Consider the following 54,933-nt stretch of genomic DNA (forward strand, 5'->3'; position numbering starts at 1 on the left):
CGGCCCCCACACCGGAGTGCCGGTGCCGGCCGGCGAGATCGGCATGATCCAGATTCGCGGACCGTATCTCATGAGCGGAATCTGCGGGCGCACATACGAAGATCTGTTCACGACGGACGGGTACTACCCCACCGGCGATCTCGGACACGTCGATGCCGACGGCTTCTTGTTCTACCACGGTCGCTCCGACGATATGTTCAAGGTGAACGGCGCGACGGTCTACCCCAGCGAGGTCGAACAGGCGTTGCGCGCCATCGACGGTGTCGACGTCGCGGCGGTGACGGACGTCGCCGGCGCGGTGGCGGCAGTCGTGGTGTCACGCACCATGACCGTCGACGAGGTGCGGGCGGCGGCACGAAAGCGGTTGAGCTCGTTCAAGATTCCCACCGTATGGCGGCTGCTGAACTCCGAGGATGAGCTGCCCCGAGGGTCCACCGGGAAGGTCGACGTCGCCGCGCTGCGCGAATTGTTGACCCACTCCTGACTACAAGCGCGCCGTCGCGGCGACGGCAGTGTCGGTGGTACGCAACGGACGGATCATCCCCTCCTGAGTAAAGGAGGCGATGAGCCGGCCGTCCTCGGTGTGGACTTGCCCACGCACATAAGACATTCCGGCGCCGACCTGGGTGCTCTCGTGCGAGTACAACAGCCAGCCGTCCCAGCCGACCGGCTCGTGGAAGGTGACCGTCACCGTCATCGGCGCCGTAGACACGGTGAGGTGCGCCTGGCTGGTGCCGATGCCGGCGTGGGCGCGCATGGTTGTCGAGATGGACAGGTGACCGGTGAAATGTGCGAGCAGCGCCTTGGCCAGGTCGTCGCGCTGAGGAACGGGGTCATAGTGCAGCCACGCGTGCAACACCGGTGGGCCGACCTCGTCGGGACTGTTGACGTCCACGACATCGACGAGGCGAAGCTCGCGACCGATCATCGGCATGTGGCTCGGAATCGCCTCGGCCGGCGGCGCGATATCGGGGCGGTCCGCGTGGTGCCGGATCACGTCATGCGTCGGGGTATCGGCCAGCACCGTCACCGTCGCGCAGCGGCGGCCGTCCTGCTCCACCGCCACCACCACGGCAGCGAAGCTGCGGCCGTCGTTGACCACGTCGACGACGAAGTCGACCGGTAGGTCCACCTGCACGGCCCGGCCGAAGATCGCGTGCGCGGAGCGAATCGCTTTGGTCGGCAACTGTTTTGCGACCGCGACGATCGACTGCGCCAGCAGCTGGGTGCCATCGACGATGGCTCGCTCACCACCATCGCTGAAGCCGCGAAACCGGCCCACGCCATTCGGCTGGACATCGAACACCTCGAGCATTCCGGTAACGGAGGACGGCATCGTCATGCGTGGCCGTATCCGAGGACAGCGGGGTGGGCCTGACCGACCCGCACGATCACCCGGTCCTGATAGAACGCGACGTGGTCACGCAATTGCGCCACCTGTTCAGCCGGATCCTCGTAGCTCCAACACACCGGTTCGTCCCCGTCTCCGTCGAATCGCCAATAGGTGGCTTGTCCTTTGAACGGGCAGCGACTGGTCGCGTCCGGGTCGCTGCGCAGTTCGATGCGCACGTCCGCGCGCGGGAAATAAAACACCAGGCCGTGATCCTGCTCGTCGACGAGCAGGGCGTCGGAGGTCGAGGCGATGAGGCGTCCGTCGTGCTCTGCGGTAATCGTGTTGCGGCGGCGATGGATATCGACGCGGTAGTCGGGGCGGTCCACGAAACTCATGACGCCTGCACCACCGTCTCGGCGAATTCTCTCAACGTATCCGGCTGGGCGAAATCGGCGAACCACACGTAAAACCGCTCGGCGCCAAGGTCGCTCATCCGCCCGAAGTGGTCGATCAACTGGTCTGCCGTCCCGCAGGTCAGCCCGTCGCCGAGGTATCCGAACCGACGGGTGCTCGTCTCGGTGACCCCTGCGCGGTCCGCACCGGACCCGACAAACCCGACCATCTGCTGCACCGACACCCGCGCGTTGCCCACCTGCGGGCGTAACCGCTCGAGCCGATCGAGGTGATTGCACGGCAGATTCCACCAATCGGCATGTCTGCGAACCAATTCCAGGGTTTTCTTGCCGACGCCGCCGAGTACCAAGGGTATCGGATGTTCGCGGCGCGGCGATTGCGCGGTGTCTCCGTCGTCGCCCCAATACTGGCGGATCAGCGCGAGGTCTCGTTCCAGCCTGCGAACCCGGGCCGGTGCGTCATCGGCGTTGTCGATGCCGAAGCGTTCGAATTCGCTCGGCATCGATCCCGCACCCAGGCCGAGCTCGAAACGCCCGCCCGACGCAGCCGACATCGTGACGGCATGCTTGGCGAGCACCGCCGGATGCCGAAAGCCGTCGCACAGCACCAGATGCCCGACGCGCAGTCGGTGGGTGTGCGCCGCGACCCAGGCGGCGATGGCCGTGGCGTCCCAGATGCCGCGGTCAGGCGCACCGGGCGCCTCGAGATGGTCGATGAACGCAATGCCGTCGAAGCCCGACCCCTCGGCCACCTGCGCGCGCTCGACGATCTCATCGATACTCAGCCGCACCTGCGGCAGAAACAAGAACCACTCGGCCATGACCGCATCACCATACCGCGACGGGAAGGGATGTTCTACCTATCGGATAATGCGATTCTCAGGCAGATCGGCCGGCGCTCAGCTCCGGCTCGTCTTGATGTCGAAGCCGACCTTCTCGCCATCCACGCTGGTGATCTTCAAGTGGGCCTTGTACGGCCCTTCCGGGCCCGTGAAGGTGCAGTCGAATTCACCGCCGACCTTGGCGTCGACGCCGGACGGGCATTTGACATCAGTCGGATGGAATCCGGTCTTGCTGCTGACCATGTCGGTCACCGACTGCGCGGCGCCTTCGGGCTTGATGGTCGAGGTACACGCACTCAGCTGCAGCGTGACGAGTCCGATTACGAGTGCCGCCCCGATACGGCCAGGAATGCGAGTCATAGCGGGAACGTAGCCAAGTCCAGTTGGAAATGCGTTGGAAGTCGCACATCGGTCGACCGCAGACATTCCTGCGCTCCTACGGCGCGCGTCCGTTCTGAAAAAGATGCGTCCGGTCTCGCGGGCACCGGCCGTTACGAAAGACCGAGGGCATCCGAGCGTCGCCTCCGATACGGAACTCGGCTCGGCCGAATCAGGCATCGTCCCGCGACAGGATCACCATCCGCGTCAACACACCCATGTAGACGCCAGGACCCACAAGCGCGTATTTCGCGCGTATCTCTTCCATCGAGTTCTGTTGAAGCAGAAGCGCCGCTGCGATCTCCCCATTCGACAACCGATTGGATCGCGGCGAGACCTGCCACTCACCGACCGGGGGCGGTGCGAGCGAAGTTCTGGTGCCGAACTCGGCCGATTGAGACAAATAGTCCTGCAGCTCCGCATGACGAAATTCGAACAGCGGACCTGCCGCACGGAGTAACCCAAGAGCCCGGCAGTCGCCTAGGAAGCCCAGAAATCGACGTGGAATTTGTTTTTCCCGTGCAAGCACCCGCTCCGCGGCCAAGTACGCCACCCACGGCGACGAAGTTGGGTCAGCGGCGCTCAGGCATCCGATCATCAGTCCAAAGCTGAGTGATACCGGAATCCACAGCCAGACCGGTTGCGCCACCATCCCGCCGATGAGGAACGTCAGACTGAAGCCGGCACCTAACGAGATTGCTTCGATCAGCGCTGATCGGCGGGCGTTGCGGTACTCGACGTCTGGTGTCAGGACTGCAGTCTCGGTATCGGAGTATGCCGCCCAGTTGATGATTCCGAGTGCGGCCGTCAGGATGGCGACGAAAGCCAAGAATACGACGAGCCCGACTTTGACTGCGCTCCATACGCCGTAGAACAGACCGGCCGCGCACCCACCCACGACCGCCGTGACAACGGCGACCTCGGCGACGCCCGGGAAAGCTTCGACACTGCGCCTACCCAACAGCTGAACGCGCCCTCGCAACCGCCAATTTACTTTTGACGGGCGCTTCGTGAATCGCACGTTCTTGGGTTTGACCACCACGAAATAGAACGGGATGAACGCGACGAGACTCAGGACTACGGCGACTATGGAGCTCGAAAGCACACTGGCCACCACGTCGAAATGTCCCAGGGTGGCCGATAGTCCGCACACGAACCACACGATCCCGATAGTCAGGGCCGCTACGCGCCAGCCAAGAAATGCTGCCGACCAGCGCACGGCCGTGCCGCTAACGGCAGTGGGTAGGCGCCACCACGCGAAGTCACGCTCCGCTCCAAGTCCCCCGGCAAGGAATCCCAGCCAACGGGTGACGTCCGGCGCACTCCACGTACGCTTCGGAGCGAACGGGCTGTCGCCTTCACGACGCCGACGATCCCCTAGCGCAACGAGAACCGGAACCAACTGTGAATACAGGTGCCTCTTGAGGTCCGCTACCGCACGATAGTCGTCTGTCAACAACTCCAGCGGACTGCGCTTCTGTTCGACATAGACGACACGAACCAGCCAAAGGCCCAACGCCGTCGAGCAGACCGTCGCCAGTGCCGGACATTTCCCTTCGATCGTCGCGTTGAACACCGATTGCCAATCTGGATCCAGTTCCGGCGGCAAGCAGTCGGTCAAATACCCGATGACCTGGGTTACGGTCAGCGCCTGAGATTCGATCCCCGCGGAACGCTTGATCACGTGCAATTCGCGTACGAGGTGCCGATATTCCGCCGTCCTACATGCCAGAATCAATGCCCCATCTGGATCAAGAGTTTCCTGAATAGTTCGAAAGACTGCCAACCGATGCGGCACTTCAAGCTCATCCAGCCCATCGATTACGGGCAATATGTAATTACGTGAAACGAGCTCGTCAACAACACCCGCAGAAATGTCCAACAGTTCTGCGAAGTCGTTTCGTATTCGAAAGGCGACCCAGTCCTTGAGACGGGGAAATTGCTCGATATCCCACTCACTGATCGTGACGTAGACAGGCACGAAATCGCCGGGGCGACGCTGCCGAAGCATTTCGAGCAACAGCTGCACGGCAAGCGAAGTCTTGCCCGACCCAGCCTCCCCGAGGATAACCAGCCGCTTGGCCGGTAGGGCGCGGAACCGGTTAGCCAAGCCATCGATGTTGTCGCTGGAAGCACTAAGTTCTGAGCCGGCGCGCACCTTGTGCCGGTGGTCAACCAAGTTCCGCGGTGCCGATTTCCACCGCACCGGAATGGTCTCATCGAGTCCCCGAAGTCGTGCTTCGTCCCGCCACACACCTTGAACCAAGGTAGCGAGCGTTTCGAGTGCGTAGGCGACTTGCTCTTTGACCGGAACAGCCGCCGGCGCCGGCCGGTTACGGCCGAGTGCTGTCGTTACCGCCACGGCCAACGTACAAGCCGCGAGAATCGCCGCCACCGGAGGGAAGCCCGCAGCTACGGGCCACCAATGCACTCCCACTCCCACGAGCCCGACAGTGATCGCGCAGAAGCTCACGCAGGCCGCAGATACCACGATGATCCGCCCGCCGGTAGATCCGCGCACTTTTCTCCGATCACCAGTGTGGCAAACGACACGCTTCGTAGAGATCAAGCCTAGGCGGCACGCGCGTGTGCGAGCAGGCAATCAGCAACGTTTCGGTACCACGCACATCAGCGAAGCCCTTCCCTGCGTCATTCTTCACGGCGATCGACGGATGCGTTGCCCGACAGCCGCAACCCGACGCCGTACCCGCGTGACCCGCGGTACATATTCGGCGGCCCGTCGGGCTCCGTCCAGAATCGTGGTCATCGGCTGCAGCGGGGCGGAAATGCGAACCGGCGTGCGACCGACCTGTGGCGGCTGGTCCCCTTCCCACCACACCGGCTCGGTGAGCCGCTGCACGAACGGCACCGAACTCTCGACCGACGCGTTGCCCCACTCGATCGCGCGATCGATGGCTTCCGGCGCGGCCGCCAACGTGACCGGCGACAACGTCGGGCTGAACCGGATGACGCGGTCGGCGAACGGCGCGTTGCGCACCATCTGCAGCTGCAATGCCTGCGTAATCGGCTGCAGCCAAAGATGTCTCGGATTCCATTGGGGGTGGAAGCAGTCCCAGCCGATATAGCACGCGTTCCGCGTGCCAAGGCGACCGTCCTGGATTCGCTTCCACGCCAGCTCGATTGGGACGTTACTGGCCGCGCCGCCGTCGACCAATGCGGCGACGTCCTTCTCCACGAGCAGCTGGTCGAGGAGGTCCCACATTCGCGGATCGCTGGACTCGTGGTGCAGAATGCCCGGGATTGCCGACGAAAAACTAGCGGCGTCAACGACATTGAAGTCAGCGGTGAGATCGTCGCCACCCAGCACGATGGGCTTGACGACGCGGGAGTCGATGAACGCGGCGACCTGCCACAGGCGGTTGACGACGCCTGGCGCGTACCCCAGTTTGAGGTGTTCGAGCGCCCGTACCCCCATCATCGTGAAGTGCGACGGATGAAACTGTCCGGGCAGCCGGTCGAACGACTGCTTCCGGACGCCTGCGACGACGGTCTCATACGGGATCGCCAAGTCCGTCAGCCGCATCGGCTCACCGTCTTCGCGCGTGAACATCTCCTTGGCGAACTCGTTGAACTGCAACGAGAACAGTCCGTTGAGCCCGTGGCGGCGCCGCGTTCTGGCCGGGGCCAGGACGCCGCGGTAGGTGACGGTCTTCGCCCACGCCACATAGTCCTCGATGGGCACGGGTAACGCGCGAGCCATCACACTGCCGACGATGGCGCCGAACGAGTTGGTGAGCATGTAAGCCGGCGGCAGGCCCGCTGCGAGCATGCGCTGCATACCGCCCAGGTAGACGTAGCCGGCACCGCCACCGCCGCCGAGGACCGCGACGTACGTCTTGTAGCCGAGTTCCGCGTCCAGTTCGGCCGCGGAGAAGTCGTTGCGGTGCCGCTCCAGGAGGACCGACCGTTCGTACTCCACGTCCTCGGCGAAGCTGAGGAGGACGGCTTTCGCGGCATCCAGTCGCTCCTGCGCGGTGGTGCGCCCACGGAGCGGGTTGTACAGCGCGTCGATCACGCGCTGCCGGAAGCCGGCGATCTCGTCACCGACCGTGACATCGCCGCGGCCGCGCGTACCGAACGGCCCAGCTGCGCCCGGTTCGAACACCGTCAACCGCGCGAAGCTCAAGAGATAGCGCAGGCGCCGGAACTGCTCGGGGCTCAGCGCGTCGGGGCAGTCGAGATCGGCGCGAACCAGTGCAGCTTCCATGTGCTGCAGCGCCAGGGTCGGGTTGCTGCCCGGAAGCCCTGGAGGTTCGACTACCGCTATTTCCGCCAGCTCAGTGGACAGCTCGCCGAACGGTACGAGCTCGGAATTCGCCATCCGATCATTCTTGGTCACGCGGCATCCAGCCGCGGCGGTTGGGTCGGATTGCCGGAACCGCCCGATACCGTCAACTCCGTTGCGGCTCGGCGAGCACGTCCGAGAGCCACTTGATCACAAGTTCGGGCTGCTCGTCGATGATGAAGTGACCGCAGTTGGGCACCTCGGTGATGTTCAGATCGTCGGCGTGATCCTTGAAGCCCTCCAGCAGCGACGGGTGCACTGCCACGTCGTCGAGACCGAACAGCACCCGCACCGGCATCGCGAGCTTCTGGTCGTCGTAGGGACCGCGCGCCAGTTTCGCGAACTCCTTGCCGACCATGGACCGGTAGATCTTCGAGCCCGCCACGCGACGGTCCCGGTCCCGGAAGCAGCTGCGGAAGAAGTCCACCGACTCCTGCGGCATGCCACTGCGGCGGATGAACCACCAGAGCGTCGGCGACAGGTGCGAGAGGGGTCCGACCGCGGGCGCGCCCACGACGAGTTGATACGCGAGCTTGTGGGCATGGCGGGCCACCCGGCCCGGCTCCTGCCACACCGGCGGGATGTTGAGGATCGCCAACCGCTTGACGCGCGTCGGCGCCTTCAGCGCCACCAGCTGCGCGGTCCAGCCACCCCAGTCATGGCCCACCAGTTCGAAAGACTCCAGCCCCAGCGCGGTCGCCGCGGCGAGCACATCGGAGGCGAATTGCTCCTTCTCGTAGCCCTTCGGAGTGACCTCGCTCCAGCCGGCGCCGCGCAGGTCCATGGCGTACACCCGGTAGCCGGTATCGGCCAGCGCCGGGATGATCTTGTGCCACATGAACCAGTTCTCCGGCCAGCCGTGCAGCAGCACGACCGGGCGCCCGCCCTCCGGTCCGGCCACGGCCACGTGGATCTTTACGTCGCCGGCCTGCACATATTCATGGGTCACGCCATCGACGGTCGGCATGCTGCGCTGAGTCATGCGGGGCATCTTACCGCGCGGTAAGTTCCGCCGACGAGAGCCGGCGCCGCGCGCGATGATCATGTAGCCGGCAACGCTCCGTCGGTGTCACCGGCTCACCGCCGTCACGACTGCGATCCCATCGCCCGTAGGACGGAATCAGGACATCATGGCGCTCGACCACAGTGCACACATGGAAAACCCGCCCCGACCGAAGTCGGGGCGGGTTTCAAACGGGGACCCAACAGAACAACTATCGACTCGGTTGGGACCGATCCGGCGGATGATCCAGCAGTACGGACTGATGCCAGGCCCAGCCAACTGCCGCCATCCGCTGCTCGATATCGCGGCGTGCGCTCAGTTTGCGCAGTGGATATGGAACTTCTCCCAGCCGTTGGCCACCGTCGCATCGGAATGGATGACGTCAGCGGTCCGTCCGCCACCGCCCACGGCGGTGAGGAAGTGCCCGTCGATGGTGCCGATCGAATACATGACCTGGCCGCCCGAAGCCGATGGAATCTTTGTGACAGTGAACTTCTCCCAACCCCGCAACTGCGTGGCATCGGAGTGGATGACGTCGGTGGTCCGTCCGCCGCCGCCCACGGCAGTGAGGTAATGCCCATCAAAGGCCCGGATGCCGTAGTGGGTTCCGTCGCCGGCGTCCACGAGCGTGAAGGTCTCCCATGACCCGACCCGCACGGCATCTGTGTGGATTACGTCGAACGGTGGTTGGCCGAGTCCCGTCAACCCGCCGCTGTTGACTGCCGTCACATAGTGCCCATCGGCGGTCGTGAACGTGCAGTTGGTCTTCGTCGGTGTGGCCGCCGAGGCCACACCGGACAGGCTCACGGCCACGGCGGCCATGGCAGCGATCGCCGAAACGCCGGCGACGGCGAGTCGTCGGCCCTGCTTTCGCGCAGACGTCGGTTCCGCCGCGGACGCAGATGAGACGCTGTCAGTCGGCTGCTGGGGGTTGACGTTATTGATCATCAATGTGCTCCTTCGATGTGATCGGAGTCCTGGTTGGGCACCTGGACACAGGTAGGAGCACCAAGCCCCGTAAAAGGGGACACTTTTCTCGAATCGATCTTCGAGGGCCCGCAGCCCATCGAGTTCGGCGACCGCCCGCACACCAGACGCGACTTGTCCGTCGGCAAGAAAAAACCCGCCCCGACCGAAGTCAGAACGGGTTTACTTGTGGAGCTAAGGGGACTCGAACCCCTGACCCCCACACTGCCAGTGTGGTGCGCTACCAGCTGCGCCATAGCCCCTTAAGTGGTGCCTGATGAAGCTACACCACCGGTCCCATCGGGAACAAAACGGCAGGTCAGAGTGACCCCTCCATCGGCTCGTGGCCCAGTGGACAGATCGGCGTCTCCTCGTCGTCACCGGAATGACGGGTTTCCGGGGCCAGCAACCAGCCCACCGCGGCCGCCAGCAGGATCACCCCGCCGACGCTGAATGCAGCGGTGAACGACACGTGCTGGGCGATCTGCCCGGCGACCAGCGAGCCGACTATCGTGCCCAGGTCGGACATCATCTGGAACGTCGCCACCGCGGTGCCGCCCCGAGCCTGGTTGCCGATGATGTCCGCAACGGCGGCCTGCTGCGGCGAGATGAAGATGCCGCTCGCCGCGCCGGTCACGAATGCGATCGCCAGAAACACCGGCAGCGACGTGGTCCAGCCGAGCAGCACCGTCGAAACCGACGACACCGCCAGCCCGACGATCATCAACTTGCGCCGGCCGACCCGGTCGGACAGGTGCCCACTGGGGATCACGGCACATACGTTGCCGACCGCGAACATGGCCAGCACCAGACCTGCCATGCCCGCACTGCGATGCAGCACGTCGACGACGAACAGCGGAACCAGCGCCACGCGCAGGCCCAGTGCCGCCCATCCGGCCGCCAGGTTCGACAGCAGCGCGGCCTGGTAGGCACGGTTGCGCAGCACGGTCCGTACCGACACCGTGGGCCCGGTTGCCTCCTCCCGAGCGGCCAGCGGCGAGTGCCGCAGACTGACGAACACGACGGCCGCGGCGACCGTCAGCGCCACCCCGTAGATGCCGAACGGCACAGATAGACCCAGGCCGGCGGTCAGGCTGCCCAGTACCGGCCCGGCGACACCGCCGATCATGAACGCGCTGGAGAACAGCCCGGCCACCCGGCCGCGGGCGTCGAACGGCGACAACCGGATCATCAGCGCCAGGGACGACACCGTGAACATGGTCGAGCCGGCACCGCCCAGCGACCGGAACAGCAGCAGCTGCCAATACGTCTGGGCGAACGCGCAGGCCAGCGTCGACACCGCGACGATCAGCAGACCGGTGAGATAGACGCGTCGCTCGCCGAGTTTCTGTACCAGCAGTCCGCTCGGCGGTGCGAAGACCAGGCGCATTGCGGCGAACGCGGTGATGACAAACGTCGCTGCGCCGATGCTGACACCGAAGTTGCGGGCGTACGCCGGCAAGACTGGGGCCACCACGCCATAACCGAGTGCGATGACGACGTTGGCGCCGGCCAGGACCCAGATCTCGGTGGGAAGCCGAGTCGGGCGACGACCGTCTTCGGTGACAGCACTCACGCTATGACTGTATTAGTCGCGTGCCACCGTCACGGCCGAGTCCCGTTGCGGCCGTCCCCGTGCGGCAGTTGCTACTGCGCGCCTCGCGTCACCGGACCCCCAGGGACCTTCGACGGGGCAACCGGCGGCGCCGGTGTCAACTCGTCTGTCGCCATGCCCGGATCGCGATGTGCCACACACCAGCAAACCGGCGGAATCCCCTGGCACACCGGATCTTCCCAGGGCATGCAGTACCACGGCGCCGGGAGGGCAGGGAAGGCGACGATGACGCTCAGGCCGGTGATCAGGCCCGCACGGGTGAGTGTCGGAACAGCAGTGGTAGTACTCACGATTGCTCCTCTCGCAAATGAAGCCTCGTGGTAGCCACAACTCTAGGCCCGCCAAAGCGATGCCGCAGCAACATGGCAGCAAAACCGCCAGAACCTGAAATCCGGGGATCGACCGGGGAGCAACGTGCAGTTTCGTTAGCTCAGCAAAGCTATTACGCGATGACGGTATTCACCACTTCCCGCGCGGCAGCCTGGACCTGCGCCAGGTGTTCCGGACCCTTGAACGACTCGGCGTAAATCTTGTAGACGTCCTCGGTGCCCGACGGCCTCGCGGCGAACCAGGCGCTCTCGGTGGTCACCTTCAGCCCGCCGAGCGGGGCCCCGTTGCCGGGCGCCGCCGTGAGCTTGGCGACGATCGGCTCGCCCGCCAGCTCGGTCGCGGTGACCTGCTCGGCCGACAGCTTCGACAACCGTGCTTTCTGTTCACGATTGGCCGGCGCGTCGATGCGGGCATAGGTCGGAGCGCCGTACTTCTCCGTCAGCTCGGTGTAGCGCTGCGACGGCGACTTACCGGTGACCGCGAGGATCTCCGAGGCCAGCAGCGCCAGGATGATGCCATCCTTGTCGGTGGTCCAGACGGACCCGTCCGTGCGCAGGAACGACGCACCGGCACTCTCCTCGCCACCGAATCCGATTGCGCCACTGATCAATCCGTCGACGAACCATTTGAATCCGACCGGCACCTCCACGAGTTGGCGCCCCAGCCCGGCCACCACGCGGTCGATGATCGATGAGCTGACCGCAGTCTTGCCGACCGCGGTGGATCCCGGCCAGCCGGCTCGATGCGTGTACAGGTAGTCGATGGCGACGGCGAGATAGTGATTCGGGTTGAGCAGCCCGCCGTCAGGCGTGACGATGCCGTGCCGGTCGGAGTCCGCGTCGTTGCCGGTGGCGATCTGATAGCGGTCCCGATTCGCGATCAGTGACGCCATGGCATTCGGCGAGCTGCAGTCCATCCGGATTTTGCCGTCGGTGTCGAGCGTCATGAACCGCCAGGTCGCGTCCACAAGCGGGTTGACCACAGTCAGGTCCAACTGGTGCCGCTCGGCGATGGCGGCCCAGTAGTCGACACTGGCCCCGCCGAGCGGGTCCGCGCCGATGCGTACCCCCTCAGCCCGAATGGCGTGCAGGTCAACCACATTCGGCAGGTCCTCCACGTAGGCATTCAAATAGTCATGCCGCTCCGTCGAGCCCAGTGCGCGCGCCAGGGGTATCCGCTTCACGTCGCGCAACCCGTCACGCAGAATCTCGTTGGCGCGCTTGGCAATGACGCTCGTCGCATCGGTATCGGCCGGGCCGCCGTTGGGCGGGTTGTATTTGAAACCCCCGTCGCGCGGCGGGTTGTGCGACGGGGTGACGACGATGCCATCGGCGAGGTCGCCTTCCCGGCCGCGATTGAAGGTCAGGATCGCGTGGCTGACTGCCGGTGTTGGTGTGTAGCGGTCGGCGGCGTCGATCATCGCGATGACCTCGTTGCCGGCCAGCACCTCCAGTGCCGTGACCCAGGCCGGCTCGGACAGGGCGTGGGTGTCGCGGCCGATGAACAGTGGTCCGGTGGTGCCCTGCGCGGCGCGGTACTCGACGATCGCCTGTGTGGTGGCCAGGATGTGCGGCTCGTTGAACGCCGCGTCCAGGCTCGACCCGCGATGCCCCGACGTGCCGAACACCACCTGCTGATCGACGTTCTCGGGGTCCGGCGCCACGGTGTAGTAGGCGGTGACCACATGGGCCACGTCGATCAGGTCGTCTGGCTGGGCCGGTTGGCCGGCGCGCGGGTTGGCCGTCATGGCCTCGATTCTGCTACCGGTTCTCCCCCGGTGTGCACCTGTCGGCGTTCGGCCACCATACTTTTGCTCTATGTTCGGCCACGACAACCGAGAATTGGCCGCCGTCTTCGTCGGGGGCGCCATCGGCACCGTCGCGCGCGCCGCCCTTGCCGTCTTCGCCGCACCCCACCCCGAGCACTGGCCCTGGCCCACATTCGTCGTCAACATCGTCGGTGCGTTCCTGCTCGGCTACTTTACGACCCGACTGCTGGAGCGGCTCCCGGTGTCGAGCTATCAGCGCCCTCTGCTCGGCACCGGCGTGTGCGGCGGCCTGACCACGTTCAGCACCATGCAGGTCGAGACCGTGCGGATGCTCGAGCACGGTGCCTACGGGCTGACGGCGGGCTACACGGCGGCCAGCATCGTCACCGGCCTGGCCGCGGTGTACCTGGCGACCGTCCTGGTCCGGCGGGTCCGGGTGCGGGCATGACGGCGGTCATCTGGCTGGGCGTCGCGCTCATCGGTGGCGCGGGGGCGGTGACGCGCTTCCTGGTGGACCGTGCGGTATCGAAACGCAAGAGCAGCAGCTTCCCGTACGGCACCTTCGCGGTGAACCTCAGCGGCGCCTGGCTGCTCGGCTTCTTCGGCGGGCTGGCATTGAGCCCGAATGTCGCCTTGCTGGCCGGTACCGCATTCGTCGGCGCGTACACGACGTTCTCGACATGGATGCTGGAAACTCAACGATTGGGCGAGGAACGACAGGTCTGGTTCGCACTGGCCAACATCGTGGCGAGTGTGGTGTTGGGCCTGGCCGCCGCGGCGCTGGGACTGTGGATGGGTGGGCTGCTGTGAGCGACTCCGCGGACTACCTGAAGCTCACCACGTATTTCGGTGAGCGGCAACGACATCAGGGCCGCTTCCTGACCGAGGAGCTGCTCGACCTCTATGCCGCAGAGAACGTCGCCACCAGCGTCGTGCTGCGCGGCATAGCCGGATTCGGGCCACGGCACCAGCTGCGCACCGACCAGACACTGAGTCAGTCCGAGGACCTGCCGGTAGCCATCGCCGCGGTGGACACCGCCGACAAGATCACCGGGCTGGCCGAGCACACCGTGGAGCTGACGACGCGGGGGCTGGTCACGCTCGAACGTGCCCGCCTGCTCACCACCGCAAGGGTCGGCGAGCACACCAAGCTCACCGTGTATGTCGGTCGTCAGCACCGCATCAATGGCCGACCGGCCCACATCGCGGTGTGCGATCTGCTCCACCGCAGCGGATTCGCCTGCGCCTCCGTCTTTCTCGGGGTCGACGGCACGGTCCGCGGCCGCCGGGAGCGGGCCCGCTTCCTGAACCGGAATAGGGAAGTTCCGGTCATGATCATCGCGATCGGCGACGGTGCCCGCGCTGTCGCGGTCCTGCCCGAACTCGAGCGGCTACTGCCCGACCCGTTGGTGACGGTCGAGCGGGCCGAGCTCTGCAAGCAGGCTGGGACGATGCTGGCCCGCCCCGGTGCGCTTCCGGCCCACGACGCCGACGGAACTCCGTTGTGGCAGAAGCTCATGGTGTACACCACCGAGGACACCTTGCACAGCGGCGAGCCGGTGCACCGCGAGATCGTGCGCCGGCTACGCGCCATCGAGGCCACTCGCGGCGTCACCGTCCTGCGCGGTATCTGGGGCTTCCATGACCGACGGACGCCGCATGGCGACAGGTTGTTTCAGCTCGGCCGTCAGGTCCCTGTCACGACCATCGTGGTCGACACCCCCGAAAACATCTCTACCGCTTTCGATCTCATCGATGAAGTGACGATCGACCACGGTGTGGTCACCTGCGAACGAGTGCCGGCGCTGGTCTCAATCGACAATGGAAACCGGGACGGTGGTACCAGTTTAGGCAACTTCCTTGGATAGAAGGTAAGCCTAGCCTAAACAGCTTCGGTCGACTACGGTCCCTCGACATGGAGTCAACAACTGAATCGGTAAGCACCGGCTTGGCCAAGATCATGCAGGACGACATGGGCGTGGACATCAAACGCGTCACCCGCGAATCACGGCTCATCGACGATGTCGGTTTGGACTCGGTGGCTTTCGCCGTCGGCATGGTCGCAATCGAAGATCGCTTCGGCGTCGCGCTTTCCGAGGAAGATCTGCTCAGCAGCGAAACCGTCGGCGACCTCGAAGACGCGATCGCCGCGAAACTTCCCAGCGCCCAACGCTCATGAGTCCCTCGAACCTCGCGTCTACCCTGTCGCAGGCGATGACCCGGTCCCCGCGCAACCTGGTGACCCTCGACCCGAAATCCGGTGACTGGCAGCGGCATCCCTGGCAGGAAGTGCACGCCCGCGCCGAGAACGTCGCCGCGCACGTCGACGGCCAAAGCCGCGTCGGCCTGGTCGGCGAGCCCACAGTGGAATTTCTGGCGGGCGTCTACGGCGCAATCTTTGCCGGCGCCGCCGTATCCATCCTGCCCGGACCGGTTCGCGGAGCCGACCCCGCCGCCTGGGCCGACGCCACCCTGAACAGGTTCGCCGGTATCGGCATCGGCACCGTGCTCAGCCACGGCAAGCATCTCGACCTGCTACGCACCGGAACCGGACCTGCGCAACTGCACGACGTCAATACCATTGCACACGAACAACGTTCGGCAACGTTCGCGCCGTCACGGATCGCCGACGTCGGCATCCTGCAGGGCACCGCGGGTTCGACCGGCACACCGCGCACCGCCCAAATCCCGGCGGACGCGGCGTTGGCGAACCTGCGTGGACTGGTCTCCCGGATCGGCGTCACCGACGCCGATCGTGGCCACTCGTGGCTGCCGATCTATCACGACATGGGCTTGGCGTTCATGCTCACCATGACGCTCGGCGGCGGCGAATTGTGGCAGGCACCCACCAGCGCGTTCTCCGCGTCACCGTTCCACTGGCTCAAGTGGTTGACCGAGAGCCGGGCAACCATGACCGCGGCCCCGAACATGGCCTTTGGTCTGCTCGGCAAGTACGCCCGCCGCGTCAGCGATGTCGACTTGGGCGCGCTGAGGTTCGCGCTCAACGGCGGTGAACCCGTCGACTGCGACGGCACAAATCGCTTCGCCACCGAGATGGCCCAGTTCGGCTTCGACGCGAACTCGCTCTGCCCGTCGTACGGCCTCGCCGAATCAACTTGCGCGGTAACCGTTCCCACCCCGGGCGGCGGACTGCGCTGCGACGACGTGACCGTGATCCTCGACGGCGACACCGTGGCGCGCAGGTACGCGGTGCTCGGCCGGCCGATCGACGGCATGGAAGTGCGCATTGCCCCCACCGCTGTGTCCCACGAGCTCGCGGGCCGTGATGTCGGCGAAGTGCAGGTGCGCGGCACCTCGATGATGGCCGGCTATCTCGGGCAGAACCCCGTCGATCGCGAAGAATGGTTCGCCACTGGCGATCTCGGCTACTTCACCGCGGACGGCCTGGTCGTGTGCGGCCGGATCAAGGAACTCATCACCGTGGCCGGACGCAACATCTTCCCCGCAGAGATCGAGCAGGTGGCCGCCCGCGCCGACGGAGTGCGCGAGGGTGCCGTCGTGGCTGTGGGCACCAAAGACACCGGCGCCCGGCAGGGTTTGGTGATCGCCGCGGAGTTCAAGGGGTACGACGAGTCGACCGCCCGCAGCCAAGTGGTGTCCCTGGTCGCCGCCGAGTGCGGCATCGTGCCGGCGGACGTGGTGTTCCTCGAACCGGGTTCACTGCCGCGAACCTCATCGGGGAAACTCCGGCGCCTCGAAGTCAGACGCACCCTGGAAACGGCGGGTTCGTGACCACCTTCGAGACGTGCGCCACCGAGAGTTATCGAGAACTACTGGACGAGGTATTCGACGACCGGGTCCGGCGATGGACGGCGGAAGCTGAAGAATCCGAACGCTTTCCGCGCAAGCTCATCGAATATCTGGGCCGGTCCGAGGTTTTCGCCACCAAGTGGGGCGAGAGCCAGCATCCCGATGTGGCGAAGGTGTTCGCGCTCGCCGGGGAATTGGGCAAACTCGGATCCGCGGGGATCGGCGTCGGGGTCAGCCTTCATGACTCGGCCATCGCAATCCTGCGCAGATTCGGCAAGTCCGATTATCTGCGCGATATCACCGAGCAGGCCATCCGGGGCGACGCCGTGTTGTGCATCGGCGCATCGGAAGAGTCCGGCGGCTCGGATCTGCAGATCGTGGAGACCGAAGTCGTCTCCGCACGTGGGGGTTTCGAGGTCCGCGGCATCAAGAAGTTCGTGTCCCTGTCCCCCATCGCCGACCACATCATGGTGGTCGCCCGAAGCGTCGACCACGATCGGCAGAGCCGTCACGGCAGCGTCGTGGTCGTCGCCGTGCCGACCGCGCAAGTCGAGGTGCGGACTCCCTATCGCAAGGTGGGCGCCGGTCCGCTCGATACCGCGGCAGTTCACATCGACACCTGGATTCCGGCGGAGGCACTGGTGGCGCGGGCGGGTACCGGGCTGGCCGCCATCTCCTGGGGCTTGGCGCAGGAGCGGCTGTCGATCGCCGGCCAGATCGAGGCCAATTGCCGCCGGATAATCGGAATCACGTTGGCCCGCATGATGAAACGCCGCCAGTTCGGCCATACTCTGTACGAGCATCAAGCGCTGCGGATGCGACTGGCCGACCTGCAGGCCCGGGTCGATCTGCTGCGCTACGGCCTGGCGGGGCTTGCCGCGCAGGGGCGCATGGATCTGCGCGCGGCCGCCGCCATCAAGGTCACCGCGGCACGGCTCGGCGTCGAGGTCGTCGACGAGTGCATGCACATCTTCGGGGGTGCCGGATACCTGGTGGACGAGACCCCGTTGGGCCGCTGGTGGCGCGACATGAAACTCGCGCGGGTCGGGGGCGGCACCGATGAGGTCCTCTGGGAACTCGTCGCGGCGGGAATGCGGCCCGATTACGAGGGGTACGACGCGGTGACGTCCTCACCCGTCATCGCTTGACCAGATTCACCAGGAATTCGATGGTGACGATCGGATCGACGGCGAGCAGTCCCACCGGCGGCGCCGGCGGGACGATGCCGTAATCGGCGAAGGTGACCGGGATTTGGCCCACGGCCACCACCCCGCCGCCCGTCCGCTGCACGTCCAGTCGCACCGCCACCTGGCGGCTGACGCCCTTGAGCGTGAGTTGCGCCGATACCTCCATTGTCATCGGCATGCCGTTGCCGGAGAGCGACGACAAATTGACCGGGTCGAGGACCGCGAGTTTGGCCGTCGGGAACCGTGCGGCATCCATCACGTCGGGGCCGCGGAACTTGTCATCGCGGCCGCGGTGCGGTGACTGCATCGTCCCGACGTCGATGACGAAGCTCGCCGCCTGCAGGGTGCCACCGGCAACAGTGGCGTCGCCCCTGACCGAGTTGGTCCGTCCGGTGACCGTCACCGTTTCCCAGAGCAGTTGTTGCCGGGCGCGGTAACCGGCCTGGGACCGGTCGGCCTCGTTATCGGGGCCTGCGGCAACGATCCATTTACCGTCGAGGTTCGTACTGGCCGGACTATGCGCCGACGGCAGCGTCAGGGCCGGAGCCGGTGCGCCTTCCATCTGAGTTCGGTAGAACCACGGTCCTGCGCACACCCCCACGACGGCGAGCACTGCCAGCAACAGCAGAAGCCTTTTTGCCACTCCCTCTATATACAGGGCGGGTCCGACCTCAGCCGGCTGGGCGCGCCAGCGCGTACAGCGCCATCCTGCGGTTTGCCATGTCGTGTTCACCGAGGAATTCGGCGCCACCGTGCTCGACCAGCCGTCGCGCACCGGTGTTGCGATGGTCGGGATCGAACATCACCCGACGGCACTCCGGCACGAGGTCGAACAGGCTCGCCAACACCTGGGGCATCAACAGCGGTCCCAGTCCTCGATTGACGAAACGTTCGTCTGCGATCGCGGCGTGGAGCCCGAGATCGTACGGGTCGGCGTCGTAACAAGGCGCGATGGAATCCTTCGCCGCCCAGTACAGCTCGAGGTAGCCCATCGCTTTGCCCTGGTAGCTCACCAGCAAGGGCCGCGAGTACTCGCCGTCGAGCTGCGCCTGCAGGTGCCGCCGCCACCACTGCGGCGGTCGGTCGTACTCCCAGGCCTCTGCCAGATGCGGCCGATTCATCCATTCGGACAGCATCTCGGCGTCGGCGTCGGCGTCCACGAAACGCACTGCCCACGGGGCTGCCAGCTGCGGAAGCGGTGGCGAGCCCACCGCTCGCACCTCAGCGGACAGCGACGTCAACTCGCGCGGCAGCGCCGGCCCCTGATCAATCTCGGTCATTTCAGCGGCGAGCCTACCCGATTTTGTTTAGGTTAGGTTTGCCTACATGAACAAGCGCGCCGGCGCGTCGGCGGCCGCATTGGCAGTCGACAATCCGGCACTCAACTCGACTCAGATGAGTTGCGGGCTGCTTGTTCAGGGGCTGTAACGCTCAGCCACAGAGGGTCGATAGAACTGCTAACGTAGTCATCAATCACTTTGGTCGCATCGGTTAGCTGGTGCGGGAGGGGAATACACAATGTCTTTCACCACTCGGATGATGGTCGGCGCGGGCTCGGCACTGGTCGCGGTCATGGCCAGCGGCGCAGTCGCCACCGCTCAGCCGGACCCCACCCCGATCATGTACTCGACCTGCACCTACCCGCAGGTGATCGCCGCTCTGACCGCCCTCGACCCGGGTGCTGCCGCCGAGCTGCAGGCAAACCCGATCGGCGTCGGTTACCTGCACCAGCTGATCGCCTCCGGTCCTCAGCAGCGTAAGGCCCTCATCACGCGGGCGTACAACACCCCGGGTGCCGCCGGCTACACCGACCTGGTGCTGAACGTCGCCAACACCTGCAACAACTTCTGATCAGAAGCCAAGACAACGCGGCTCGGTCCTTCGGGACCGAGCCGCGTTGTGCTTTTCCAGGTATTGGCGCCGATAGTCAGAATCCGCGGTTCGAACCCCGAACCGCGGCGACGGCGTCGTCCGGCCCGGAGAACTTCACCTGCGCAGGTCCGCGGCCGGCCGCGAACAGCAGCAGCTCGCCCGGCGCGCCGGTCACCGTCACCTCGGCGCCGCGACCGGCTGCGCCCAGCTGACGGCCGTCCGGGGTCACCAGCAGGATCCGTGCCGGCGGGTTCTTGATCCCCATGCGCGCCATGGTCGCCACCTGCCCCGCCAACGCGGACGCGAGCCGGTCGTCGAGTTCCCGCGGCTCCCAGGTGGGCTGAGCCCGGCGGACATCCTCGTTGTGGATGAACATCTCGGCGACGTTGACGAACGGGTCGAGCAGTTTGAACGGCGAGTACAGCGGCGGGCCCGCGGCGATCATGTCGACGAGCTTTTCCCAGTCGGTTGATGCGGTCACCTGCGCCTGGACTCGTTCCGTGTAGCCGGCCAGTTGCGACACCAGAATGCCCGGCGCCGCATCGAGCCGGCGTTCCCGCACCACGAGATGCGCGGCCAGATCACGGGAGGTCCACCCTTCACAGAGGGTCGGTGCGTCGGGTCCGTGCGCGCGCAGGGATTCGACGAGTGCGGCGCGTTCCCGCTGGGCGGCTGTCATGCGCTGAGTGTAGGTCTGGCGGGCTTTCGCAAGCACTGCGACGTGGGTCACGCCCGGCCGGCAAACGCCAGGTGAACGATCGCGACGTGGTTACAGATGGGTACCCATCCGCACAGCAGGGACCTCAACAGCCTCATTGATAACTATGGTCACAAAAGCCCCTCGCTGGCGTCCGAGCGCCGCCTGCCATCCGAAAGGTGTGACCGTGTCGCCGCGTCCTCGACTTGCATCGGTGGCTTTGACGGCCGCCGTCGTTCTCGGTGGAGCGGTCGGCGTCGCGCCGCCCCGCGCAGCCGCCGAACCCTGCACCGGCCCCAACGCGGGCGTACTGCCGCCGAACGGGGTGCCGTCGAGCGGCGTCATGCGGCCGCCGTCGGGCGGCCATCGACCGAGCAACGCGAACGACAAAGCTCCGCTGCCGACTCTCGGCAAGTTGTCCCGATCGCTGCTCAGCGTATTCACCCAGGGCACCGTCCAGCAGCAGGCCGGCGTGCTGCCCGGCCAGCCCCGGGTGCCGCAGCCGCCGGTCCAATCGCGCACGGCACAGCCCGCCCCTGCCGCAGCGCAGCCCCAGCCCGGAGCAGAGCCCGCGCCGCCCATCGACGCCGGTACCACGTCCCTGGTCGGCTGGGTGACCGGCGACCAGAGCGCAGGCGGCGACACCCTGCAACGCTTCGGCATCTCCGGCACCGACCTCGGCATCATGTGGGACAACGGCGACCCGGCGAACAACCAGGTGCTGATGATGTTCGGCGACACTTACGGCTACTGCGCCACCCCCAACCAGCAGTGGCGTTACAACACCATGTTCCGCACCAACGACCGCACGTTGTCGCACGGCATCCACATCCCGCCCGGCTCGGTGACCAACCCGTATTCGGGCGCACCCGAGTGGCAGCCGAACCTGGCCAAGCAGACCATCCCCACCATCCGCTGGGCACCCGTCGAAAAGGGCATCATCCCGACTTCCGGTGTCGCCGTGGGCAAGACGCAATACGCCAGCTTCATGTCGATCAAGAACTGGGACAGCGCCGGCGCCTGGACCACGAACTATTCGGCCATCGCCGTCTCCAACGACAACGGCCAGAACTGGGGCGTGTACCCCAGCAGCGTCCGGCCGATGGCGCCCGACAGCGTGTCCCGGGTGGCGTACCTGCCGGGCAACGAGAACTTCCAGCAAGGCGCGTTCCTGAAGGGCAGCGACGGCTACATCTACTCGTACGGAACCCCCTCTGGCCGGATTGGCAACGCCTACGTGTCCCGGGTGCCGCAGAACCTGTTGCCGGACATGAGTAAGTACGAGTACTGGAACAACGAGAGCCAGTCCTGGGTGCCCAACAACCCCAGTGCGGCCTCCCCGATCATTCCGGGTCCGGTCGGCGAAATGTCGGTGCAGTACAACACCTACCTCAAGCAGTACCTGGCGATGTATTGCAACAACCTGTCCGACGTGGTGATCCGCACTGCCCCGACACCGCAGGGACCTTGGGGCCCAGAGCAATTGGTCGTCTCGTCCATGCAGTTCCCCGGCGGCGTCTATGCGCCCTACCTGCACCCGTGGTCCAACGGCCGCGACCTCTACTTCACATTGTCGCTGTGGTCGGCGTACAACGTGATGCTGCTGCACACCGTACTGCCCTGAGCCAGTTGGGTTTTGACGTTCAGTCGAGAGTGGCCCAGAACTCGGTGAGAGCTGCCGCGCCGCGCGCCGGATCCTGCAGCATCCACCAGTGCCCGAGCCCGTCGAGCACCATGGTGCGCGCGCCCGCGCGTTCCGCTGCGCGGTAACGGATTTCGTCGGAGCCGATGTAGGGGTCGTCGGTGGCCAGCAGCGCAAGGCCCGGCCTGCATCGCAACTTCTCGAGGTCACGCCCGACCTCCGCCATCGCGGGTTGGCGCGCCGAGCGGTACAACGCCAGGATCGCCCGCCCCATCTCCGGACCTTGCGCGGTAGCGAGGGCCGTGGCGACACCCAGCGGCATGCCAAGTGCGACCATCTGCGCGGCGCGGTCGTCGACACTGCCGCCGAGCATCGTCTCGACCAACTGCTCACCCTCCCCCGGCGTCTGCCATACCTGAGCCAGGTCGTGCCAGACGTAGTCGGAGTCGAGTATCCCGACCACATCCGTCACCCAACTGCGGACGAGTTCAGGCCGGTGCATCACGGCAGTCAACACGTGGCCGCCGCCCCAATCGTGGCCGACCAGATCGACTGGCTCACCGATCGCCTCCAGCTCAGCCTCGAGCCAGTCCCGGTACGCGAGGTACGTCGCGGGGAAGTCGTCGGGCAATGGGGCGCCGAATCCCGGTGGCGACAACCGCACCACATCGTCCCGACCGAGCGCGTCGACCAGTGGACCCCAGATCGCATCGGTCTCCGGATTACCATGCACGAGAACGACAGTCATAGGGCCATCCTGGCACCGCGGCGGCGGTGACGCGGCCGCTTCCACGACGACCGAGGGACAAGTCGCATCACGACAAGAACTGCCGGCCTGAAGATGACCTAGGCCCGCGGCGGCGGGGTGGCCGTCGGGCCCAGCAGATCAGCGGTGCCGTTCGACGAGGTGCGTCGCCACCGCCCCTGCACCGGCAACTCGCGCAACGCCTCCCCGCCTACGGACCACCGTCGGGCCGCGAAGCGGACGACGGTGCGGATGTGGCGGTTCGTGTCCGAGTACCAACGCCATTCGTAGAGCTGGTCACCCTGCAGCCGATGCGCGAGTGACTCGGATTCGACGCCTTGCAGATAGGGCCGGACCCACGTCACCGTCACCCACGCCCGCTGCGCTACTTGCTCGGACAGTCGAAAGGTCCACTCGAGCGGAGCGTCACCGGCGATCATGGTGTGCCGCAATGGTGGTGGCGCCGGCGCTGTGCCCTGGACCCCGAACAGCGCCACCGCAACATTGTGAAAGACCGCCGGCCCGCCGGCCTCGAACCGCACGGCGTAGCCGTCGGCCGCGTCGCGGTTGACGGAGAATGCGGCCAGCCCACCGACGGCGACATAGCGCGCGAACACCAATCCGCTGACGACCATGACGACGCGGCGTACCGCGAGCAGCACGGTGAACGTCGCGACGGTCAGCGCTACGACACGCCACATCAGGTCCACCCGCACAGCGTGTCAGAGCGTCAACGGCACGTCAGGCAATTGCCGACGTGCCGCTCAATTGGGGCCCTTCGCCTTCTCCAGTTCGCGCAGCAGAGACAACGACAGGAAAGTCATCGGTCCCGCGTCCTTGAACCTGCTACCGACGTTGCCCGCGAGACCGCCTTCGACAGCGAGATCACTGATCAGGTCGAGTTTGAGCTGCGGGCTGCCCGCACTGAAGTCGAGGTCCGCCAGGTCGACCCACACGATGTTGGGCCGCGTGGTGGATTCGTAGACGTAACGCCGGTTGGTCAGGTCCATCACCACCTGCCAGATGGTCTGCGAGGCGTCGGGCTTGCCCGGATCCGGGATCCGGAAGGGCTGCGCGGCGTTGCGGATCACCGAGAACATGCTCGCGATCGCTTCGACCTGGCTCGACGGCGTGGGCAGGCGGTCAGCGTAGTAAGTGGCGCGTGCGAACCTGTCGGTGGCCAACGTGGAGCCCGGCAATGGCTCCGTGCCGCCGAGGCCCTCGAAGCTCTTGACCAGCTCGAGCTGCTGATCGAAGGTGGGCGAGTTCGTCATCACCCGAAAGTCCTTGCTGTGGTAGACCTTCGGCCGGCCGTCGAGGTACTCGATGATCGCCGAGTCGCCGGTGGCGTCGTCGAGGGCCAGATGAATGGTGGGCGGGTCGCCGCCGGTGGGGTCGTCCAGCTGGACCACCTGTACATCGGTCTCGCTGATCCACGCGACCGCGTCAGCCACCGTCGCGAAGTTGTCGAGGAAGTACTGCAGCCAGATCGCCTGACTCAGCTGAGTCCGCGTGGCATCCGGTGTGCCATAGGTCGATTCAGCCAGCCAGAGCACGTGCCCGGCCAGTCCGGCCTCGTTGATGCCGTCCACCGAGATGAGGTCGAAGGCGGCGGCGATCACGCTGCCGAACTTCGAGGTCCAGGCGAGCGTGCCGGTAACGCCGTCGTCGCGGGTCACGCCGCGCGGTTGCTTCCACAGGTTGGTCATGAGGTCGCGGTGAAAGTCCATGTTGCGGCCGACCAGAACCGCATCGCCGGCGTCAGGCCACATCACTCGTGTGCACACCGGAGCAAGCCTAACTTTTCGCACGCCAGCCGGCCGTCGAATTGTTTGCTATGAATTGCACCGCGCGAGTGGGATGCTCAACAGACAGCCGTTCCCCACAGGGAACTCGCAGCTGAACGCCTGGGTTAGGAGGTCATACCGCTCAGCGGATGGTTCGCGCCCATCGGTAGCTGCTCACCCCCAGATAGGAAGAACGATGAACATGTTGCGCACGACGACGGCCGTGCTGATTCCCGTCTTGCTACTGACGATGTCCTGTTCCTCGGGCGGCCAGAAAGCCGATCCTGCGTCGATGAACCCGACTCTGCGTTTCTACGAACACGACACCGGACAGACGAGCCTGGATCTGGGCGAGCCCGGAGAGGGCCCTGGCGATCAGTTCATCTTCTCCGGCGACGTGTTCGACTACAAAGGGGGCACGAAGCTCGGGCACACCGCGGGCCAGTGCACAACGATGAGCGGAGATGCCACGTCGGGTGACGTCTTCTGCACGGAGACGTTCACCCTTGAAGGGGGCCAGGTTTCGATCCAGGGCCTTGCCGACCGGGCCGCCCTGTTCGTCAAAGGCGATGCGGTGCCCATGTCAATCGTCGGCGGTACCGGGAAGTACAACAAGGCCCACGGCGACGGGACCGCGCAAGTGCCGCCCGATGTGCCCAATCAAACCGACGCCAACTACGTCCTCAACGTGGTGCTGGGCTAGCCACTACAGCCGCAACTAGCCCCAACGGTTCGCAAGCAACTTGAAACTCGGCATGTCTTCCAGAGACACCAGCGCCTCGTAGATGCGCTCATACCCGGTGCTGGCGATCCGCCACGACCCGTCTTCGTCCTTGCGGTAGGTGTCGGCGTAGTAACCCGAGCCACGGATCATCGCATGACCCGGCACGATCACCGTGTCCTCGAAGACCCACGAACCGTGCGCGGTTGTCTCCGAGTCGATCTCGATCTCGGGGTGGCTGGCGATGTGTGTGGTGATGATTCCGTTGTCGAGGTTCGTCCGCATGAAGTCGACGACGTCCGATCGCCCGGTGTAGTGCACCGGCTCGCCCATGGCATGCGTGCCGTAACGGGTCACGACATCTGCAGCGAGACAATCGCCGAAGCCGTCCCAATCCTTGAGGTCCAAGGTTCGGAAGTACCGGTATTTGAGTTGACGAATGTCTTCGATCGCCGCCGAGCTGCCCATCACGCGACACTAGAACACGTTTCAGTTCTTGTAAATGCATACCGAACAACATGGCCATTTCGGCACGACGGCACGCCTCACATCCGTGCCGGCACAAAGCGATTCCACGATCCCGATGTCGGCGAGTTGGTTCTGGCCTACGACGAACTCGCGATCACCGCTGAACCGGGTCACGTGCCGGTGGCCTACCCCGCAGGGCCTGGTTCCCGCCGGCAGAAAACTCCACTGCTGGCGTCGCCGGCGGCGACCCGGGTTTGACGTCATGCACGGAAAGCAATTGCCCGACCAGGGCATATTCTACCCTCCATCGAGATTAAACCATTGTCCCACAATCTATTTCATTCTCGACGAGGTAAGTGATCCGACCTATCATCGATGCCATGACACAGAAATTCGCGTCAGCCGACAAAGTCGATCTGTCGGAGCTGGTCGGCTTCATCCGAGACAGACACAAGATGATCTTGACGACGTTTCGTGCGGACGGGTCGCTGCAAAGCTCGCCTGTCACCGGCGGTTTGGATGCGTCTGGCCGAGTGGTCGTCGCCAGCTACCCGCAACGAGCCAAGTGCGTGAACATCCGCCGACGACCCACCGCCAGCGTGCTCGTACTCTCGGACGAATTCAATGGCGCCTACGTGCAGATCGATGGAGACGCGGAAGTCATCGATCTTCCCGATGCCGTCGAACTGCTCGTCGACTACTACCGGACGATCGCAGGCGAGCATCCGAACTGGTCCGAGTACCGCCAGGCGATGATCGACCAGGGAAAGTGCTTGATCCGGATCACGCCGCGCCGCTGGGGACCGCTGGCAACGGGCGGCTTCCCGCCACCACGCTGACCGTTGTTCGCGCCGTGACTCATCACCCCTGGCCCGAATGTCAGCAACGAATGGCTCGAGCCAGTGATCGACGAGGCGTACGGAAACTGCGGAAGCATGAGAAAACATGAGCCGACTTGCCGTTGGTCCAGGGCCGCCGGGGGCGGGTCCGTTTCGAGGTGCCGTGACGCCAGGGTTGATCTCAACCTTGGTTGAGGTTCTAGCGTGGAATACATGTCCTTCAAACCACACGAAATCGAATACATGAAGGCGGCAGACCTCGGGCGACTGGCCACGATCCGGCCCGACGGTACACCGCAGGTCAGCCCAGTGGGCTTCACCTACAACGAGGAACTGGGCACAATCGACATCTCGGGCTACAACATGGCCAAGAGTCAGAAGTTCCGCAACCTCGCCCAACACGACGAGGTGGCCTTCGTCGTTGACGACATCGCCTCGCGTGACCCATGGCGCGTACGTTGCCTGGAGATACGCGGCACCGCCCAGCAGGCCGTGACAGCGTCGGGACAACATGGCCCCGCAGGAGATGCCCTCGACTCCGAGATCATCCGCATCACGCCCCGTCGCATCATCAGCTTCGGCATCGACGACACCGATACCGAACCCCACCTGCTCAAAGCAGACAGCCGCAACGTCTGAGCCAGGGTCGGGTACGACGACCCGGCGGATAGGAAAAGGCCAGGGTGCATTTGCGCCCTGGCCTTCCTTCACTGCTTATTCAGTTGTGGAGCTGCCGGGAATTGAAGCCGCGAATAACGTTGGCTAGCAGCACTTTTCAGTTATGCGTCAACATGGCGCGACATGCGAAAACATGGGCTGGCGTGGGCGATCCGTTGACCTACGTCAACACGTCAACGGGCACCCGACCGAGGCCGAACGAACCGTCGCCAATGCGCCGCCTAGCCACGGCGACCTTGGGGGGTCGACGGCAACACGGTGGAGTTCCGTTTCATAGGTGCCGAGCCATCCCCCCGCAAAATGCGAAAGCCTGTCGCAGGGCGTTGTTAGAGTCTGTTCGCTCAAGGGGAGAATCGGCGAGGGGATTTCGAACGGGCATGGAAGCTCTACTGATATTCGGCTGCATCTGGATCGCGGGCTGGGCCTCGTATCGAATCGGTCGCTACATCCTGAAAGAGCGGTACTTTGCTGGCGAGGAGTTCTTAAACCATAAGAACCACATCGCATCCTTTGTCGCCGAGCACAACGAACTTGCCCACTACATTGCCGAGATTCGTAGCCGTGGGTCGTTTCAGCTTGGTGCGTCGTTCACCGGTTCGCAGGCGCATCTGGCGTCGTTCCAAAACACCAGTAACTGGAACTACCGCCGGGATCGGAACGTGGCGAATTACCAGGCACCGAATGTGCACAATTGTTCGCTACAAGTTGTGCGTAACGCCAGCGGCGATTCCCTCAAGTACGTGATGAAGTACTTCAACATCAAGGCTGATGAGACACATCTCGCTGACGTCGAGAACCTTGGTGACAACATCGCACGCCTGCAGGAGGCTGTCTACAACCTCCAGCAGCGAGAGGCGAGCATCACGCAGTCGATCAACCCGCCTGCATTCATATTGAAGCACTACGCGGGTGAGTTCATGAAGCACGTCGGGGTGGAGTTGTCGCCAATCACGGTTCCCTACCCGGTCTATGTCTTCGAGTACGTGAGTGCCGGTGGGAACAGCTCGCAGCGCACTACAGTCACATTGAATACCACGACAATCGACGCACTCATCGAGACGCTTTCACAGAAAATCCGCTGGCGAAAGAGTGCGGCGGGCCAGCGCGCGCTGATGACCTCCAGGCTGCGGAACGCCATCAAGGCACGCGACAACCACACCTGCCGATACTGTTCGGTGTCGCTCGCAGCAGAGCCCCACCTCCTTCTGGAGGTGGATCACATCATCCCGATTTCCAGGGGTGGTTTATCGACTCAGGAGAATCTGCAGACTCTCTGCTGGCGGTGCAACCGGACCAAGTCGAATAAGGTTGCCTGACAGCTCCGCGCGGACAGGGAGTGGGCAGGCTGGAGTGCGAAACCGCGTGGCCCTACGAAGCTGCCCAGACTGGCGAAGTCAGCGCCGCTGAATCGTGCGATCCCAATTGCTACTCGCTAGATATCCGCCGTTCCCCGTCGATGCTGTTATAGCGACCCCGACGTGCGTCGGCCACGGCCTGACTCAACAGGCGCGCTATTACGTCGGCTTCCTCCACTGACATCATGATCGTCACCGGAACGGGCTCTTCAACCTGCGCGTCGTAGCGGGCGTCGATACTCCCATAGGGGAATAGGCTGATTGTCTCGTGGGTCACTTTGCCGTGTTCATCGACCGCCGCTGACGAGTCGACGTATGGAGTGACATCGAATTCGGTGTGGTTCATGCTCACATACATGGCGTCAAATTACCGGCCACGGTGGTGGTTGTGGGGCGTTTGGACGGGTCCGTCAAGCACATGAATCGGGCATCGAGCCAGTAGTCGCCTGAATCTGGCCACGACTGATATCTAATTTGGCTAGACCCTGGTTTTTGACTTCGGCGGAGGCCCGCTGACCTTCACGGTCGACAGCCATGGCTTCAAGTCGACGCGGAACGCACCGAGGTCGCTCGGGTCATCAAGTCGGGCAACGGTTCCTAACCCGTATCAGGCGTCGTGCACCCCAACTTCCAGAGCACCAACGCATGCGCCTGAAGCCTGAGCCCAACTAGAAGCGAGTCCCTAACTACAATGGGGTTCGATGCAGTCTGAACAATCTCCAGGCTGCCATCTGGCCGATTGCCTCGTGCGTTCGCATATGCGCGTGACACCGAGGGGTGCGTCAATCCGCTGATGAACATCCAGACACTGGCCGCATACCTCCCTATCCAGTGGGCACCGTTTTCAGTGTCCGAGCCCTGCCTTCGTTGCGCCTCGTAGAACGCTTGATAGACGATGCCTTCGTAGCCGCCGGGTATGCCTCCGTTGAATTCACTCTTGTCGATGCCGAAGATGTCTGCGGTCTCAAGCAGCTTGGCCATCCGGCGATCCCAAGCGGCCTTTTCCTTCGCCTGAAGCTTGGCGATTCCCGAGCGAGTCTCGGCGGTGTCGTCGTCGCGCAAGTGGGTGGCGCTTGATGTCGAATTGAGGTACTTGCGGTCAAAGTTCATCTCGGATTTTTGAGCCTGCAGCAGTCGAACAAAGCGCTCGCGTCTGTCGCTCCCACCTAATACCCACGCAGCCTGCGCACTGTGCTCAATTACGCCACGGATCAGTGGATACGCCGCGTACTCGGGTATCTTAACCCGGCCCGACCTCACCGGAAGAATGCCGTGCAGTGCCCTGAGAAACTCGATGGACCCACGGACGTAGTGCTGACACAGACGCGGCAGGTCGATCAAATCCTGCGCGGCGTCCCGGTCCCCAGCCATCCGGCTGCCGTCGGCAATTTCTGTGGGCTTCGAACCGATGATCGCGGGCAGCGTAGCGAATATGTCGATCAGGGTCTCGTGGGGATCGTCGGAGAGCTCAGTCGGAATCTTGAAGGGCCGCGCGTGGTCGCTGGGCCGGTTACCGGTCTTGGATTTCGCCTTGTCTTTTTTCCGACGACGGTCACCTCTGTTTGACATGATTGGCAAAGTCTAGATCCCGAACCCAAGCGGGCCGTTAGCTTTTCGCCTGCAACGCATTCATGCGAGAAACTGCAGCATCCATAGGGCCGCGTTCGACGCGAGTTGCTACCGAATAATCTTCGCCGCTGAGTTCCACAACACCGCTTTCCTTTCGGTCGGCAACAGCGACGAAGTGTCTAACGACCGTCTCGACGCAGGCATATTCGCGGGCCAATGAGTCGGAATGCTGCGGCTTGCCGCGACATCCGGTGCCTTGCGTCCATTTGGGGTACACCCATACTCGACAGTCACCACCGCATCATCGAGTGTCGAACTAGGGTCCAATCGCTATTTGATTGACATATGTCCATCAAACTCTTAGGGTCTAGTTTGACAGCACGACCCACCAGAGGAGGCGGACATGGGACAGCGCATCGGCTACCAGCGGGTGAGCACGGTCGAACAGAACACCGACCGGCAACTCGACGGCGTCGAGCTGGACAAGCTGTTCACCGACAAGGCCAGCGGTAAAAACACCGACCGGCCCGAGCTGGCCCGTGCCGTCGACTACGCACGTGAGGGCGACACTCTGGTCGTTCACTCGATGGACCGACTCGCACGCAACCTAGATGACCTTCGTCGTCTCGTAAGGGAACTGACCGCACAGGGCGTCAAGGTCGAGTTCGTCAAAGAGAACCTGACTTTTGCCGGCGATGACTCGCCCATGAACACACTGCTGCTGTCCATGCTGGGAGCGGTCGCGGAATTTGAACGCTCGATGATCCTTGAGCGTCAGCGCGAGGGTATCGCCATCGCCAAGGCTGCTGGCAAGTACAAGGGCCGCAAGGCGTCACTGACGGATGAGCAGGCCGGTGTGATTCGTACCCGCCTGATTGCCGGTGAGTCCGTTACCGCCCTTGCCCGTGAATATGGCGTCAGTCGCCAGACCGTCTACAACTACGCGGGCTGACACGCTCGCTGACATGACCCCCTGGGGGTGTCAGAAACACGACGCTGCCGGCCTCCTCGTACGGCCAGCGTCCGCTCTCTCTTTGCGGAATCTCAGCCCGTAAGCGGCCAAGTTGCACCCTTGAGACCCCTGGTGTTGGCGGCAACGTACAAGCTGTTCAGGGAGTAACCAGCGGCCTGCCCTGCTGCACGCACAGCAAACGCCTCTACCGTGTCATAACCCCGTTCGCGTTGCTCTTCAAGGTGCCTATCGAACCATCTCTGGCAAGAGACCTTCATCTCGCCATCTTTCTGCAACCTGCGGCTATTCAAACTGACTAAGTTATCGGGCGCGCCACCCTGGCAAGCATCGCCACCCACTTTGAACTGCGAAGACATACCCTGGCGAGGGTCGCCACCCTGGCGACTCTCTTTCAAGCGGTAGCGCTTGCCGTTCTTAACCGTGACGACTTCGATCACGCTGTCGTCAGCTAACTTTTCAATCGCCGTATCGAACAGGCCGCGATAGCTACTGCTAATGCTCGTACGCAGATCGCCATGGGCCATTCCATCGACACCGGCGCGACCCAGCCTGTCAGTAATGGCACCCATGACTGACTTCAACCGACCATCCTCGTAACCCTCACGCTCGGCGGCTCTCGTGTTGCCCGCGTCTCGTGCCCGCTGGAGCCTGACGCGCTCAGCGTGCTCGACAAGTTCGACACGGGTCGCATCTGACACCGTCACCACCGCCGCCGACTTCTGCCAATCCCATTCCGTGACTTCATTGCGCTGATGCATGATCGCCAGTAGCGCGGCCACTTTGCACCGCGTGAGCGTGGCATGACCGTCGAGTGCATCGCCCTCGCCTCGCATCCGGTCGAGGTGGCGCTTCTTGATGATTCTCGTTATGTCAGGGTCTGAATAAATAACGTCAACCACACCGTCTTTTCCTGGCGTCCAGACCGGCATGTCCGTCACCAATGGCCCAGGGTCGCAAAATTCTCCGCATTCGATGTTCCGGTCGGTTACAGGCACCCACAGAAACCGCTGCGGGGTGCCGCCAGTCGCATCATTGAATATGACATCGGTGTGGCCCGGCTGCGCACCTACGGATAGGCACGCTCTGTACGAATGCGCGGGCACCTCTCGGCGCGCATCCCGAGTCGCATTCGCCTGACCGAGCTGCTCACCCATCGCCAAACTCTTGATCGTCGGTAACAAGATACTCCCGTGGGCGCTCGACAATCCGGCCATGGTGTCAATCTCTGGAATATCGAAGATAACCGGTGGAATGTCGGCCTTCGGGTCGCGCTTGGTAAACGTCTCGGCAATTCCTTGCCCGGACCCGACGGGCAGCGTGAGAATATCCGTAGGCCACGCACGGGCTGCAACCTTTGTCGCATTCCCTTTGCCCGCCCCGGATGGCCCGACAAAGGCACAGAGCAGGTTCAAGCTGGCACGATCACCGATGACGCCGGGTAGCTGCACATGCGGGGGGACACTGGCCGCGACCCGCAGCAACACCCCTGCGAACACCGCCCACGGTGCAGCCATACGTGACCTCGCCCACCCGTGAATCTTTTCTAACTGTTCACTACCGGAGTTCAGAAAGAACTCTTCCGTTGAAATACTCACATCACTCATTGATTCCTCATTCATGTTTCACCGCGATAAGACGTGCGTTAACCGTTGCCCCCAGAGGGAAGCTAAGAGCAGTTAAGCGCTCTTACGCGCTCCACGACCTAACGGCGTAAACACGGGCATGGGCTTAGGTTCACGCTTAGCACTCTGCTCAAATTGAGCATCGAGCCACACCAGCACGTCAGACCGCCGATAACGAACCTTGCCGCACACAACAGCGGACGGCGGGCCTCCCGGCTTATTCTTGGCGCGGTAATCCTTGAGGGTATTTATTGCAATACCGGTCATTGCCGATACTTCGTCATAGCCCATGAGAATGGGAGTCGACATTAGATGTTTCTTACTGACGATGTCATCCGATGGAACACCCATTGCATTCCGTGTGTCGCCAGGCTCGCCGTCCTTAATGGCGAATCGTCTACGTACCTGGTCCGTCAAACATTACATGCCGATACGTTGAATTCGGAATGGATTGCCAGAAAGTTCTTAATTATCCGGCCAGCATGGCGGCAATGGCATTCGACGCCACCACATGACTAGTCCGGTCCAGATGCCCGTACCGATCCACGGTCGTAGTAATCGACTCGTGGCCCAAGTGCTCCTGAACAGTCTGTAGCGGCACAGGCGGCTGCGCCTGCAACATCCACGACGCGCACGTGTGCCTCATGTCGTGGGGAGTGGGCGACTTGGTTAGAACCGGCTTATCGGGGTTGTTCTTATCCTTAGCCATGGCCCTAGCCCGTGACTTGTTCCATACGTTCGTGCGCCACGTCGATAGCCGGATAGGCCCGCCCTTGGTCGTCGTGAACAGCCACTCGTGTGAGTAGTCGAGCTGATCCAGCACCTTCTTGTCGACGCTGATCGTGCGGTTCGACCTCTTCGTCTTGGGTGCGCCCATCGTGTAGTTAGTGCCGTCTTGCTTCCACGCACGGGCAATGCGCACTGTGCACGCCTTGCGGTCCACGTCGGACGGCTTGAGCGCTGCGGCCTCATTGAACCGGCAACCCGACGCCACCAGGAACTCAACGAACGGTTGGTAGTGCTCTGAGAACGACGCCTTGAGAATCTGGTACTCGTCCGCCGTGAGGAACACCGTTTCGCGTTCCTCGGTGCGCGGCAGCTTCACCCCGTCGCACGGGTTCGCGGCCAGGTGCCCATCCTTGACGGCCTGCTTCAGCGCCCCGGACAGAAACCCGTGCTTGTTCTGCATCGTGCCCGCCTTAGCCCCGTCCGCGTGCATGATGTTGACCCACGCCGCCACGTCAACACGGGACAGTTTGGACAGCGGCAGCGCGCCGAACGCAGGGCCTATGTCGTTCCGCAGGTACCGGCGATAGTCCGTGATGGTCCTGCGTTCGACACCCGACAGGCTGTCAATGTGCTGCTCTAGGTACTGGGAAACGGTCAGGTCCGACAACGGCGTGGCCGTGGTGATCCCGGCGGCCTCTAGCGCCTTGTCCGGCCCGAGCACGTCAACCAGCTTGCAGAAGTTGACTGCTTGCGTGGGATCGGGAAACGACTTGCTCGTCTGCTTGCCGGCGTGCCTGTACAGCACAGACCAGTAGGGGGAACCGTCCTTGCGTCTGCGCGGTCTCACCGATGCCATGGGGGAAATAGTAAACGCCCGCCGTGTTGACGTGATGTTGACGGCGGGCGTTTCTAGTCAGTTTTACTGCTCTGACCTGCTATTTAATTGTGGAGCTGCCGGGAATTGAACCCGGGTCCTACGGCATTCCCTCAAGACTTCTCCGTGCGCAGTTCGCTATGCCTCTACTTGGATCTCCCGGTCACGCGAACAAGCCGAGATGACGATCCCAGTCGCTGTTTGATGTCCCCACGGGCCCCGCGACCGGCCCCGTGGGTGGGTCCCTCTAGTCGATGCCAGGGTCCGGGCCGAGGGCGCTCCCGGTCTGACAGACACGCGGTCGCTACTTAGGCAGCGAGGGCGTAGTCGCGCTGATGAGAATCGGCGCTTAATTGGTTTACAACGACGCTTACGGTGGTCAGTTGCCTGCACCGGCACGCTTCTCTTGATTCGATGCGCGAAGTCGAAACCGTTCAGCCCCTCGCACCCCCGCCGACTTTCGGCAGGACACTCCATCATACCGGTAATGCCGACAAGCTCCACCGAATACCCGGCGCGGCGACAAATGGCCAGGTCAGATGACGTAACCGAGGTTCTCGACGATGCGTCGACCGACCTCGGCGTCACCCTCGAATTCGATGACCACCGGCCGGACCACGCCCAGCGGTCGGCCACCGCAGAGCCGGGTGAACTGCCAGCCGTCCATCCGGATCACCGTGGTCGGTTCGGCGCCGCCGAAGTCTTGTACGACGGCCGCCCGATCACCTACGGCAACGCGGATGGTGCGCGCCATCGGCCCCGTCAGTTCGATCTCGACCCGCGATCCGTCCGGTGCTCCCCCACGCTTGGCGACGACGAACCCCATCATCGTCTCGATCTCGTCGAGCGCCAGCCGCGCTTCGGGCTTCTGCAACGCCGCATCCGACGCCACCCGCACCACGGATTCGCGGATGTCCTGCTCATGCATCCACGAGTCGAATGTGCGGATCCGCATGAAGCGGCCGATGCTGTCCTGCCCGGCCGGCGTCATCGTCGGGGTGTTCCACTCCTCGTCCGACATCGCGGTCAGCGTGGCCCGGCGGTCGTCGGTGACGGCGCGAAACTTCTCCAACAGCTCGGCGCTCGAGAGCGCGGCCATCGATCGGTTCCAGCACTCGTTCATCACCCCGATGGGGTTGTGCACGTGGTCCAGTTCCGAGACGTCGATGTCGGCCTCCGGCACCGGCTCGCCCTTGAGCATCAGCTCGGTGCCGATGAGGTGCGCGACGACATCCCGGACGTGCCAGCCCGGCAGTTCGGTCTGCGTGGTCAGCAGTTCCGCCTCGGAGATGGTGGACAACAATGTGTCCAAGTCATCCCACACCCCGAAGAGGGCGGGCAAGACGTCGGACTTTTCCAGGACGGTCACGGGTCGCGTTGAGCTGCTCACCGGCTGACCGTACGACGACAGACCCCTCCGCACCGGGAAATCCGCGATGCGTCCCAATTCCGTCGTGCGACGATGGCCCCATGGGGGACGACCGGGTCGAGGCGCAACGTCTGCGGGACATCACGGTGATCCGCAAGGTGCGGGACCGGATCGACCGGGAGTACGCCAAGCCGTTGAATGTCGAAGACCTGGCCCGCGGCGCGCACATGTCTGCCGGCCACCTCAGCCGGGAGTTCCGGCGCATCTATGGGGAATCGCCCTACTCGTACCTCATGACGCGACGCATCGAGCGGGCCATGACGCTGCTCCGCCGCGGCGATCTCAGCGTCACGGATGTCTGTTTCGCCGTTGGCTTTTCATCACTGGGCACATTCAGCACCCGATTCGCCGAGCTGGTCGGCGTGGCGCCCAGCGTGTACCGCCGCGACCATTCGCAGGCGGCCGACGGCATTCCCGCCTGCCTGGCCCGTCAAGTCACCAGACCGATCAGGAATCAAGAAGCACCGCCGCACTGACCGCCACTACCGTGACGGGCATGGACATCTCGATTCACTACGCATTCCTGCCCCATACCGACGCCGAAGCCGCGCTCAGGTTCTACCGCGACGACCTCGGCTTCGAGGTTCGGAAAGACGTTGGCTACCAAGACATGAGGTGGATCACCGTCGGGCCGCCCGGGCAGCCGGGGACGTCGATCGTGCTGCACCCGCCGGCCGCGGACCCCGGTATCACCGACGACGAGCGTCGCACCATCCTGGAGTTGCTCGCCAAGGGTTCTTACGGCGCCGCTGTCACGCTGGCCACCGATGATCTCGACGCGCTGTTCGCCCGGCTGGAGGCGGCGGGCGCCGACGTCCTGCAAGAGCCCACCGACCAGGACTACGGCGTGCGGGACTGCGCATTTCGCGATCCGACCGGAAATCTGATCCGGATCAACCAGCTCTGATCCTGCCGGCTACCCGGCGGCGATCATCGCGACCGAGCCGAGCGCCAACGCCATGCCGACGGCCTGCCAGGCCCGCACGCGCTCTTTGAGCACCACCATGGCCAGCGCGACGGTCGCCGCCGGATAGAGGGATATCAGCACACTCGCCAATGACAGCATGGAGGCCTGCAACGCCAGCAGCATCCCCACGTTCGCGATGACGTCGAGCGCCGCCGCGACCAGTGCGAGCTTCAGCGGAAGTCCTTCTGGCAGAGCGAAATTGCGGGTCGCCACCGCGGCGACCATCACCACCGCGGTGGCCGCGAAGCGGGCGAACACCAACGGCCAGAGCTTCGCGTCGTGCGGCACCTGATGGATCACGGCGAAGCTGAGCCCAAACGTCAACCCCGAACCGACCGTCAGCCAGGCGACCTTGGCGGTGAACCGATGGGGTGTCTCGTCCTCATCGGTGGCTTGGGCGCTGACCAGCGCCACCGCGACCAGCGCCAGCGCGATCCCGGCGATCGCCATCGCGCTGGGCCGCTCCCCCATGGCGACGCCGACGGCAATCGGCCCCGCCGACACCAGGATCGCGGTCAACGGCGAGACGACGGATATCGGTCCAGAGCCCAAAGCCGCGTAGAACCACCAGATTCCGAACGCCTGGAGAACGCCGCACAAGACGCCCCAGAGCACCGCATTCGACGAAACCTGGCCGCCGACAACGCACGCCATCACCGTCAGCAGCACGCCGGCGACCGGATATGACACCAGCACCACGCGCAGCGCCGCGACGCGTCTGGACGCGATGCCACCGACGAAATCGCTGATGCCGTAACCCAGGGCCGACAGCAGCGCCAGCAGGACCCCGGTCAGATCTTGCCCTTGAGACGTCGGCCCATCTCGCGGGTGATCTCGCGCTGCGCGTCCCGCTTGGCGATGTCCTGGCGCTTGTCGTGCGCTTCTTTACCGCGGGCCAACGCCAATTCGACCTTGACCCGGCCATCGGAGAAGTACAGCTTCAGCGGCACCAGCGTGTAGTTGCCGTCCCGCAGCTTACCGACCAGCATGTCGATCTGCTTCCGGTGCAGCAACAGCTTTCGGTTGCGCCGCGGCGCATGGTTGGTCCACGTGCCGTGGTGGTACTCGGCGATGTGCAGGTTGCGCAGCCACACCTCGCCGTCGTCCACGGTGGCGAACGCATCGGCCAGCGACGCCAGGCCTTCGCGCAGGCTCTTGACCTCGGTTCCGACCAGCGCGATACCCGCCTCGTAGGTATCGATGATCGAATAGTTGTGTCGCGCTTTGCGGTTGGTGGCAACGACGGAGTTGTTGCCCGACTTGTCCTTGTCGTCCTTCTTCTTCGCCATCGTCATCGCCTGATATACGCGCGCAGCGTGGCGTACGCGGTGATGCCCGACATTCCGAGCCCCAGCAACAACATCCACGGCGCGCAGAAGACGAGGACGTCGGCATAGTCGACCTTGGCGATCAACCCCGCTTGGTAGAACTGGTTGAGCACGTCCTCGAGGAACATTGCGCGCACGATGATCAGCCCGATCACGGCGAGCACCACACCGATCAGCGCGGCGATCAACGCTTCGACGAAGAACGGCAATTGCGTGTACCAGCGCGAGGCGCCGACCAGCCTCATGATGCTGATCTCGGTGCTGCGGGTACGTGCCGCGATCAACACGGTGTTGGCGATCAGCAGCGTCGCGGCGATGGCTTGGACCAGCGCCACGGCGAAGGCCGTTGCGCTCACGCCATCGAGGATGCCGAACAGGCGGTCGACCAACTCCTTCTGATCGGTCACCTGACGCACGCCGGGGCGGCCCCGCAGTGCGTCCTCGAATCCCTTGTGCTGCTCCGGATTGTCCAGCTTGACGACGAACGATGCGGGGAACGCCTTCTTGCTCGCGTAATCCTTGAACGCCGGAATCCGGCGGACCGCGTCGTCGTACGCCTGGTCCCGGTTCATGTAGCGAACCGACTTCACATCCTTGCGATCGTCGATCAACTTACGCAACGACTTACACGGATCCGCGTCGCAGTTCGGGTCGTTGGACGAGACATCGTCGGTCAGGAACACCTGGCTCTCCACGCGGTCCAGGTAGATCTGCTTCGACTGGTCGGCCAGCCGGACCACCAACAGACCACCGCCGAACAGGCCGATGGAGATGGCGGTCGTCAGGATCATGGCGACCGTCATGGTGACGTTGCGACGAAATCCAGTCAGGACTTCATTGACAAGAAAGCCGAAGCGCACTTAGCGATCCATTCCGTAGACGCCGCTCTGCTCATCGCGGATGAGGCGGCCGAGTTCGAGTTCGATGACGCGCTGACGCATCGAGTCGACGATGTGATGGTCGTGGGTGGCCATCACGACCGTCGTGCCGGTGCGGTTGATCCGCTCCAGCAGGTCCATGATGTCGTTGCTCGTCTCAGGGTCCAAGTTGCCGGTGGGTTCGTCGGCCAGCAGCACCAGCGGCTTGTTGACGAAGGCCCGGGCGATCGCCACCCGCTGCTGTTCGCCACCGGACAGCTCGCCGGGCAGCCGGTTAGCCTTGCCCGACAGGCCCACCATCTCCAGCACGTCCGGCACGACGCGGTTGATGGTGTCCGGGCGCTTGCCGATCACCTCGAGCGCGAAAGCGATGTTCTCGAAAACCGTCTTCTGCTGCAGCAACCGGAAGTCCTGGAACACGCAGCCCAGCACCTGACGCAGGCTCGGGATGTGCCGGCTCGGCAGCTTGTTGACGTGGAACTTCGAGACGCGGATGTCACCCGAGGTCGGCACCTCGGCACCGAGGAGCAGACGCATGAACGTCGACTTGCCGGAGCCGGACGGACCGATGAGGAAGACGAACTCACCCTTGTCGATCTTGAGCGACACGTTGTCCAGGGCTGGGCGTGCCGAAGACTTGTAGTTCTTGCTCACGTGGTCGAGGGTGATCATCACGGCACGCCAGTGTAGTCGGACGCTGAGGTGTGACGGTTGAGGCTGACGCTGCTAGCTCGCCGCCGGTGCCGCACCGGGCGAAATGATGGTGGTCGTGACCGGGCCGTCGGGCGGCGCCGCGGCCGGGAGCGGGCCGGGCGGCGGAGAGGGTGCCGGAGCCGGAGTTGGAGCCGGGGCCAGGCCGGGCAGTATCGGCAGCGTGATCGGCGGCAGGCCCGGCGCCGGGGTGATGACCGTCGTGGTGGGCGCGGGCGATGACGTGCTGGACGTGGTCGAGCTGGTCGTGGTCGAACTCGTCGTCGTCGGATCGGTCGTGTCGGTGGTGGTCTCCGTCGGCGTCGGCCGGTACGTCGACTTGGGGCGCGTGTTCACGTCGGTGCGCGGCACCCAGGTGTACTCGGGATTGGGCACGAAGCCGGGCGGCACCACCGCGGGCGGCGGTGTCGGCGCGGGTGGCGGCGGCGCATAGGTCTGGTGGAGCCAGTACGCGACGAAAAAGGCCACGATCAGGCCGACCGTCGACGTTCGCACCCGCCCCAGGATGTAGGCGGGCCAGGCGCGGTCAGCGCGTTTGACCGCGATACGGGACAGCGCATTCATCGTGGTCCGTCCCCCGGCCCTTGGGTCTTTTCCTCTGCGCCACCGACGGTGGCGGGGTGCACCATCGCCTCCACTTCTGGTTCGCTGTCGCGCGGGCTCTCGATGCCGGCCCGGCCCAGCGCGGCGACGACCATGACGCGCAATCGCCGGCCGACCTCGAACTGCTTGCCGGGTAGCGTCCGCGCCACCATCCGCAGGTTCACGGTGTCCAGTTCGATGCTCTCCACACCCATCAGCTGGGGCTTGTCGAGGAGCAGCGCCCGCAATTGGACGTCCGCCATCGCGCGCTCACACACGCGGTTGAGCACGTCATTGACCTTGCCCAGGTCCGCGGTCGTGGGCACCGGGATGTCCACGACGGCACGCGCCCAGTCCTTGGACAGGTTGACGGTCTTGGCGATCTGCCCGTTCGGGATCGTGTAGACCTCGCCGTCGCTGGACCGCAGCTTGGTGACGCGGAGGGTGACGTCCTCGACGGTGCCCTCGGCCGGAATGGTGATGCCGCTGACGGTGAGGGACACGAGGTCACCGAAGCCGTACTGCTTCTCGGTGATGATGAAGAACCCGGCGAGCAGATCCTGCACGATGCGCTGGGCACCGAAGCCCAGTGCGGCGCCCAACACCGCGGCGGGGGCGACCAGCGAGCCGATCGGTATGCCCAGAATTTCGATCACGTCGACCAGCACCACCACCGACACCAGGCCGATGGCCACGTACGAGATCACCGAGGCGACGGCCTGCCGGTGCTTGGTGGTCTCGGACCGGACCAGCGCGTCGCTCTCCTGGAACCGCTCGTCGATGCGGGAGGTGATCCGGTGCGTCATCCAGCCGACGAACCGCGCGATCAGCATCGCCGCGATGACGAGCATGACGATCCGCAGCCCGCGGGTGATGATCCATTCGCCGATCGAGCCCCGCCAGAAGTCGTGCCACTGCTGGGCCCACCAACCGAGCGACTCCGGTTGGCTCGCGGCTATCAGAGAAAAATTAGTCATCGTCTTTTCGGTTGCGCCAGCGGATTCCGGCTTCCAGGAAGCCGTCGATATCGCCGTCGAGAACCGAGGCCGGGTTGCCGACCTCGAACTCGGTGCGCAGGTCCTTCACCATCTGGTAGGGATGCAGCACGTACGAGCGCATCTGGTTGCCCCACGAGCTGCCGCCGTCGCCCTTGAGGGCGTCCATTTCGGCGCGCTCTTCCTGGCGCTTGCGTTCCAGCAGCTTGGCGCTGAGCACTCGCATCGCAGAAACCTTGTTCTGCAGCTGCGATTTCTCGTTCTGACAGGTCACGACGATGCCGGTCGGGATGTGCGTCAGCCGGACCGCCGAGTCGGTGGTGTTCACGGACTGACCACCCGGGCCGCTGGACCGGTAGACGTCGACGCGGATGTCGCCTTCGGGAATGTCGATGGAGTCGGCGGTCTCGACGACCGGCAGTACCTCGACGTCGGCGAACGACGTCTGGCGGCGACTCTGGTTGTCGAAGGGGCTGATCCGCACGAGCCGGTGAGTGCCCTGCTCGACCGACAGCGTGCCGTAGGCGAACGGCGTGTGCACGGCGAAGGTCGCGCTCTTGATGCCCGCCTCCTCTGCGTACGACGTGTCGAAGACCTCGACCGGATACCCGTGCTTCTCGGCCCAGCGGATGTACATGCGCATCAACATCTCGGCCCAGTCGGCGGCGTCCACACCACCGGCGCCGGAGCGGATGGTGACGACCGCCTCTCGCTCGTCGTATTCCCCCGAAAGCAGCGTTCGAACCTCGAGCGCCTCGATGTCCTCTCGCAACTTGGCCAGTTCGGCGTCAGCGTCGGCGAGGGCGTCGGTCTTGGCGGCGCCCTCTTCTTCCTCGGCCAACTCGTAGAGCACGGGCAGGTCCTCGATGCGTCCGCGCAGCTCCTCGACCCGGCGCAGCTCACCCTGTGCGTGCGACAGGCTGCTGGTCACCTTCTGCGCGTTGGCCTGGTCGTCCCACAGCTTGGGATCAGATGCCTCATCTTCGAGTTTGGCGATTCGCGCGCGCAGACCTTCGACGTCGAGCACCCGCTCCACAGTTGTCAGGGTGCTGTCGAGGGCGGCAATGTCGGCTTGACGGTCGAGGTCCACAAAGGATGAGGGTACCGACCAGTGAGACGGACTTTCACATTGCGAGCCCTGATCGCATAGACCGGTTTAGCATCGCCGTGTAACCCGCTCGGCCGCGTCGCGACAGCCCCTTGCGCGCACTGAGCAGAACAAGAAGGCAAACCATACATATGCGCCCTTACCATGTGGCGGTTGTCGGATCCGGCCCGTCAGGGTTTTTCGCTGCCGCGTCACTGTTGAAATTCGCCGATGCGAAGGCCGCCACCGAGGATCCGGTCGACGTGCGCATCGACATGCTCGAGATGCTGCCCACCCCGTGGGGCCTGGTGCGTTCGGGCGTGGCTCCGGACCATCCGAAGATCAAGACGGTGACGGCGCAGTTCGACAAGGTCGCCGACGACCCGCGGTTCCGCTTCTTCGGCAACATCATGGTGGGTGAGCATGTGCACGCCGCCGAGCTTTCCGAGCGGTACGACGCGGTCATCTACGCCATCGGCGCGCAGTCCGACCGGCCGCTGGGTATCCCCGGGGAGGAACTGGAAGGCAGCGTGGCCGCCGTCGACTTCGTCGGCTGGTACAACGCGCATCCGCATTTCGCGGACATGGCCCCGGACGTCACCCAGGATCGGGCGGTGGTGGTCGGCAACGGCAACGTGGCCCTGGACGTGGCCCGCATCCTGGTGAGCGATCCGGGCGAACTGGCGGCCACCGACATCGCCGACCATGCGTTAACGGCCCTCGGTGCGCGCGGGGTCCGCGAAGTCGTGATCGTCGGCCGGCGCGGGCCGCTGCAGGCCCCGTTCACGACACTGGAACTGCGCGAGCTCGGTGACCTGGCGGCCATGGCCGACGTCGACGTGATCGTCGATCCCGCCGACGTCGACGGCATCACCGACGCGGAACTCGAGGCCGCAGGCAAAACTGTGCGGCAGAACATCAAGATCCTGCGCAGCTACGCCGAACGCGGAGCCCTCGGCCGCGCGCGCCGCATCGTCTTCAAGTTCCAGACCTCCCCGATCGAGATCAAGGGCAGCGAGCGGGTCGAGTCAATTGTGTTGGGCCATAACGAGTTGGTCGACGACGGCGGCCGCATCGTCGCCAAGGACAGCGGCAACCGCGAGGAACTGCCGGCGCAGCTGGTGGTTCGCGCGGTGGGCTACCGCGGCGTCCCGACCGCGGGGCTGCCGTTCGACGAGCGCGCCGCGACCATCCCGCACACCGCGGGACGCGTCGAGGGCAGCCGCAACGAATACGTCGTCGGCTGGATCAAGCGTGGGCCCTCCGGCGTCATCGGCAGCAACAAGAAGGACTCGCAGGACACCGTCAACACCCTGATCGAGGACGTCTGCGGGGCCGAGATCGCCGAATTCACGGCGACCCACAGCGACGACCTGGCGGCCTGGTTCCTGTCCCGGCAGCCCGCGTTGGTCACCAATGACCACTGGCGCCTGATCGACGCGCACGAACGGTCGTCCGGCGAAGGCCAGAACCGGCCGCGCGTGAAGCTGACGGATGTGGCGGAGATGCTGCGGGTGGCGCACGGCTGACCAGCCGCGCGCTGCCGCACCTCGACTCCCCTGGGTCGCCTAGTGGCCGGGCCGCAGGATGCCCTGCACCGCGAAAGTCGTCAGGTTGCCGCCCGAATTGAGCAGTGATGAGGTCGCCGTCGATCCGGACAGGACGCCCGAGCTCAACGAACCCACACCGGCCTGGAGGCCGCCGGCGTTGATCGCGGCGATGCCCTCGAGTCCCCCGATGTTGTGCGTGGTGAAGTGCTGGGCAAAGCCGAGCTCACCACCCACTGCGCTGCCCAATCCGTCGAGCGGCCCGCTGTCGGCCAGTGCGATGCCCGCTGGTGCGAGGACCGTCAGACCGCCGGCCATCAGACCCGTCACGAGTACTTTCACAGTCCTGCCGAGCAACGAGATCTGAGACGTGGCCATGCGCGTTGGTGTCCCCTTCTATGGAAAAACTCTGGCTGCGGTCGATTCCGAGCACTGCACGCCACAATGGCTAGCAAGCTCAATGCGATAGCTGACTATTCGCATTACGAATCTATTAGCACAGGGAGACCGGCGAACTAGCCCATTCGATGGAAATTACAGAGAGTGCTGAGCAAACTTCCAGCCAGGCTATGGGTGACGCAGCGTCGAGCGCCGCCGACCGACTACGGCGAAGTGGCGTGTGGCGCGAAGTTCCAGTTGTCGGGGTTCTTGGGCGAGTAGACGACAGGGACGAGCTGGCCCACCGCGGGCCACTCGGCCACGTCGACCGCGATGCGGCCGTAGACCTCGTGCTCGTTCACGCTGGGGCCATTGATGACTCCGGCGACGGTGACGAACTGTTCCCCCGTCGCGTCGGGTCGCGGGCTGACGCCGGTGATCAGTAAGGTCCCGCTCTCCCCGCTACGCGTGCGCCGCAACCACGGGGCAGCCAGCAGTACGAGCGCTCCGAGCAAGACGATGAGCACGACGAATTCCCACACGCACTCATGGTAGGACTGCAGCCATGAGTACCCAGCAAGTAGCGAAGGCGGATTGCGCATGAGCAATGTCGCGGACGACCTCACCCTCGCCCTGAAATTGGCCGATCAGGCCGATGCCGTGACGTTGGACCGCTTCGGCGCGCTCGATCTGCGCATCGAGACCAAGCCGGACCTGACGCCGGTGACCGATGCCGACCAGTCCGTGGAACAGGCGCTGCGCGAGACCTTGTCCGCGGCCCGGCCAGAGGATGCCCTGCTGGGCGAAGAATATGGCGGCACAGCGGTTTTCGCGGGCCGGCAGTGGGTGATCGACCCGATCGACGGCACCAAGAATTTCGTCCGCGGCGTACCGGTGTGGGCGACCTTGATCGCCCTGCTGGAGGACGGCGTGCCGGTCGTCGGTGTCGTCAGCGCGCCGGCTCTGGGACGCCGGTGGTGGGCCGGCACCGGAGAAGGTGCGTTCAGTTCGTTCGGCGGGCGGACACGCCCGATCTCGGTGTCCGGCGTCGATGCGCTGGACGCGGCGAGCCTGTCCTACTCAGATCTGACCACCGGTTGGGAAGACCGGCGCGACGCCTTCGTCGCCCTGACCGACGCCGTGTGGCGAGTGCGGGCCTACGGGGACTTCTGGTCGTACTGCCTCCTGGCCGAAGGCGCGGTCGACATCGCCGTCGAACCAGAGGTGAAGCTGTGGGATCTGGCGGCGCTGGACGTCGTCGTCCGTGAGGCCGGCGGCACGTTCACCAACCTGGCCGGCGCGTCCGGCCCGCACGGCGGCAGCGCCGTCGCGACCAACGGGTTGCTGCACGAGAAAGTGCTCGCCGCCCTGTCCTGACGCCGGCGTCTGTGCCCGAAAACCCGCGTTCAGGCGCGGGTTTTCGGGCGCGTGCCGGCTGGCCGCCAAATGTGAAGTTGATAACACGAGCGTCGTACCTTACTCCGGAGTAAGATACGGTCATAGCGCACTGCCCCAACGACGCGAGGCTGTCGAAATGACCAACACCCTTCCCCAGAACGGCACATCTGCCGGTTCCTCCCAGCGCCCCGTACGCAAGGGGCCCGAGAGTGCCATCGGCCTGCAACGGCACAAGCGGACAGCGACCGACATCGGTCTGGCGCTGATCACGCCTTTTGTCGGCCAGGAGTTCCTGGACAAGTACAACCTGCGCGACCCGATGAACCGCGGCCTGAAGTACGGCATCAAGACGGCGTTCTCCACCGCCGGTGCCGCGGGCCGGACGTTCAAGCGCATCCCCGGGCTCAACGGCGGCACGCCGACGCGCCTGAAGCCCGGCGGTTCGGACTACTTCGACCTGAACCCGGACGAAGACCAGCAGATGATCGTGGAGACCGTTCGCGAGTTCTCCGCGGAGATCCTGCGGCCGGCCGCTCACGACGCCGACGCGGCCGCGGCCTACCCGGCCGACCTGATCACCAAAGCGGCCGAGCTCGGCATCACCGCCATCAACGTGCCCGAGGAGTTCGACGGCATCGCCGCCTCCCAGAGCACCGTCACCACGGCACTGGTCGCCGAGGCCCTGGCCTATGGCGACATGGGCCTGGCCCTGCCGATCCTGGCGCCCGGCGGTGTCGCGTCGGCCCTGACCCGCTGGGGCAGCGCCGGCCAGCAGGCCACCTACCTGCCGTCGTTCGCCGGCGAGAACGTGCCGCAGGCATGTGTCGCCATCGCCGAGCCGCACGCCCTGTTCGACCCGACCGCGCTGCGGACCACCGCGGTCCGCACGCCCAGTGGTTACCGCCTCAACGGCGTCAAGTCGCTGGTCCCTGCCGCTGCCAACTCTGAGGTGTTCATCATCGGAGCGCAGCTCGACGGCAAGCCGGCCCTGTTCATCGTCGAGTCGGGCTCCGAGGGCCTGACGGTCACGGCCGACCCGAGCATGGGCATCCGTGCCGCGGCCCTCGGCAAGGTCGAGCTGAACAACGTCGCGGTCCCGCTCGCCAACCGCCTCGGCGAGGACGAGGCCACCGACAACGACTATTCCGAAGCCATCGCGCTGGCCCGATTGGGTTGGGCCGCACTGGCAGTCGGCACCTCGCATGCCGTGCTCGACTACGTGGTGCCGTACGTCAAGGAGCGCGAAGCGTTCGGCGAGCCCATCGCCCATCGCCAGTCGGTCGCGTTCATGTGCGCCAACATCGCCATCGAGCTCGACGGCCTGCGGCTGATCGTGTGGCGCGGCGCCTCGCGTGCCGAGCAGGGCATGCCGTTCCTGCGCGAGGGTGCCCTCGCCAAGCGTTTCGCCACCGACAAGGGCATGCAGATCGGTCTCGACGGCGTGCAGCTGCTCGGCGGCCACGGCTACACCAAGGAACACCCGGTTGAGCGCTGGTACCGCGACCTGCGGGCCATCGGCGTCGCCGAAGGTGTCGTGGTCCTGTAGCGCGCCCCGGTAATCGCCCGATCATCGAACTCTCGAGACACTGAAAGACCAATCATGGCAATCAATTTGGAACTGCCCCGCAAGTTGCAGGCCGTCGCGGAAAAGGGCCGCCAGGGCGCCGCGGAGATGCTCCGCCCGATCTCCCGTAAGTACGACCTGGCCGAGCACGCCTACCCGTCCGAACTGGACACCCTGGCCAGCCTGTTCGAAGGCATCCAGGAATCCAACGCCGTCCCCACCGCCGGCGCCGGGTTCTCCGCCACCGAAAACAAGAGCAAGCACGCCAACGTCAACGGCGCCAACCTGTCGGCGCTCGTGAACGCCCTTGAGGTCAGCTGGGGCGACGTCGCCCTGCTGCTGACCGTGCCCTTCCAGGGCCTGGGCAACGCCGCCATCTCCGCGGTCGCGTCCAAGGACCAGCTGTCCAAGTGGGGCAAGGTGTGGGCCGCCATGGCCATCACCGAACCCAGCTTCGGTTCCGACTCCGCGGCGGTCACCACCACCGCCGTGCTCGACGGTGACGAGTACGTCATCAACGGCGAGAAGATCTTCGTCACCGCCGGTTCCCGCGCCACGCACATCGTGGTGTGGGCAACCGTCGACAAGTCACTCGGCCGGGCGGCCATCAAGTCGTTCGTCGTGCCGCGTGAGCACCCCGGCGTCATCGTCGAACGCCTGGAGCACAAGCTGGGTATCAAGGCCTCCGATACCGCGGTCATCCGCTTCGACAACTGCCGCGTTCCGAAGGATTACCTGCTCGGCGATCCGGAAGTGAAGGTGGACAAGGGTTTTGGCGGGGTCATGGAGACCTTCGACAACACCCGCCCGATGGTGGCCGCCATGGCGATCGGCGTCGGCCGCGCCGCCCTGGAGGAACTGCGGGCGATCCTGACCGACGCGGGCATCGAGATCTCGTACGACAAGCCGGCCCACGCCCAGAGTGCACCTGCCGCCGAGTTCTTGCGGATGGAGTCCGACTGGGAGGCTGCGTACCTGCTGTCGCTGCGCGCCGCCTGGCAGGCCGACAACAAGATCCCGAACTCCAAGGAAGCGTCCATGAGCAAGGCCAAGGCCGGCCGTATGGGCACCGACGTCACCCTCAAGGCCGTTGAATTGGCCGGCACCACCGGCTATTCCGAGACCACCCTGCTCGAGAAGTGGGCTCGCGACTCGAAGATTCTCGACATCTTCGAAGGCACGCAGCAGATTCAGCAACTCGTCGTCGCGCGACGCCTGCTGGGCCTGTCGTCGGCACAGCTCAAGTGACCGGTGCTCCGGTGGCCCGGCACACCTGCTGGGCTACCGGAGCGCGGTAGCGAACGCCGCGAACATCGACGGCAAACAGGCCCCGGGATTGCTCCCGGGGCCTGTTTGCTGTCGATGTGTCGGTTACGAGGACGGGTTGGCGCCCAGCACGCGCTGCAGGTCAGGCTTCATGGCCTGCAGCTGCTGGCCCCAGTAGCCCCAGTCGTGGGTGCCGCTGTCGGGGAAGTTGAACACGCCGTTGTTGCCGCCCGCGGCCAGGTAGTTGTCCTGGAAGGTGCGGTTGGTACGGATGGTCAGGCCCTCGAGGAACTTGGCCGGGACGTTGTCGCCACCCAGCTCGCTCGGGTTGCCGTTGCCGCAGTAGACCCAGAGGCGGGTGTTGTTGGCGACGAGCCGCGGGATGTTGACCATCGGGTCGTTGCGCTGCCACGCGTTGTCCGGCGATCCCGTCGAGCCCCACATGTCGTCGGCCTTGTAGCCGCCGGCGTCACCCATGGAGACGTTGATCAGGAACGGCCACCAGCCCTCGGACGGGTTCAGGAAGCCCGACATCGAGCCGGCGTAGATGAACTGGTCGGGGTGCCAGATGGCCAGGGTCATCGACGACGAGCCGGCCATGGAGAGGCCGACGGCGGCGCTACCGGTCGGCTTGACCTCGCGGTTGGCCTGCAGCCACTGCGGCAGCTCCTGAGTCAGGAAGGTCTCCCACTTGTAGGTGGAGCAGCCGGACTTGCCGCACGCGGGCTTGTACCAGTCGGTGTAGAAGCTGGACTGGCCACCGACCGGCATGACGATCGACAGGCCGGAGCCGAGGTACCACTCGAAAGCGGCGGTGTTGATGTCCCAGCCGTTGTAGTCGTCCTGGGCGCGAAGGCCGTCGAGCAGATACACCGCAGGCGACCCGTTACCACCGCTCTGGAACTGGATCTTGATGTCGCGTCCCATCGCCGGCGACGGGACCTGGAGGTATTCGACCGGCAGGCCGGGGCGCGAGAACGCACCGGCGGTAGCTGTCTGGCCGGCAAGTCCGATGAGACCCGGGAGCAGGGCGGCGGCCGAGATGGCGCCGGCGACCCTGCGCGCCCAGCGGCCGCGAAGCTTGTCAACGAACATTCACAATCCCATTTCAGTATCAGGTACCGGGTATCGTGCCCACTCCACGCGCTCGAACGGCGTTGGTGGCACAGCCGCGATTTCTCGCAGCCGTGTGCGGCGGCTCAGCCTGGTACGGGAACTGAACGCACCGAATGATTCAGTTGTAGGTATGGGCAGTAAAACACGCGCCGGACGTGCCGAGGAACCCCCGACTCCGGCTTGAGACCAGGTTGTTGCGGACTTCGTACCGTTCAGCTACCACCCTGACGCAGAGCTACTTCGCGTTCATCCGGCCGTAGGCTGCCGTTTGTGACGAGCGATCGGGACCACGTCGACGAGCTGACAGACACCCGCGCCGGCGGCCGATTGGGTATCGACGACTGGCGCGCGGCCGGGTACGCGATCCTGGCAGAAGAGGGCCTCAAGGCCCTGAAGATCGACCGGTTGTGCGCGCGACTGAAGGTCACCAAAGGCAGCTTCTACTGGCATTTCGCCAACATCGCCGCTTACCGGACCGCCCTGATCCAGGGCTGGAGCGAGCTCCGCGACGCCGACCGCAGCCAGATCGAGGAGATCGGTGCCCTGGCCCCGCGGGACCGCCTGGTCCAGATGATGAATTCGCTGGTCAGCCCCCGACACTGGACGCTGGAGCGCGCGATGCGCGAATGGGCCCGCTCCGACCCGGACGTCGCCGAGAGCGTCCGAGCCGCGGACATGCGCATTCTCGCGGCGGTCCGGCGCGCGTTCGCGGACTATGGATTCGACGCCGACGAAGCCGAGCTGCGAGCCGACGCCACGTTCGCCGTCGGCATCGGATTCCTGCACCTTTCCGGCGACTCGCCACATCCGAAGCTGGCCGCCCGCAGCGAGCGATTCCTCGATCTGATGCTCGCGACCTGACCTCCATACCAAAAGGTATGGTACGGTCCGGCGCATGTTGAGTACGCAGGCCGGCATCACTGATGGGTTCGTAACCGCACTCGGCGAACGCGCCGCCGAGGCCGAAAAACTCCGGCGCCTCCCGGACGACACCGTGCGCGACCTGATCGCGTCCGGATTCACGGAGCTTCTGGTGCCCGCTCGCTTCGGCGGGCAGCAGGCCCCGTTCCCCGACATCTTCGATCCGGTGCGCCGACTCGCCCATGGCTGTACCTCGAGCGCCTGGACCATCGGCTTCCTCGCCCTGCACAACTGGATGCTGGCACTGTTCGGCGAGCAGGCCCAGCAGGAAGCGTTCGACAGTCGGCCATTCCTGGCGCCTGCACCGCTCGCGCCGACCGGCAGAGGGCTGCCGGTCGACGGCGGCATCCGGCTTTCCGGACGTTGGTCCTGGGCCACCGGCGTGATGCACGGCAACTGGATCATCGTCGCCGCGCTCTGCGGGCCGGATGACGGCATCTACCCCGCTCTCGCACTGTTGCCGATCAGCGACGTCACCGTCGAGGACGTCTGGCACACCGACGGGATGCGGGCCACCGGATCGAACGATGCGATTGCCACCGAGGTGTTCGTGCCCGAGCACCGCCTGGTCAAGGTGACCGACATCTACGCCGGTACGGCGCCCGGAGCGGGACTGCATGACAGCGCCACCTACCGCTGGCCGATGGTGCCGGCGCTGGCCCTGCTCGCGGCAATGCCCGCGCTGGGCAGCGCCGAACGGGTCACCGAGAGCTACGCGGGGCGGTTGGCCGAGCGGGTGCTGCCCTACGAAGGAGTCATGCAGAAAGACAAGCCAATTGCCCAGGCGCACTTGGCCGGGGCGCAGGTTCGGTTGCGGTCTTTGCGCGGACTCCTCGCCGACACCGTCGGGGAGATCGAGGCCATCGTCGTCTCCGGCGATTCTGTCGAGAAGCCCGTCCGCGCGCAGGCCCGACTGGCGGCCGCGCACATCGTCGCCGAATCACGGGCGGTGATCGGCGATCTCATGGGTGCCGGCGGAGCCAGCATCCATTTCCTGTCCAGCCCGATGCAGCGCTTCAAGCGCGACGTCGACGTACTGGCCGGACACGTCGTCTTCGACTACGACACCAGCCGGGAACTCGCCGGTGCACTCGCACTCGGCATGAAGATCCCGCGGACGTCGATGATCTGATGAACACGAGGGTGTGAAATAGCCAGATGTCGAACTCCCAGCCCGCTTTCACCAATTTCTTCCAGAAGCGAATCGCCAATCCCGTCATGCGGCGGCTGCCGTTTCAGACTCTGCTCGAGACCACCGGGCGCAAGTCCGGCGAGCCCCGTCGCACCCCACTGGGCGGCAAGATCGTCGACGGGCAGTTCTGGTTCGTATCGGAATTCGGCGAGCAGTCCCAGTACATCCGCAATATCCAGGCCGACCCCCGGGTTCGGGTGCGGTTGCGTGGCAGGTGGCACAGCGGGACGGCGCACCTGGTGCCCGACGACGACGCGGCCGCGCGACTGCGCGAATTGCCGCAGTTCAACAGCTTCGGCGTACGCACGTTCGGCACCAACCTGCTGACCGTGCGAGTCGAGCTGGACGGTTAGGCCGCGACCAATGTGCATCGGTTCATTGACATCCGCACATAAGTGAAACTAACGTCACTTTTAGTTCCAGCCACGTACAGGAGCAAGCATGGAATCCTTCGTCCACCTGCGCAAAGGCAAGACTCCCAAGCGGGTTCACGCCGACCTGGACGGCCTCAAAGACGATGAACTGGGGCGCGGCGGCTTCGTCGGCCGCACCGCCAACATGTACCGGCGCAACGATCCCACCGCGTACCGCACGGTCGGCCCACTGCGTCCTACCGACGTGCTGTCCTCCGAACTGAAGCCGTCGGACGCGGCCGACGCGGCGGGTGCTCCCCTGCTCATGTTCTCCAACGCCGACTGCCAGGTGCTGCTGAGCCGACGGAGCACGGAGATGCCGTTCTTCGTCCGGTACGTCGACGGCGATCTACTTCTGTTCGTACACAAGGGTTCCGGCCTGCTGGAGACCGAGTTCGGTCCGCTGCGCTACCGCGAGGGCGACTGGGTCTACATCCCGAAAGCGTGCACGTTCCGGCAGGTGCCCGATGACGAGTCGACCTGGCTGATGATCCAGGCCACCGACGATTTCCGCGTGCCGCCGGCGGGCACGCTCGGCCGGCACTTCCCGTTCGACCCGGCACAGGTCACCATCCCCGAGCCCGAGCCGATCGATGACGACGACCGTGGCGAGTACGAGGTGCGCCTCTACCACGAAGGCGGACCTACTTCGCTTTTCTACCAACACAATCCACTCGACGTCGAGGGCTGGCGGGGCGATAATTTCCCGTTCAGCTTCAACATCGAGGACTACACCGTCATCACGTCCGAAAGCGTGCACCTGCCGCCGACCGTGCACCTGTTCATGCAGGCGACCGGCGTCTACGTGATGAACTTCCTACCCAAACCCGCCGAGAGCGTGCCGGGCACCGAGCGCACCCCCTGGTATCACCGCAACGTCGACTACGACGAGATCGCGTTCTTCCACTCCGGCTCGCTGTACGGCATCCCGATGCCGCCCGGCCTGGTTTCCCATGCGCCGCAGGGAGTTCACCACGGCGCACCGGAAGCCGCGCGTGAGCGCGCACGGCGCAAGTTCGACCAGTACGACCGCGTCGACTGGTCGGTGATCGCCATCGACACGCGCCGGCGTCTCATCCCGTCCGCCGAAATTCTCGCCAACGATCTGGGGCAGCACTAGAAATGACAACGACCGAAGCGCCTGTGAAGCACGACTATGACCGCATTCCGTATCTGGTTGCGTACCAGAACAACTCGGCGGTCCGCGATGTGTACGGCGGCGTCGCCGAATTGGTGGTGCTGGAGAGCTATCTGCTGAAGCCGAAATCCAAGCCGAGCGACACCGTGCTGGTGTTCATGCACCCGATCGGCGGCGGCGCCTACCTGCCCATGATCAACGCGCTGGCCCGCGCCGGCCACCACGTCATCTACTGCAACAGCCGGTTCCGTGGCACCGACTCGGCCCTGCTGATGGAGAAGGTGGTCGAGGACCTCGGCGAGTGCATCAAGGACGCCAAGAACCGGCTGGGCTATTCGAAGGTGGTGCTCGCCGGGTGGAGTGGCGGCGGCTCGCTGTCGGTGTTCTACCAGCAACAGGCGCAGCACCCGACGGTCACCGCAAGCCCGTCCGGCGACGGACCCGACCTCACCCAGCTCGGCCTGATCCCGGCGGACGGCCTCATGCTCCTGGCCGCCCACATCAGTCGCCACGGCACCATGACCAAGTGGATGGACGCCTCCATCCTCGATGAGAACGATCCGTCGAAGCGCGATCCGGAACTCGATCTCTACAACCCGGACAACCCGAACCAGCCGCCCTACACGCCGGAGTTCCTGCAGCGGTACCACGAAGCGCAGGTGGCCAGAAATCGGCGGATCACGAAGTGGGTCAAGGAAAAGCTCGCGGAACTGAAGGCCGCGGGCCGGCCCGACGACGAGTTCGCGTTCGTCGTCCACGGCACCATGGCCGACCCGCGGTGGCTGGACCCGACGGTCGATCCCAACGAACGCACCCCGGGACAGTGCTATCTGGGGGATCCTCAGGTGGTGAACATGAGCCCGGTCGGCCTGGCCCGATTCTGCACGCTGCGCAGCTGGCTGTCGCAGTGGAGTTACGACGATGCCAACGGTGACGCCGTGAAGGCGGGTCCGGATATCGCGGTCCCGACGCTGGTGATCGGCAATCTCGCCGACGACGCGTGTACCCCCAGTCACACGCGCCGGCTGTTCGAGGCGATCGGGCACGAGGACAAGGAGATGTACGAGATTCCCGGTGCCAACCACTACTACTCCGGACCGGATCAGCGTGGCACGCTGCGTCAGGCGGTCGGGGTGTGCACGGATTGGCTGCACCGGCAGGGATTTTCATCGGAGGGCTGGGGGCACCTCCCGCTTGCGGGGGAGAGCGCAGCGACCAGGGAATCAGCACTGTGACGACCGGCGCCTTGGACGGTATCCGGGTCCTGGAGCTCGGCACCCTGATCTCGGGGCCGTTCGCCGGCCGGCTGCTCGGCGACATGGGTGCCGAGGTGCTCAAGATCGAGTTGCCGTCCTCCCCCGATCCGCTGCGGACGTGGGGTCAGGCCGAACTCGACGGCCATCGGTTCTTCTGGACGGTGCACGCGCGCAACAAGAAGGCGTTGACCCTGGACCTGCGCACCGAGCGGGGCCGCGAACTGTTCCTCGATCTGGTCAAGCAGTCCGATGTGATCGTGGAGAACTTTCGGCCGGGCACCCTG

61 protein-coding genes, 1 tRNA gene and 1 other RNA gene (2 of these 63 running past the window's edge) are annotated in these 54,933 nt (G+C 64.8%); 27 read left to right on the forward strand and 36 right to left on the reverse strand.

Annotated elements, in window-relative coordinates:
• Nucleotides 1–484 carry the 3' end of a class I adenylate-forming enzyme family protein gene (locus tag ACWW1C_RS18550; protein WP_455979751.1) on the forward strand. 1,010 nt of this gene lie to the left of the window's left edge, so the window shows 484 of its 1,494 coding nt (coding positions 1,011–1,494); the start codon falls outside the window, past its left edge; the stop codon is at nucleotides 482–484.
• On the opposite strand, the gene ACWW1C_RS18555 is transcribed toward ACWW1C_RS18550, so the two are convergent.
• The 12 genes from ACWW1C_RS18555 to pgm form a co-directional block, all read right to left on the reverse strand.
• A complete protein-coding gene (locus ACWW1C_RS18555) occupies nucleotides 485–1,342 on the reverse strand; it encodes an acyl-CoA thioesterase (RefSeq protein ID WP_455979752.1) in 858 nt (285 codons plus the stop codon).
• The gene (locus tag ACWW1C_RS18560) at nucleotides 1,339–1,728 is read right to left on the reverse strand and encodes a DUF427 domain-containing protein (protein ID WP_455979753.1); all 390 of its coding nucleotides are present in this window, start codon (nucleotides 1,726–1,728) and stop codon (nucleotides 1,339–1,341) included. The genes ACWW1C_RS18555 and ACWW1C_RS18560 overlap by 4 nt, the downstream gene beginning before the upstream one ends.
• A complete protein-coding gene (locus ACWW1C_RS18565) occupies nucleotides 1,725–2,567 on the reverse strand; it encodes an LLM class flavin-dependent oxidoreductase (RefSeq protein WP_455979754.1) in 843 nt (280 codons plus the stop codon). Before ACWW1C_RS18565 ends, ACWW1C_RS18560 begins: the two co-directional genes overlap by 4 nt.
• A 78-nt stretch (nucleotides 2,568–2,645) precedes the next feature.
• Nucleotides 2,646–2,948 carry a DUF4333 domain-containing protein gene (locus ACWW1C_RS18570; RefSeq protein ID WP_455979755.1) on the reverse strand — a complete coding sequence of 101 codons (303 nt, stop codon included), beginning with the start codon at nucleotides 2,946–2,948 and terminating at the stop codon, nucleotides 2,646–2,648.
• A 190-nt stretch (nucleotides 2,949–3,138) separates the two neighbouring features.
• Nucleotides 3,139–5,361 (reverse strand): NACHT domain-containing protein, encoded by a 2,223-nt coding sequence (locus ACWW1C_RS18575; RefSeq protein WP_455979756.1) that lies wholly within the window; start codon nucleotides 5,359–5,361, stop codon nucleotides 3,139–3,141.
• A 261-nt stretch (nucleotides 5,362–5,622) separates the two neighbouring features.
• Nucleotides 5,623–7,308 carry a patatin-like phospholipase family protein gene (locus tag ACWW1C_RS18580; protein WP_455984350.1) on the reverse strand — a complete coding sequence of 562 codons (1,686 nt, stop codon included), beginning with the start codon at nucleotides 7,306–7,308 and terminating at the stop codon, nucleotides 5,623–5,625.
• 70 nt (nucleotides 7,309–7,378) lie between these two features.
• Nucleotides 7,379–8,254 (reverse strand): alpha/beta fold hydrolase, encoded by an 876-nt coding sequence (locus tag ACWW1C_RS18585; RefSeq protein WP_455979757.1) that lies wholly within the window; start codon nucleotides 8,252–8,254, stop codon nucleotides 7,379–7,381.
• Between the two features lie 336 nt (nucleotides 8,255–8,590).
• Entirely contained in the window at nucleotides 8,591–9,223 is a 633-nt protein-coding gene (locus ACWW1C_RS18590; RefSeq protein ID WP_455979758.1) for a fascin domain-containing protein, read from the reverse strand.
• A 208-nt stretch (nucleotides 9,224–9,431) separates the two neighbouring features.
• Nucleotides 9,432–9,504: transfer RNA gene (locus ACWW1C_RS18595), tRNA-Ala, on the reverse strand.
• A 56-nt stretch (nucleotides 9,505–9,560) separates the two neighbouring features.
• Nucleotides 9,561–10,817 (reverse strand): MFS transporter, encoded by a 1,257-nt coding sequence (locus ACWW1C_RS18600; RefSeq protein WP_455979759.1) that lies wholly within the window; start codon nucleotides 10,815–10,817, stop codon nucleotides 9,561–9,563.
• A 71-nt stretch (nucleotides 10,818–10,888) separates the two neighbouring features.
• Nucleotides 10,889–11,146, reverse strand: a complete 258-nt coding sequence (locus ACWW1C_RS18605) for a hypothetical protein (protein WP_455979760.1) — start codon at nucleotides 11,144–11,146, stop codon at nucleotides 10,889–10,891.
• Nucleotides 11,147–11,298: 152 nt separating this feature from the next.
• Nucleotides 11,299–12,933 carry a phosphoglucomutase (alpha-D-glucose-1,6-bisphosphate-dependent) gene (pgm, locus tag ACWW1C_RS18610; protein WP_455979761.1) on the reverse strand — a complete coding sequence of 545 codons (1,635 nt, stop codon included), beginning with the start codon at nucleotides 12,931–12,933 and terminating at the stop codon, nucleotides 11,299–11,301.
• Between the two features lie 70 nt (nucleotides 12,934–13,003).
• On the opposite strand from pgm, the gene crcB (ACWW1C_RS18615) reads away from it, so the two are divergent.
• Genes crcB (ACWW1C_RS18615) through mbtN form a run of 6 tightly spaced genes read left to right on the forward strand, consistent with a single transcriptional unit; the run spans nucleotide 13,004 to nucleotide 17,873 of the window.
• On the forward strand, nucleotides 13,004–13,402 hold the full coding sequence (gene crcB / locus ACWW1C_RS18615) for a fluoride efflux transporter CrcB (RefSeq protein ID WP_455979762.1): 399 nt from the start codon (nucleotides 13,004–13,006) through the stop codon (nucleotides 13,400–13,402).
• Nucleotides 13,399–13,764 (forward strand): fluoride efflux transporter CrcB, encoded by a 366-nt coding sequence (gene crcB / locus ACWW1C_RS18620; RefSeq protein ID WP_455979763.1) that lies wholly within the window; start codon nucleotides 13,399–13,401, stop codon nucleotides 13,762–13,764. Before crcB (ACWW1C_RS18615) ends, crcB (ACWW1C_RS18620) begins: the two co-directional genes overlap by 4 nt.
• Nucleotides 13,761–14,822 (forward strand): DUF190 domain-containing protein, encoded by a 1,062-nt coding sequence (locus ACWW1C_RS18625; RefSeq protein ID WP_455979764.1) that lies wholly within the window; start codon nucleotides 13,761–13,763, stop codon nucleotides 14,820–14,822. Before crcB (ACWW1C_RS18620) ends, ACWW1C_RS18625 begins: the two co-directional genes overlap by 4 nt.
• 47 nt (nucleotides 14,823–14,869) lie before the next feature.
• A complete protein-coding gene (locus ACWW1C_RS18630) occupies nucleotides 14,870–15,133 on the forward strand; it encodes an acyl carrier protein (protein WP_455979765.1) in 264 nt (87 codons plus the stop codon).
• Nucleotides 15,130–16,707 (forward strand): long-chain-fatty acid--ACP ligase MbtM, encoded by a 1,578-nt coding sequence (gene mbtM, locus ACWW1C_RS18635; RefSeq protein WP_455979766.1) that lies wholly within the window; start codon nucleotides 15,130–15,132, stop codon nucleotides 16,705–16,707. Before ACWW1C_RS18630 ends, mbtM begins: the two co-directional genes overlap by 4 nt.
• Nucleotides 16,704–17,873: a mycobactin biosynthesis acyl-ACP dehydrogenase MbtN gene (gene mbtN, locus ACWW1C_RS18640; RefSeq protein ID WP_455979767.1), complete on the forward strand. Its 1,170-nt coding sequence runs from the start codon at nucleotides 16,704–16,706 to the stop codon at nucleotides 17,871–17,873. The genes mbtM and mbtN overlap by 4 nt, the downstream gene beginning before the upstream one ends.
• Here mbtN and ACWW1C_RS18645 read toward each other — a convergent pair.
• Nucleotides 17,863–18,555: a YceI family protein gene (locus ACWW1C_RS18645; RefSeq protein WP_455979768.1), complete on the reverse strand. Its 693-nt coding sequence runs from the start codon at nucleotides 18,553–18,555 to the stop codon at nucleotides 17,863–17,865. The genes mbtN and ACWW1C_RS18645 overlap by 11 nt on opposite strands.
• Before the next feature lie 28 nt (nucleotides 18,556–18,583).
• The gene (locus ACWW1C_RS18650; protein WP_455979769.1) at nucleotides 18,584–19,192 is read right to left on the reverse strand and encodes a GNAT family N-acetyltransferase; all 609 of its coding nucleotides are present in this window, start codon (nucleotides 19,190–19,192) and stop codon (nucleotides 18,584–18,586) included.
• Between the two features lie 238 nt (nucleotides 19,193–19,430).
• On the opposite strand from ACWW1C_RS18650, the gene ACWW1C_RS18655 reads away from it, so the two are divergent.
• On the forward strand, nucleotides 19,431–19,763 hold the full coding sequence (locus ACWW1C_RS18655; protein WP_071287112.1) for a hemophore-related protein: 333 nt from the start codon (nucleotides 19,431–19,433) through the stop codon (nucleotides 19,761–19,763).
• Between the two features lie 76 nt (nucleotides 19,764–19,839).
• Here the strand turns inward: ACWW1C_RS18655 and ACWW1C_RS18660 are convergent, their stop codons facing one another.
• Nucleotides 19,840–20,463, reverse strand: a complete 624-nt coding sequence (locus tag ACWW1C_RS18660; protein WP_455979770.1) for a TIGR03085 family metal-binding protein — start codon at nucleotides 20,461–20,463, stop codon at nucleotides 19,840–19,842.
• A 205-nt stretch (nucleotides 20,464–20,668) separates the two neighbouring features.
• On the opposite strand from ACWW1C_RS18660, the gene ACWW1C_RS18665 reads away from it, so the two are divergent.
• Nucleotides 20,669–22,105, forward strand: coding sequence for a DUF4185 domain-containing protein (locus ACWW1C_RS18665; RefSeq protein WP_455979771.1), 1,437 nt, complete (start codon nucleotides 20,669–20,671; stop codon nucleotides 22,103–22,105).
• 19 nt (nucleotides 22,106–22,124) lie between these two features.
• On the opposite strand, the gene ACWW1C_RS18670 is transcribed toward ACWW1C_RS18665, so the two are convergent.
• From ACWW1C_RS18670 to ACWW1C_RS18680, 3 genes are all read right to left on the reverse strand, one after another.
• A complete protein-coding gene (locus ACWW1C_RS18670; protein ID WP_455979772.1) occupies nucleotides 22,125–22,871 on the reverse strand; it encodes an alpha/beta fold hydrolase in 747 nt (248 codons plus the stop codon).
• Nucleotides 22,872–22,969: 98 nt separating this feature from the next.
• Entirely contained in the window at nucleotides 22,970–23,569 is a 600-nt protein-coding gene (locus ACWW1C_RS18675; protein ID WP_455979773.1) for a hypothetical protein, read from the reverse strand.
• Between the two features lie 63 nt (nucleotides 23,570–23,632).
• Complete coding sequence (locus ACWW1C_RS18680) at nucleotides 23,633–24,655, reverse strand: linear amide C-N hydrolase (protein ID WP_455979774.1); 1,023 nt, start codon at nucleotides 24,653–24,655, stop codon at nucleotides 23,633–23,635.
• Nucleotides 24,656–24,851: 196 nt separating this feature from the next.
• On the opposite strand from ACWW1C_RS18680, the gene ACWW1C_RS18685 reads away from it, so the two are divergent.
• Nucleotides 24,852–25,358: an allene oxide cyclase barrel-like domain-containing protein gene (locus tag ACWW1C_RS18685; protein WP_455979775.1), complete on the forward strand. Its 507-nt coding sequence runs from the start codon at nucleotides 24,852–24,854 to the stop codon at nucleotides 25,356–25,358.
• 15 nt (nucleotides 25,359–25,373) lie between these two features.
• On the opposite strand, the gene ACWW1C_RS18690 is transcribed toward ACWW1C_RS18685, so the two are convergent.
• Entirely contained in the window at nucleotides 25,374–25,844 is a 471-nt protein-coding gene (locus tag ACWW1C_RS18690) for a nuclear transport factor 2 family protein (protein WP_455979776.1), read from the reverse strand.
• On the opposite strand from ACWW1C_RS18690, the gene ACWW1C_RS18695 reads away from it, so the two are divergent.
• From ACWW1C_RS18695 to ACWW1C_RS18710, 4 genes are all read left to right on the forward strand, one after another.
• Entirely contained in the window at nucleotides 25,809–26,102 is a 294-nt protein-coding gene (locus ACWW1C_RS18695; RefSeq protein ID WP_455979777.1) for an MmyB family transcriptional regulator, read from the forward strand. The two genes, ACWW1C_RS18690 and ACWW1C_RS18695, sit on opposite strands and share 36 nt — an antisense overlap.
• Nucleotides 26,103–26,224: 122 nt before the next feature.
• Complete coding sequence (locus tag ACWW1C_RS18700; RefSeq protein WP_455979778.1) at nucleotides 26,225–26,683, forward strand: PPOX class F420-dependent oxidoreductase; 459 nt, start codon at nucleotides 26,225–26,227, stop codon at nucleotides 26,681–26,683.
• A gap of 213 nt (nucleotides 26,684–26,896) precedes the next feature.
• Nucleotides 26,897–27,322: a PPOX class F420-dependent oxidoreductase gene (locus tag ACWW1C_RS18705; protein WP_455979779.1), complete on the forward strand. Its 426-nt coding sequence runs from the start codon at nucleotides 26,897–26,899 to the stop codon at nucleotides 27,320–27,322.
• Between the two features lie 416 nt (nucleotides 27,323–27,738).
• Nucleotides 27,739–28,677, forward strand: a complete 939-nt coding sequence (locus ACWW1C_RS18710) for an HNH endonuclease (RefSeq protein WP_455979780.1) — start codon at nucleotides 27,739–27,741, stop codon at nucleotides 28,675–28,677.
• 109 nt (nucleotides 28,678–28,786) lie between these two features.
• Here ACWW1C_RS18710 and ACWW1C_RS18715 read toward each other — a convergent pair whose 3' ends face one another.
• Nucleotides 28,787–29,074, reverse strand: a complete 288-nt coding sequence (locus tag ACWW1C_RS18715; RefSeq protein ID WP_455979781.1) for a hypothetical protein — start codon at nucleotides 29,072–29,074, stop codon at nucleotides 28,787–28,789.
• Between the two features lie 239 nt (nucleotides 29,075–29,313).
• On the reverse strand, nucleotides 29,314–30,285 hold the full coding sequence (locus ACWW1C_RS18720; protein WP_455979782.1) for a hypothetical protein: 972 nt from the start codon (nucleotides 30,283–30,285) through the stop codon (nucleotides 29,314–29,316).
• 403 nt (nucleotides 30,286–30,688) lie between these two features.
• Here ACWW1C_RS18720 and ACWW1C_RS18725 point away from each other — a divergent pair, with 403 nt between their 5' ends.
• A complete protein-coding gene (locus ACWW1C_RS18725; protein ID WP_455979783.1) occupies nucleotides 30,689–31,237 on the forward strand; it encodes a recombinase family protein in 549 nt (182 codons plus the stop codon).
• A 92-nt stretch (nucleotides 31,238–31,329) separates the two neighbouring features.
• Here ACWW1C_RS18725 and ACWW1C_RS18730 read toward each other — a convergent pair whose 3' ends face one another.
• From ACWW1C_RS18730 to ACWW1C_RS18750, 5 genes are all read right to left on the reverse strand, one after another.
• Nucleotides 31,330–32,862, reverse strand: a complete 1,533-nt coding sequence (locus ACWW1C_RS18730) for a hypothetical protein (RefSeq protein ID WP_455979784.1) — start codon at nucleotides 32,860–32,862, stop codon at nucleotides 31,330–31,332.
• A gap of 72 nt (nucleotides 32,863–32,934) precedes the next feature.
• Nucleotides 32,935–33,231, reverse strand: coding sequence for a helix-turn-helix transcriptional regulator (locus ACWW1C_RS18735; protein ID WP_455979785.1), 297 nt, complete (start codon nucleotides 33,229–33,231; stop codon nucleotides 32,935–32,937).
• A 118-nt stretch (nucleotides 33,232–33,349) separates the two neighbouring features.
• A complete protein-coding gene (locus tag ACWW1C_RS18740) occupies nucleotides 33,350–34,465 on the reverse strand; it encodes a tyrosine-type recombinase/integrase (RefSeq protein ID WP_455979786.1) in 1,116 nt (371 codons plus the stop codon).
• 87 nt (nucleotides 34,466–34,552) lie between these two features.
• Nucleotides 34,553–34,925, reverse strand: a transfer-messenger RNA (tmRNA) gene (gene ssrA / locus ACWW1C_RS18745).
• 93 nt (nucleotides 34,926–35,018) lie between these two features.
• Nucleotides 35,019–35,873: a maleylpyruvate isomerase family mycothiol-dependent enzyme gene (locus ACWW1C_RS18750; RefSeq protein ID WP_455979787.1), complete on the reverse strand. Its 855-nt coding sequence runs from the start codon at nucleotides 35,871–35,873 to the stop codon at nucleotides 35,019–35,021.
• An 80-nt stretch (nucleotides 35,874–35,953) separates the two neighbouring features.
• Between ACWW1C_RS18750 and ACWW1C_RS18755 the strand changes: the two genes are divergently transcribed.
• Nucleotides 35,954–36,388, forward strand: a complete 435-nt coding sequence (locus ACWW1C_RS18755) for a helix-turn-helix transcriptional regulator (RefSeq protein WP_455979788.1) — start codon at nucleotides 35,954–35,956, stop codon at nucleotides 36,386–36,388.
• Nucleotides 36,389–36,408: 20 nt separating this feature from the next.
• On the forward strand, nucleotides 36,409–36,819 hold the full coding sequence (locus ACWW1C_RS18760) for a VOC family protein (protein ID WP_455979789.1): 411 nt from the start codon (nucleotides 36,409–36,411) through the stop codon (nucleotides 36,817–36,819).
• Nucleotides 36,820–36,828: 9 nt separating this feature from the next.
• On the opposite strand, the gene ACWW1C_RS18765 is transcribed toward ACWW1C_RS18760, so the two are convergent.
• The 7 genes from ACWW1C_RS18765 to prfB are packed head-to-tail and all read right to left on the reverse strand — an operon-like array spanning nucleotide 36,829 to nucleotide 42,463.
• On the reverse strand, nucleotides 36,829–37,629 hold the full coding sequence (locus ACWW1C_RS18765) for an EamA family transporter (protein ID WP_455984351.1): 801 nt from the start codon (nucleotides 37,627–37,629) through the stop codon (nucleotides 36,829–36,831).
• A 41-nt stretch (nucleotides 37,630–37,670) separates the two neighbouring features.
• Entirely contained in the window at nucleotides 37,671–38,168 is a 498-nt protein-coding gene (gene smpB, locus ACWW1C_RS18770; protein ID WP_455979790.1) for an SsrA-binding protein SmpB, read from the reverse strand.
• A 2-nt stretch (nucleotides 38,169–38,170) separates the two neighbouring features.
• The gene (gene ftsX, locus ACWW1C_RS18775) at nucleotides 38,171–39,067 is read right to left on the reverse strand and encodes a permease-like cell division protein FtsX (RefSeq protein WP_455979791.1); all 897 of its coding nucleotides are present in this window, start codon (nucleotides 39,065–39,067) and stop codon (nucleotides 38,171–38,173) included.
• Entirely contained in the window at nucleotides 39,068–39,757 is a 690-nt protein-coding gene (ftsE, locus tag ACWW1C_RS18780) for a cell division ATP-binding protein FtsE (RefSeq protein WP_155907797.1), read from the reverse strand.
• A 54-nt stretch (nucleotides 39,758–39,811) separates the two neighbouring features.
• A complete protein-coding gene (locus ACWW1C_RS18785; RefSeq protein WP_455979792.1) occupies nucleotides 39,812–40,360 on the reverse strand; it encodes a hypothetical protein in 549 nt (182 codons plus the stop codon).
• On the reverse strand, nucleotides 40,357–41,355 hold the full coding sequence (locus ACWW1C_RS18790; protein WP_455979793.1) for a mechanosensitive ion channel family protein: 999 nt from the start codon (nucleotides 41,353–41,355) through the stop codon (nucleotides 40,357–40,359). The genes ACWW1C_RS18785 and ACWW1C_RS18790 overlap by 4 nt, the downstream gene beginning before the upstream one ends.
• Nucleotides 41,348–42,463 (reverse strand): peptide chain release factor 2, encoded by a 1,116-nt coding sequence (prfB, locus tag ACWW1C_RS18795; RefSeq protein WP_455979794.1) that lies wholly within the window; start codon nucleotides 42,461–42,463, stop codon nucleotides 41,348–41,350. Before prfB ends, ACWW1C_RS18790 begins: the two co-directional genes overlap by 8 nt.
• A gap of 149 nt (nucleotides 42,464–42,612) precedes the next feature.
• On the opposite strand from prfB, the gene ACWW1C_RS18800 reads away from it, so the two are divergent.
• Complete coding sequence (locus tag ACWW1C_RS18800) at nucleotides 42,613–43,989, forward strand: FAD-dependent oxidoreductase (RefSeq protein WP_455979795.1); 1,377 nt, start codon at nucleotides 42,613–42,615, stop codon at nucleotides 43,987–43,989.
• Between the two features lie 39 nt (nucleotides 43,990–44,028).
• Here the strand turns inward: ACWW1C_RS18800 and ACWW1C_RS18805 are convergent, their stop codons facing one another.
• On the reverse strand, nucleotides 44,029–44,385 hold the full coding sequence (locus ACWW1C_RS18805) for a hypothetical protein (RefSeq protein ID WP_455979796.1): 357 nt from the start codon (nucleotides 44,383–44,385) through the stop codon (nucleotides 44,029–44,031).
• Nucleotides 44,386–44,609: 224 nt separating this feature from the next.
• On the reverse strand, nucleotides 44,610–44,927 hold the full coding sequence (locus tag ACWW1C_RS18810) for a hypothetical protein (RefSeq protein WP_455979797.1): 318 nt from the start codon (nucleotides 44,925–44,927) through the stop codon (nucleotides 44,610–44,612).
• Between the two features lie 58 nt (nucleotides 44,928–44,985).
• Between ACWW1C_RS18810 and hisN the strand changes: the two genes are divergently transcribed.
• From hisN to ACWW1C_RS18825, 3 genes are all read left to right on the forward strand, one after another.
• Nucleotides 44,986–45,762 carry a histidinol-phosphatase gene (hisN, locus tag ACWW1C_RS18815; RefSeq protein WP_455979798.1) on the forward strand — a complete coding sequence of 259 codons (777 nt, stop codon included), beginning with the start codon at nucleotides 44,986–44,988 and terminating at the stop codon, nucleotides 45,760–45,762.
• Between the two features lie 157 nt (nucleotides 45,763–45,919).
• A complete protein-coding gene (locus tag ACWW1C_RS18820) occupies nucleotides 45,920–47,329 on the forward strand; it encodes an acyl-CoA dehydrogenase family protein (RefSeq protein ID WP_455979799.1) in 1,410 nt (469 codons plus the stop codon).
• A gap of 54 nt (nucleotides 47,330–47,383) precedes the next feature.
• The gene (locus ACWW1C_RS18825; protein WP_455979800.1) at nucleotides 47,384–48,595 is read left to right on the forward strand and encodes an acyl-CoA dehydrogenase family protein; all 1,212 of its coding nucleotides are present in this window, start codon (nucleotides 47,384–47,386) and stop codon (nucleotides 48,593–48,595) included.
• Between the two features lie 123 nt (nucleotides 48,596–48,718).
• On the opposite strand, the gene ACWW1C_RS18830 is transcribed toward ACWW1C_RS18825, so the two are convergent.
• Nucleotides 48,719–49,708: an esterase family protein gene (locus ACWW1C_RS18830; protein ID WP_455979801.1), complete on the reverse strand. Its 990-nt coding sequence runs from the start codon at nucleotides 49,706–49,708 to the stop codon at nucleotides 48,719–48,721.
• 291 nt (nucleotides 49,709–49,999) lie between these two features.
• Here ACWW1C_RS18830 and ACWW1C_RS18835 point away from each other — a divergent pair, with 291 nt between their 5' ends.
• The 6 genes from ACWW1C_RS18835 to ACWW1C_RS18860 form a co-directional block, all read left to right on the forward strand.
• On the forward strand, nucleotides 50,000–50,590 hold the full coding sequence (locus ACWW1C_RS18835) for a TetR/AcrR family transcriptional regulator (RefSeq protein WP_455979802.1): 591 nt from the start codon (nucleotides 50,000–50,002) through the stop codon (nucleotides 50,588–50,590).
• Between the two features lie 34 nt (nucleotides 50,591–50,624).
• Nucleotides 50,625–51,782, forward strand: coding sequence for an acyl-CoA dehydrogenase family protein (locus ACWW1C_RS18840; protein WP_455979803.1), 1,158 nt, complete (start codon nucleotides 50,625–50,627; stop codon nucleotides 51,780–51,782).
• Nucleotides 51,783–51,808: 26 nt separating this feature from the next.
• Entirely contained in the window at nucleotides 51,809–52,195 is a 387-nt protein-coding gene (locus ACWW1C_RS18845; protein WP_455979804.1) for a nitroreductase/quinone reductase family protein, read from the forward strand.
• 88 nt (nucleotides 52,196–52,283) lie between these two features.
• Nucleotides 52,284–53,375: a homogentisate 1,2-dioxygenase gene (locus ACWW1C_RS18850; RefSeq protein WP_455979805.1), complete on the forward strand. Its 1,092-nt coding sequence runs from the start codon at nucleotides 52,284–52,286 to the stop codon at nucleotides 53,373–53,375.
• A gap of 2 nt (nucleotides 53,376–53,377) precedes the next feature.
• On the forward strand, nucleotides 53,378–54,628 hold the full coding sequence (locus ACWW1C_RS18855) for an alpha/beta hydrolase family protein (RefSeq protein ID WP_455979806.1): 1,251 nt from the start codon (nucleotides 53,378–53,380) through the stop codon (nucleotides 54,626–54,628).
• Nucleotides 54,625–54,933, forward strand: the beginning of a protein-coding gene (locus ACWW1C_RS18860) for a CaiB/BaiF CoA transferase family protein (RefSeq protein WP_455979807.1). It continues 894 nt past the right edge of the window; the window shows 309 of its 1,203 coding nt (coding positions 1–309); the start codon lies at nucleotides 54,625–54,627; the stop codon falls past the right edge of the window. Before ACWW1C_RS18855 ends, ACWW1C_RS18860 begins: the two co-directional genes overlap by 4 nt.

Source organism: Mycobacterium sp. HM-7 (assembly GCF_053852335.1).

What these genes read in the sequence shown, in the direction of transcription:
- ACWW1C_RS18555 (WP_455979752.1), bottom strand. Translation starts at nt 1,342, where the DNA reads ATGACGATGCCGTCCTCCGTTACCGGAATGCTCGAGGTGTTCGATGTC.
- ACWW1C_RS18560 (WP_455979753.1), bottom strand. Translation starts at nt 1,728, where the DNA reads ATGAGTTTCGTGGACCGCCCCGACTACCGCGTCGATATCCATCGCCGC.
- ACWW1C_RS18565 (WP_455979754.1), bottom strand. Translation starts at nt 2,567, where the DNA reads ATGGCCGAGTGGTTCTTGTTTCTGCCGCAGGTGCGGCTGAGTATCGAT.
- ACWW1C_RS18570 (WP_455979755.1), bottom strand. Translation starts at nt 2,948, where the DNA reads ATGACTCGCATTCCTGGCCGTATCGGGGCGGCACTCGTAATCGGACTC.
- ACWW1C_RS18580 (WP_455984350.1), bottom strand. Translation starts at nt 7,308, where the DNA reads ATGGCGAATTCCGAGCTCGTACCGTTCGGCGAGCTGTCCACTGAGCTG.
- ACWW1C_RS18585 (WP_455979757.1), bottom strand. Translation starts at nt 8,254, where the DNA reads ATGACTCAGCGCAGCATGCCGACCGTCGATGGCGTGACCCATGAATAT.
- ACWW1C_RS18590 (WP_455979758.1), bottom strand. Translation starts at nt 9,223, where the DNA reads ATGATCAATAACGTCAACCCCCAGCAGCCGACTGACAGCGTCTCATCT.
- pgm (WP_455979761.1), bottom strand. Translation starts at nt 12,933, where the DNA reads ATGACGGCCAACCCGCGCGCCGGCCAACCGGCCCAGCCAGACGACCTG.
- crcB (WP_455979762.1), top strand. Translation starts at nt 13,004, where the DNA reads ATGTTCGGCCACGACAACCGAGAATTGGCCGCCGTCTTCGTCGGGGGC.
- crcB (WP_455979763.1), top strand. Translation starts at nt 13,399, where the DNA reads ATGACGGCGGTCATCTGGCTGGGCGTCGCGCTCATCGGTGGCGCGGGG.
- ACWW1C_RS18630 (WP_455979765.1), top strand. Translation starts at nt 14,870, where the DNA reads ATGGAGTCAACAACTGAATCGGTAAGCACCGGCTTGGCCAAGATCATG.
- mbtM (WP_455979766.1), top strand. Translation starts at nt 15,130, where the DNA reads ATGAGTCCCTCGAACCTCGCGTCTACCCTGTCGCAGGCGATGACCCGG.
- ACWW1C_RS18650 (WP_455979769.1), bottom strand. Translation starts at nt 19,192, where the DNA reads ATGACCGAGATTGATCAGGGGCCGGCGCTGCCGCGCGAGTTGACGTCG.
- ACWW1C_RS18655 (WP_071287112.1), top strand. Translation starts at nt 19,431, where the DNA reads ATGTCTTTCACCACTCGGATGATGGTCGGCGCGGGCTCGGCACTGGTC.
- ACWW1C_RS18660 (WP_455979770.1), bottom strand. Translation starts at nt 20,463, where the DNA reads ATGACAGCCGCCCAGCGGGAACGCGCCGCACTCGTCGAATCCCTGCGC.
- ACWW1C_RS18670 (WP_455979772.1), bottom strand. Translation starts at nt 22,871, where the DNA reads ATGACTGTCGTTCTCGTGCATGGTAATCCGGAGACCGATGCGATCTGG.
- ACWW1C_RS18675 (WP_455979773.1), bottom strand. Translation starts at nt 23,569, where the DNA reads ATGTGGCGTGTCGTAGCGCTGACCGTCGCGACGTTCACCGTGCTGCTC.
- ACWW1C_RS18685 (WP_455979775.1), top strand. Translation starts at nt 24,852, where the DNA reads ATGAACATGTTGCGCACGACGACGGCCGTGCTGATTCCCGTCTTGCTA.
- ACWW1C_RS18690 (WP_455979776.1), bottom strand. Translation starts at nt 25,844, where the DNA reads ATGGGCAGCTCGGCGGCGATCGAAGACATTCGTCAACTCAAATACCGG.
- ACWW1C_RS18700 (WP_455979778.1), top strand. Translation starts at nt 26,225, where the DNA reads ATGACACAGAAATTCGCGTCAGCCGACAAAGTCGATCTGTCGGAGCTG.
- ACWW1C_RS18705 (WP_455979779.1), top strand. Translation starts at nt 26,897, where the DNA reads ATGTCCTTCAAACCACACGAAATCGAATACATGAAGGCGGCAGACCTC.
- ACWW1C_RS18710 (WP_455979780.1), top strand. Translation starts at nt 27,739, where the DNA reads ATGGAAGCTCTACTGATATTCGGCTGCATCTGGATCGCGGGCTGGGCC.
- ACWW1C_RS18715 (WP_455979781.1), bottom strand. Translation starts at nt 29,074, where the DNA reads ATGTATGTGAGCATGAACCACACCGAATTCGATGTCACTCCATACGTC.
- ACWW1C_RS18720 (WP_455979782.1), bottom strand. Translation starts at nt 30,285, where the DNA reads ATGTCAAACAGAGGTGACCGTCGTCGGAAAAAAGACAAGGCGAAATCC.
- ACWW1C_RS18725 (WP_455979783.1), top strand. Translation starts at nt 30,689, where the DNA reads ATGGGACAGCGCATCGGCTACCAGCGGGTGAGCACGGTCGAACAGAAC.
- ACWW1C_RS18730 (WP_455979784.1), bottom strand. Translation starts at nt 32,862, where the DNA reads ATGAGTGATGTGAGTATTTCAACGGAAGAGTTCTTTCTGAACTCCGGT.
- ACWW1C_RS18735 (WP_455979785.1), bottom strand. Translation starts at nt 33,231, where the DNA reads ATGGGTGTTCCATCGGATGACATCGTCAGTAAGAAACATCTAATGTCG.
- ACWW1C_RS18740 (WP_455979786.1), bottom strand. Translation starts at nt 34,465, where the DNA reads ATGGCATCGGTGAGACCGCGCAGACGCAAGGACGGTTCCCCCTACTGG.
- ACWW1C_RS18755 (WP_455979788.1), top strand. Translation starts at nt 35,954, where the DNA reads ATGGGGGACGACCGGGTCGAGGCGCAACGTCTGCGGGACATCACGGTG.
- ACWW1C_RS18760 (WP_455979789.1), top strand. Translation starts at nt 36,409, where the DNA reads ATGGACATCTCGATTCACTACGCATTCCTGCCCCATACCGACGCCGAA.
- smpB (WP_455979790.1), bottom strand. Translation starts at nt 38,168, where the DNA reads ATGGCGAAGAAGAAGGACGACAAGGACAAGTCGGGCAACAACTCCGTC.
- ftsE (WP_155907797.1), bottom strand. Translation starts at nt 39,757, where the DNA reads ATGATCACCCTCGACCACGTGAGCAAGAACTACAAGTCTTCGGCACGC.
- ACWW1C_RS18785 (WP_455979792.1), bottom strand. Translation starts at nt 40,360, where the DNA reads ATGAATGCGCTGTCCCGTATCGCGGTCAAACGCGCTGACCGCGCCTGG.
- ACWW1C_RS18790 (WP_455979793.1), bottom strand. Translation starts at nt 41,355, where the DNA reads ATGACTAATTTTTCTCTGATAGCCGCGAGCCAACCGGAGTCGCTCGGT.
- ACWW1C_RS18800 (WP_455979795.1), top strand. Translation starts at nt 42,613, where the DNA reads ATGCGCCCTTACCATGTGGCGGTTGTCGGATCCGGCCCGTCAGGGTTT.
- ACWW1C_RS18805 (WP_455979796.1), bottom strand. Translation starts at nt 44,385, where the DNA reads ATGGCCACGTCTCAGATCTCGTTGCTCGGCAGGACTGTGAAAGTACTC.
- hisN (WP_455979798.1), top strand. Translation starts at nt 44,986, where the DNA reads ATGAGCAATGTCGCGGACGACCTCACCCTCGCCCTGAAATTGGCCGAT.
- ACWW1C_RS18820 (WP_455979799.1), top strand. Translation starts at nt 45,920, where the DNA reads ATGACCAACACCCTTCCCCAGAACGGCACATCTGCCGGTTCCTCCCAG.
- ACWW1C_RS18825 (WP_455979800.1), top strand. Translation starts at nt 47,384, where the DNA reads ATGGCAATCAATTTGGAACTGCCCCGCAAGTTGCAGGCCGTCGCGGAA.
- ACWW1C_RS18830 (WP_455979801.1), bottom strand. Translation starts at nt 49,708, where the DNA reads ATGTTCGTTGACAAGCTTCGCGGCCGCTGGGCGCGCAGGGTCGCCGGC.
- ACWW1C_RS18840 (WP_455979803.1), top strand. Translation starts at nt 50,625, where the DNA reads ATGTTGAGTACGCAGGCCGGCATCACTGATGGGTTCGTAACCGCACTC.
- ACWW1C_RS18845 (WP_455979804.1), top strand. Translation starts at nt 51,809, where the DNA reads ATGTCGAACTCCCAGCCCGCTTTCACCAATTTCTTCCAGAAGCGAATC.
- ACWW1C_RS18850 (WP_455979805.1), top strand. Translation starts at nt 52,284, where the DNA reads ATGGAATCCTTCGTCCACCTGCGCAAAGGCAAGACTCCCAAGCGGGTT.
- ACWW1C_RS18855 (WP_455979806.1), top strand. Translation starts at nt 53,378, where the DNA reads ATGACAACGACCGAAGCGCCTGTGAAGCACGACTATGACCGCATTCCG.